58 protein-coding genes and 1 pseudogene (2 of these 59 only partly in view) are annotated in these 56,544 nt (G+C 70.2%); 31 read left to right on the top strand and 28 right to left on the bottom strand.

The features are described 5' to 3' along the window. The 5 genes and pseudogenes from glgA to CX1_RS12525 all read left to right on the top strand — a co-directional run. Positions 1-879, top strand: partial view of a glycogen synthase gene (gene glgA / locus CX1_RS04955; RefSeq protein WP_046651107.1) — the 3' portion only. It extends 318 nt beyond the left edge of the window; only the last 879 of its 1,197 coding nucleotides appear in the window; its start codon lies off the left edge, out of view; the stop codon is at positions 877-879. Positions 880-912: 33 nt separating this feature from the next. Beyond that, positions 913-1,455 (top strand): thiol-disulfide oxidoreductase DCC family protein, encoded by a 543-nt coding sequence (locus tag CX1_RS04950; protein WP_046651108.1) that lies wholly within the window; start codon positions 913-915, stop codon positions 1,453-1,455. A gap of 10 nt (positions 1,456-1,465) precedes the next feature. After that, positions 1,466-2,233 (top strand): acetolactate decarboxylase, encoded by a 768-nt coding sequence (budA, locus tag CX1_RS04945; protein ID WP_255217636.1) that lies wholly within the window; start codon positions 1,466-1,468, stop codon positions 2,231-2,233. A gap of 1 nt (position 2,234) precedes the next feature. Further along, positions 2,235-2,489: pseudogene (locus CX1_RS12900) on the top strand (glycoside hydrolase family 32 protein); the annotation flags it as partial. 307 nt (positions 2,490-2,796) lie between these two features. Next, positions 2,797-3,864, top strand: a complete 1,068-nt coding sequence (locus CX1_RS12525) for a glycoside hydrolase family protein (protein WP_255217635.1) — start codon at positions 2,797-2,799, stop codon at positions 3,862-3,864. A gap of 68 nt (positions 3,865-3,932) precedes the next feature. Here CX1_RS12525 and CX1_RS04930 read toward each other — a convergent pair whose 3' ends face one another. The 8 genes from CX1_RS04930 to CX1_RS12325 all read right to left on the bottom strand — a co-directional run bounded on the left by CX1_RS04930 (position 3,933) and on the right by CX1_RS12325 (position 10,275). Then, complete coding sequence (locus tag CX1_RS04930) at positions 3,933-4,808, bottom strand: methyltransferase domain-containing protein (RefSeq protein ID WP_046651116.1); 876 nt, start codon at positions 4,806-4,808, stop codon at positions 3,933-3,935. A gap of 220 nt (positions 4,809-5,028) precedes the next feature. Next, positions 5,029-5,196 carry a DUF3117 domain-containing protein gene (locus tag CX1_RS11985; RefSeq protein WP_082719111.1) on the bottom strand — a complete coding sequence of 56 codons (168 nt, stop codon included), beginning with the start codon at positions 5,194-5,196 and terminating at the stop codon, positions 5,029-5,031. Positions 5,197-5,208: 12 nt separating this feature from the next. Then, positions 5,209-5,391, bottom strand: a complete 183-nt coding sequence (locus CX1_RS12330) for a hypothetical protein (RefSeq protein ID WP_152663233.1) — start codon at positions 5,389-5,391, stop codon at positions 5,209-5,211. Next, complete coding sequence (locus CX1_RS04925) at positions 5,388-6,221, bottom strand: glucosyl-3-phosphoglycerate synthase (RefSeq protein WP_052753299.1); 834 nt, start codon at positions 6,219-6,221, stop codon at positions 5,388-5,390. The genes CX1_RS12330 and CX1_RS04925 overlap by 4 nt, the downstream gene beginning before the upstream one ends. After that, positions 6,218-7,030 carry a dihydropteroate synthase gene (gene folP / locus CX1_RS04920; RefSeq protein WP_060925349.1) on the bottom strand — a complete coding sequence of 271 codons (813 nt, stop codon included), beginning with the start codon at positions 7,028-7,030 and terminating at the stop codon, positions 6,218-6,220. Before folP ends, CX1_RS04925 begins: the two co-directional genes overlap by 4 nt. Before the next feature lie 65 nt (positions 7,031-7,095). Next, positions 7,096-7,944: an LOG family protein gene (locus CX1_RS04915; protein ID WP_060925348.1), complete on the bottom strand. Its 849-nt coding sequence runs from the start codon at positions 7,942-7,944 to the stop codon at positions 7,096-7,098. 29 nt (positions 7,945-7,973) lie between these two features. Next, a complete protein-coding gene (gene dapE, locus CX1_RS04910; RefSeq protein ID WP_046651118.1) occupies positions 7,974-9,131 on the bottom strand; it encodes a succinyl-diaminopimelate desuccinylase in 1,158 nt (385 codons plus the stop codon). Positions 9,132-9,243: 112 nt separating this feature from the next. Then, on the bottom strand, positions 9,244-10,275 hold the full coding sequence (locus CX1_RS12325) for a hypothetical protein (RefSeq protein ID WP_060925347.1): 1,032 nt from the start codon (positions 10,273-10,275) through the stop codon (positions 9,244-9,246). A gap of 108 nt (positions 10,276-10,383) precedes the next feature. Here CX1_RS12325 and CX1_RS04900 point away from each other — a divergent pair, with 108 nt between their 5' ends. From CX1_RS04900 to dapD, 3 genes are all read left to right on the top strand, one after another. Next, positions 10,384-11,310, top strand: coding sequence for a DapH/DapD/GlmU-related protein (locus CX1_RS04900; RefSeq protein WP_046650693.1), 927 nt, complete (start codon positions 10,384-10,386; stop codon positions 11,308-11,310). 219 nt (positions 11,311-11,529) lie between these two features. Further along, complete coding sequence (locus tag CX1_RS04895; protein ID WP_174520151.1) at positions 11,530-12,942, top strand: amino acid permease; 1,413 nt, start codon at positions 11,530-11,532, stop codon at positions 12,940-12,942. Positions 12,943-13,300: 358 nt separating this feature from the next. Further along, entirely contained in the window at positions 13,301-14,266 is a 966-nt protein-coding gene (dapD, locus tag CX1_RS04890) for a 2,3,4,5-tetrahydropyridine-2,6-dicarboxylate N-succinyltransferase (protein WP_060925345.1), read from the top strand. Positions 14,267-14,346: 80 nt separating this feature from the next. On the opposite strand, the gene CX1_RS04885 is transcribed toward dapD, so the two are convergent. Next, the gene (locus CX1_RS04885; protein ID WP_046649477.1) at positions 14,347-15,381 is read right to left on the bottom strand and encodes a cutinase family protein; all 1,035 of its coding nucleotides are present in this window, start codon (positions 15,379-15,381) and stop codon (positions 14,347-14,349) included. A 153-nt stretch (positions 15,382-15,534) separates the two neighbouring features. Then, the gene (locus CX1_RS04880) at positions 15,535-16,518 is read right to left on the bottom strand and encodes a pseudouridine synthase (RefSeq protein WP_046649478.1); all 984 of its coding nucleotides are present in this window, start codon (positions 16,516-16,518) and stop codon (positions 15,535-15,537) included. A gap of 93 nt (positions 16,519-16,611) precedes the next feature. On the opposite strand from CX1_RS04880, the gene CX1_RS04875 reads away from it, so the two are divergent. From CX1_RS04875 to CX1_RS04860, 4 genes are all read left to right on the top strand, one after another. Further along, positions 16,612-16,935, top strand: a complete 324-nt coding sequence (locus CX1_RS04875; RefSeq protein ID WP_060925344.1) for a hypothetical protein — start codon at positions 16,612-16,614, stop codon at positions 16,933-16,935. 339 nt (positions 16,936-17,274) lie between these two features. Next, positions 17,275-17,490 (top strand): helix-turn-helix transcriptional regulator, encoded by a 216-nt coding sequence (locus tag CX1_RS04870; protein ID WP_046649480.1) that lies wholly within the window; start codon positions 17,275-17,277, stop codon positions 17,488-17,490. 5 nt (positions 17,491-17,495) lie between these two features. Continuing rightward, entirely contained in the window at positions 17,496-17,987 is a 492-nt protein-coding gene (locus CX1_RS04865; RefSeq protein ID WP_146780605.1) for a hypothetical protein, read from the top strand. 246 nt (positions 17,988-18,233) lie between these two features. Further along, entirely contained in the window at positions 18,234-19,154 is a 921-nt protein-coding gene (locus tag CX1_RS04860; RefSeq protein ID WP_146780607.1) for a hypothetical protein, read from the top strand. Positions 19,155-19,405: 251 nt separating this feature from the next. Here the strand turns inward: CX1_RS04860 and dapC are convergent, their stop codons facing one another. The 6 genes from dapC to typA form a co-directional block, all read right to left on the bottom strand. Beyond that, the gene (gene dapC / locus CX1_RS04855; protein ID WP_046650300.1) at positions 19,406-20,596 is read right to left on the bottom strand and encodes a succinyldiaminopimelate transaminase; all 1,191 of its coding nucleotides are present in this window, start codon (positions 20,594-20,596) and stop codon (positions 19,406-19,408) included. A 6-nt stretch (positions 20,597-20,602) separates the two neighbouring features. Then, positions 20,603-20,926: a ferredoxin gene (fdxA, locus tag CX1_RS04850; protein ID WP_046650299.1), complete on the bottom strand. Its 324-nt coding sequence runs from the start codon at positions 20,924-20,926 to the stop codon at positions 20,603-20,605. A 55-nt stretch (positions 20,927-20,981) separates the two neighbouring features. Next, positions 20,982-21,431, bottom strand: a complete 450-nt coding sequence (locus CX1_RS04845; RefSeq protein ID WP_046650298.1) for a hypothetical protein — start codon at positions 21,429-21,431, stop codon at positions 20,982-20,984. Continuing rightward, positions 21,428-22,480: an N-acetyl-1-D-myo-inositol-2-amino-2-deoxy-alpha-D-glucopyranoside deacetylase gene (gene mshB, locus CX1_RS04840; protein ID WP_046650296.1), complete on the bottom strand. Its 1,053-nt coding sequence runs from the start codon at positions 22,478-22,480 to the stop codon at positions 21,428-21,430. Before mshB ends, CX1_RS04845 begins: the two co-directional genes overlap by 4 nt. A 39-nt stretch (positions 22,481-22,519) precedes the next feature. After that, on the bottom strand, positions 22,520-24,697 hold the full coding sequence (locus CX1_RS04835) for an ABC transporter substrate-binding protein (protein WP_060925342.1): 2,178 nt from the start codon (positions 24,695-24,697) through the stop codon (positions 22,520-22,522). Positions 24,698-24,796: 99 nt separating this feature from the next. Beyond that, the gene (gene typA, locus CX1_RS04830; RefSeq protein ID WP_046650294.1) at positions 24,797-26,713 is read right to left on the bottom strand and encodes a translational GTPase TypA; all 1,917 of its coding nucleotides are present in this window, start codon (positions 26,711-26,713) and stop codon (positions 24,797-24,799) included. Between the two features lie 387 nt (positions 26,714-27,100). On the opposite strand from typA, the gene CX1_RS04825 reads away from it, so the two are divergent. The 5 genes from CX1_RS04825 (at position 27,101) to CX1_RS04810 (ending at position 31,318) form a co-directional block, all read left to right on the top strand. Further along, positions 27,101-28,375, top strand: a complete 1,275-nt coding sequence (locus CX1_RS04825; RefSeq protein WP_046650293.1) for a TsoY family (seleno)protein — start codon at positions 27,101-27,103, stop codon at positions 28,373-28,375. Between the two features lie 324 nt (positions 28,376-28,699). Then, positions 28,700-29,416, top strand: coding sequence for an Rv1157c family protein (locus CX1_RS04820; RefSeq protein ID WP_046650292.1), 717 nt, complete (start codon positions 28,700-28,702; stop codon positions 29,414-29,416). Positions 29,417-29,701: 285 nt separating this feature from the next. After that, the gene (locus CX1_RS12520) at positions 29,702-29,860 is read left to right on the top strand and encodes a DUF8730 family Cys-rich protein (protein ID WP_162836783.1); all 159 of its coding nucleotides are present in this window, start codon (positions 29,702-29,704) and stop codon (positions 29,858-29,860) included. Between the two features lie 59 nt (positions 29,861-29,919). Next, positions 29,920-30,597: a ribonuclease FAU-1 family protein gene (locus tag CX1_RS04815; protein WP_082719149.1), complete on the top strand. Its 678-nt coding sequence runs from the start codon at positions 29,920-29,922 to the stop codon at positions 30,595-30,597. 40 nt (positions 30,598-30,637) lie between these two features. After that, complete coding sequence (locus CX1_RS04810) at positions 30,638-31,318, top strand: suppressor of fused domain protein (protein WP_046650319.1); 681 nt, start codon at positions 30,638-30,640, stop codon at positions 31,316-31,318. A gap of 110 nt (positions 31,319-31,428) precedes the next feature. Here the strand turns inward: CX1_RS04810 and CX1_RS04805 are convergent, their stop codons facing one another. Then, on the bottom strand, positions 31,429-31,674 hold the full coding sequence (locus tag CX1_RS04805) for a metal-sensitive transcriptional regulator (RefSeq protein ID WP_046650318.1): 246 nt from the start codon (positions 31,672-31,674) through the stop codon (positions 31,429-31,431). Positions 31,675-32,006: 332 nt separating this feature from the next. Between CX1_RS04805 and CX1_RS04800 the strand changes: the two genes are divergently transcribed. From CX1_RS04800 to CX1_RS04790, 3 genes are all read left to right on the top strand, one after another. Next, a complete protein-coding gene (locus CX1_RS04800; protein WP_146780609.1) occupies positions 32,007-32,540 on the top strand; it encodes a hypothetical protein in 534 nt (177 codons plus the stop codon). 3 nt (positions 32,541-32,543) lie between these two features. Next, entirely contained in the window at positions 32,544-33,461 is a 918-nt protein-coding gene (locus CX1_RS04795; protein WP_046650290.1) for an EamA family transporter, read from the top strand. A 116-nt stretch (positions 33,462-33,577) separates the two neighbouring features. Next, on the top strand, positions 33,578-34,414 hold the full coding sequence (locus tag CX1_RS04790) for an NAD-dependent deacylase (RefSeq protein WP_046650289.1): 837 nt from the start codon (positions 33,578-33,580) through the stop codon (positions 34,412-34,414). 617 nt (positions 34,415-35,031) lie between these two features. Here the strand turns inward: CX1_RS04790 and CX1_RS04785 are convergent. Further along, on the bottom strand, positions 35,032-36,222 hold the full coding sequence (locus CX1_RS04785; protein ID WP_046650288.1) for an acyl-CoA dehydrogenase family protein: 1,191 nt from the start codon (positions 36,220-36,222) through the stop codon (positions 35,032-35,034). A gap of 151 nt (positions 36,223-36,373) precedes the next feature. Beyond that, positions 36,374-36,979 (bottom strand): YdcF family protein, encoded by a 606-nt coding sequence (locus CX1_RS12515; protein WP_169793208.1) that lies wholly within the window; start codon positions 36,977-36,979, stop codon positions 36,374-36,376. Between the two features lie 509 nt (positions 36,980-37,488). Between CX1_RS12515 and CX1_RS04775 the strand changes: the two genes are divergently transcribed. Next, positions 37,489-38,127, top strand: coding sequence for a hypothetical protein (locus tag CX1_RS04775; protein ID WP_046650287.1), 639 nt, complete (start codon positions 37,489-37,491; stop codon positions 38,125-38,127). A gap of 81 nt (positions 38,128-38,208) precedes the next feature. Here the strand turns inward: CX1_RS04775 and CX1_RS04770 are convergent, their stop codons facing one another. Genes CX1_RS04770 through CX1_RS04755 form a run of 4 tightly spaced genes read right to left on the bottom strand, consistent with a single transcriptional unit; the run spans position 38,209 to position 41,702 of the window. Continuing rightward, positions 38,209-38,727 (bottom strand): nucleoside/nucleotide kinase family protein, encoded by a 519-nt coding sequence (locus CX1_RS04770; protein WP_046650286.1) that lies wholly within the window; start codon positions 38,725-38,727, stop codon positions 38,209-38,211. Then, positions 38,724-39,482, bottom strand: a complete 759-nt coding sequence (locus CX1_RS04765; protein WP_046650285.1) for an energy-coupling factor transporter transmembrane component T family protein — start codon at positions 39,480-39,482, stop codon at positions 38,724-38,726. The genes CX1_RS04770 and CX1_RS04765 overlap by 4 nt, the downstream gene beginning before the upstream one ends. Further along, positions 39,479-41,017 carry an ABC transporter ATP-binding protein gene (locus CX1_RS04760; RefSeq protein WP_046650284.1) on the bottom strand — a complete coding sequence of 513 codons (1,539 nt, stop codon included), beginning with the start codon at positions 41,015-41,017 and terminating at the stop codon, positions 39,479-39,481. Before CX1_RS04760 ends, CX1_RS04765 begins: the two co-directional genes overlap by 4 nt. Before the next feature lie 16 nt (positions 41,018-41,033). Further along, a complete protein-coding gene (locus tag CX1_RS04755) occupies positions 41,034-41,702 on the bottom strand; it encodes an ECF transporter S component (RefSeq protein ID WP_046650283.1) in 669 nt (222 codons plus the stop codon). Between the two features lie 177 nt (positions 41,703-41,879). Here CX1_RS04755 and CX1_RS04750 point away from each other — a divergent pair, with 177 nt between their 5' ends. Next, a complete protein-coding gene (locus CX1_RS04750) occupies positions 41,880-43,844 on the top strand; it encodes a hypothetical protein (RefSeq protein ID WP_060925340.1) in 1,965 nt (654 codons plus the stop codon). 59 nt (positions 43,845-43,903) lie between these two features. After that, positions 43,904-44,122: a hypothetical protein gene (locus tag CX1_RS04745; protein ID WP_046650280.1), complete on the top strand. Its 219-nt coding sequence runs from the start codon at positions 43,904-43,906 to the stop codon at positions 44,120-44,122. 220 nt (positions 44,123-44,342) lie between these two features. Here CX1_RS04745 and CX1_RS04740 read toward each other — a convergent pair whose 3' ends face one another. From CX1_RS04740 to CX1_RS04730, 3 genes are all read right to left on the bottom strand, one after another. Further along, positions 44,343-45,674 carry an alpha-amylase family protein gene (locus CX1_RS04740; protein ID WP_046650316.1) on the bottom strand — a complete coding sequence of 444 codons (1,332 nt, stop codon included), beginning with the start codon at positions 45,672-45,674 and terminating at the stop codon, positions 44,343-44,345. A 17-nt stretch (positions 45,675-45,691) separates the two neighbouring features. Beyond that, positions 45,692-47,212 (bottom strand): M20 metallopeptidase family protein, encoded by a 1,521-nt coding sequence (locus CX1_RS04735; RefSeq protein ID WP_240941455.1) that lies wholly within the window; start codon positions 47,210-47,212, stop codon positions 45,692-45,694. Positions 47,213-47,353: 141 nt separating this feature from the next. Beyond that, a complete protein-coding gene (locus CX1_RS04730; protein WP_046650279.1) occupies positions 47,354-48,775 on the bottom strand; it encodes a M18 family aminopeptidase in 1,422 nt (473 codons plus the stop codon). Between the two features lie 69 nt (positions 48,776-48,844). On the opposite strand from CX1_RS04730, the gene CX1_RS04725 reads away from it, so the two are divergent. The 3 genes from CX1_RS04725 (at position 48,845) to CX1_RS04715 (ending at position 51,151) form a co-directional block, all read left to right on the top strand. After that, positions 48,845-49,807, top strand: a complete 963-nt coding sequence (locus tag CX1_RS04725; protein WP_082719105.1) for a patatin-like phospholipase family protein — start codon at positions 48,845-48,847, stop codon at positions 49,805-49,807. A 328-nt stretch (positions 49,808-50,135) separates the two neighbouring features. Next, positions 50,136-50,387, top strand: coding sequence for a helix-turn-helix transcriptional regulator (locus CX1_RS04720; protein ID WP_052753164.1), 252 nt, complete (start codon positions 50,136-50,138; stop codon positions 50,385-50,387). A 44-nt stretch (positions 50,388-50,431) separates the two neighbouring features. After that, positions 50,432-51,151 (top strand): hypothetical protein, encoded by a 720-nt coding sequence (locus CX1_RS04715; protein WP_046650277.1) that lies wholly within the window; start codon positions 50,432-50,434, stop codon positions 51,149-51,151. A gap of 39 nt (positions 51,152-51,190) precedes the next feature. Here the strand turns inward: CX1_RS04715 and CX1_RS04710 are convergent, their stop codons facing one another. Beyond that, positions 51,191-51,859 (bottom strand): hypothetical protein, encoded by a 669-nt coding sequence (locus CX1_RS04710; RefSeq protein ID WP_146780611.1) that lies wholly within the window; start codon positions 51,857-51,859, stop codon positions 51,191-51,193. Between the two features lie 212 nt (positions 51,860-52,071). Here CX1_RS04710 and CX1_RS04705 point away from each other — a divergent pair, with 212 nt between their 5' ends. Next, entirely contained in the window at positions 52,072-52,944 is an 873-nt protein-coding gene (locus CX1_RS04705) for a hypothetical protein (protein ID WP_146780613.1), read from the top strand. Between the two features lie 87 nt (positions 52,945-53,031). Next, positions 53,032-53,511 (top strand): DUF1877 family protein, encoded by a 480-nt coding sequence (locus CX1_RS04700; RefSeq protein ID WP_046650276.1) that lies wholly within the window; start codon positions 53,032-53,034, stop codon positions 53,509-53,511. On the opposite strand, the gene CX1_RS04695 is transcribed toward CX1_RS04700, so the two are convergent. Beyond that, entirely contained in the window at positions 53,508-54,548 is a 1,041-nt protein-coding gene (locus CX1_RS04695) for an LLM class flavin-dependent oxidoreductase (RefSeq protein ID WP_046650275.1), read from the bottom strand. The genes CX1_RS04700 and CX1_RS04695 overlap by 4 nt on opposite strands. Before the next feature lie 389 nt (positions 54,549-54,937). Between CX1_RS04695 and CX1_RS04690 the strand changes: the two genes are divergently transcribed. The 3 genes from CX1_RS04690 to CX1_RS04680 form a co-directional block, all read left to right on the top strand. Beyond that, positions 54,938-56,152, top strand: a complete 1,215-nt coding sequence (locus tag CX1_RS04690; RefSeq protein WP_060925339.1) for an alkane 1-monooxygenase — start codon at positions 54,938-54,940, stop codon at positions 56,150-56,152. A gap of 67 nt (positions 56,153-56,219) precedes the next feature. Beyond that, the gene (locus CX1_RS04685; RefSeq protein ID WP_046650273.1) at positions 56,220-56,393 is read left to right on the top strand and encodes a rubredoxin; all 174 of its coding nucleotides are present in this window, start codon (positions 56,220-56,222) and stop codon (positions 56,391-56,393) included. After that, positions 56,394-56,544, top strand: the beginning of a protein-coding gene (locus CX1_RS04680) for an FAD-dependent oxidoreductase (RefSeq protein WP_060925338.1). 806 nt of this gene lie beyond the right edge of the window; 151 of the gene's 957 nt are visible here — the first part of the coding sequence; the start codon lies at positions 56,394-56,396; its stop codon lies off the right edge, out of view.

Raw genomic sequence — 56,544 nt, 5'->3', positions numbered from 1 at the left:
GGCATCCCGCACGTGGCCACGGCTCATTCGCTGGAGCCGCACCGCCCGTGGAAGCGCGAGCAGCTCGGCGGCGGCTACGACGTGTCGTCGTGGTCGGAGAAGAACACCATGGAGTACGCCGACGGCGTCATCGCGGTGTCGGCGCGGATGAAGGATGCGATCCTCGAGGCGTACCCGCGCATCGAGCCGGACCGCGTCCACGTGGTGCTCAACGGCATCGACCCGGGCCTCTGGTACCCGCGCCCGACGTGGGAGGAGTCCAAGGAGGCCAACGGCTGGTCGGTGCTCGACGAGCTCGGCGTCGATCCGTCGCGCCCGATGGTCGCCTTCGTCGGCCGCATCACCCGCCAGAAGGGCGTGGGCCACCTGATCAAGGCCGCGTCCCAGTTCGACGACGGCGTGCAGCTGGTGCTGTGCGCCGGCGCGCCGGACACCCCGGAGATCGCCGCGGAGACGGAGCAGCTGGTCACCGACCTGCAGGCCGAGCGCGACGGCGTGTTCTGGGTGAAGGACATGCTGCCGAAGGAGAAGATCCAGGAGATCCTCACCGCGGCCGATTCCTTCGTTTGCCCGTCGATCTACGAGCCGCTGGGCATCGTCAACCTCGAGGCCATGGCCTGCGGCACCGCCGTGGTCGCCTCGGACGTGGGCGGCATCCCCGAGGTCGTCGTCGACGGCGAGACCGGCGCCCTGGTCCACTACGACGAGTCCGATCCGTCGGGCTTCGAGGCCGACATCGCCGCGGCGGTCAACAAGATGGTCGCCGACCGCGACGCCGCGAAGAAGATCGGCGAGGCCGGCAAGAAGCGCGCGATCGACGTGTTCAGCTGGGAGACCATCGCCCAGGAGACCGTCGAGGTCTACAAGAGCCTGATGTAGGTCGGCCCCGGTCCCCTGGCCCCCGGTCACTTGATGTCCACGCAATTCCCCTCACCAGCCGCAGCCACCTTCATTTTCGACGGTGGCTGCGGTTTTTGCGCGCGTGCGGCGCGGGCGCTGGGGTCCATCACGGTCGGCGGGCGCCCGGGTCCGTTTTCGCTTGACGACGGCCCGGCGCCCTCCCTTCACATCGTTTCCTCGTCGGATTTCCCGTTCGACGAGGTCGGCGTGGACCCGACGCTGATCGAGCGGCACGCGCTGTACGTGGAGAACCGGCGCGGAGCTTCATCGCCCGGCGCCGACGCCGCCACCCAGCCCGGTGCCGACGACGAGCCCGCGCCGCCGTCGATCACCTCATCGTCGCCCGCCCCGCCGTTCGTCGCACTCGGCCACGAAGCGATCGGCCATGCCCTGCGCGACCATGGCCGCACCCGCTTCTGGCGGTTCGCCGGAGCCGTACTGCTCAACCCGCTGGTGCGCGCCCCGGCGTCGATCGCCTACCGGCTCGTCGCCGACAACAGGGGCACGGTGTCGAGGGTGACGGAGGCCGTCGTAAAGCAGGCGCGACGGCACTAGCCTGGGACGGGTGAACACCAACGCGAACAACGCGCGGGGCAGCCACCCCGCGGATCTGCCCACCACCCGACACACGTTCTTCCAGGCGTCGCTGATGACGGCGCTGCTCGACGGCATCTACGACGGCGAAATGACCATCGGGGAGCTGCTGGGCAAGGGCAACTTCGGCATCGGCACGTTCGACGGGCTCGACGGGGAGATGGTCATCGTCGACGGCGTGTGCTGGCAGCTGCGCGGCGACGGGTCGGCGACGAAGGCGTCGATGAGCCAGCGCACGCCCTACGCGGTGGTGACCAACTTCGTGCCGCACATCGTCCGCGACGCCCCCGACGACTGCGTCCGCGCCGACATCACCCCGTACATCGACTCCGTGGTGCCCAGCGCGAACTACATGTACGCGCTGCGAATCACCGGCGAGTTCGAGTGGGTGAAGACGCGCACCGTGGTCAAGCAGTCGCGCCCGTACCCGAAGATGATCGAGGCAACCGAGGCCGACGAGTCCGTCGACTTCGAAAACGTCCGCGGCGTCATCGCCGGGTTCCGCACGCCCGTCTACGAAAAGGGCATTTCCGTGCCGGGCTGCCACGTGCACTTCATCGACGACGACCGCACCGGCGGCGGCCACGTGCTCGACTTCAAGCTGAATTCCGGCACCATCGAGATCTGCCCCGGCACGGACCTGCAGCTGCGGCTGCCGCTGTCGGAGGAGTTCTCCGGCGCGCAGCTGGCGCCCGAGGACCTCGACGAGCAGATCCACGCCACCGAGGTCAAGGACTAGCGTGCCCGGGCACCGGCCGGCGTTCCATTTCACGCCCGAGCGCGGCCGCCTCAACGACCCCAACGGGCTGATCCGATTGGAGGGGGCCGGGCACGATCTCTGGCACGTGTTCTACCAGCTCGATCCCGGTTTCCCGGCCGAGCCGCGGCGCACCGGCTGGGGCTACGCGACGTCGGAGGACCTGCTGACGTGGCGCCATCGCCCGCAGGCCCTGTTCCCCGATGACGCCTACGACGCCGACGGCTGCTTCTCCGGCGGCGCCGTCGCCCCGCAGCGGCCCGGCGATCCCGTCGAGTTGTTCTACACCGGCAACCTGCCGGTGCCGGCGGAGTTCGCGGGCCACGGTTCCGGTTCTGATCCGGCCGCCGTCCCCGGCGCCGGCACCGGTGCCGCGCGCCTGGCCGAAGCGTTTCCCGACGGCGTCCCCGTCGGCCACGTGTGGGGCGCGACACAGAATCTGGCGCTGGCCGAACAGCTTTCCGACGGTTCCCTCGCCGTCCCCGTCAAGCACCCCGCCAATCCGTTGATCCCGGGTCCGCCACCGGGGTTCACCGCGCACTACCGTGACCCCATCGTCACCGAGGACCCCGACCGGCCGGGGGCTCTGGCGGATGCTCCTCGGCGCCCGCACCGACGACGATCGCGGCACGGCGCTGCTGCACTTTTCACGCGATCGGCGCACGTGGGACGCCGGCCGCGAGCTGGTCATCGACGGCCCCTCCCCCGGCGGCTACATGTGGGAGTGCCCGAATCTGCTGCGCATGACCGACGCCGCCACCGGCGCCGCGGCCGACGTGCTCATCCTGTCGCCGCAAGGCATCCGCGCCGATGCCGGCGACGTACTGCGCAACCGTTACCAGTGCGGGTACCTGGTCGGGCACCTCGAGCTTCCCGATGCCCCGGACGCCGCAGCCGCATTCCACGTCACCACGCCCTTCACCGAGCTCGACCACGGTTTCGAGTTCTACGCACCGCAGGTCTTCACCGACGCCACTGCTGCCGATGCCACATCACAGCGCCGGCCGGTCATGCTCGGCTGGATGGGCATGCCGGAGGAAGACGACCACCCCACCATCACCGCCGAAGGCTGGTTGCACTGCCTGACCTTCGCCCGGGAACTGTCGCTTTACGACGGCCGCCTCCTCCAGTCCCCCGTCCTCCCCTCGGGCGACGACCTGCCGATCGTCGGGGACGGCCACGTGGGCGACGTCTTCCGCGTGCGCCTCGACAGCGACGGGGTAGTCGAGCTGCGCGGGACCACCGCCCTTGGTTCATCGACCACGGGGAGCACCGCCGGAGAAGACGCGGCCGCAGACGGCGCAGACAGTGCAGACAGTGCAGACAGCACGGGCCCCGAGGACGCCCCACTGGTCACGGTGTCACTGTCGGGTGACCGCGTGACGGTCACCCGCCGCACCGCGGGCGTGCCCAATCACTTCGGCGACGAGAGGGCGACCACGCTTCGCCCGCGCGGGCCGAGCACGCCGGGTGGCGGGACCGGCTCGGGTGCCGCCCACCACCTCGACGTCATCGTCGACCGATCGGCCATCGAGATCATCGCCGACGACGGTGCGGCGCTGTTCTCCGTGCGGGCCTTCAGCGCCGACGGCGCCTGGACCGTCCGCCTCTGACGACGACGAAACGGCCACCCGTGGTGAGGGTGGCCGTCGTCAAGCGAAAAATTGGAGCGGAGCGGGACCTACTTCTCCGCCTTGCCCAGGCGCGTGACGTACGCGCGGGCGGTGACCTCCATCTGCGACGGCAGGGCCGCGATGCGCTCGGCGAGGACATCCGGGTGGATGTGGCGCGCCGAGGGGCTCATGCCGATCTGCGCGGCGATGGCGTCCTGGTCGAGCATCATCGGGAACTCCACCAACTCCGGCTCCCCCACCGGAACCAGGTGGCCCTCGGCCTGGGCGATCATGCGCTCGACCTTGCCGCGCTCGACGTCGATGATGCCCAGCGGCTGCCGCAGCTCGCCGAGGTGGCCCGTCGCCGCAGTGAGCACCACGACCTGCCCGCCCGGCTTGAGCACGCGGGCGAACCCCTCGGCGTTGCGCGGCGCGAAGATCACCGTGATCGCATCGATGGAATTGTCGCGGATGGGCAGCCGCGCCCACGCGTCCGCCACGACCGCACCGACGCGCGGATGGCACTTGGCCAGGTGCTTCGCCGCGGGCACCGAGACGTCGATGCCCACGCCGCGCGCGCCGTCGACGCCATCGAGCGTGTGCGCCAGGTAGTAGCCCGTGCCCGCGCCGATCTCCAGGATCGCCGGATTGGCCTCCTCCGCCACGCCCGCATCGTCCAGGACATCCTGCACGTTGCCGGTCACGGCCTCGACGAACGGCGCGTAATGCCCGCCGGAGAGGAACTCCTCGCGGGCGGCGATCATCTTCGCGTCATCGCCCGAGTACCGCAGGCCCGCACCGCCGGCCAGCGTCACGTAACCCTGGCGGGCGACGTCGTAGTTGTGGCCGGAGCCGGACTTCAGCGTCGCCCACTCGGGGTCGCCGCACTCCAGCGGGGACCCGTCGATGGGGTCTGCGAGCACGTCGATGATGTCGGCGAGCAACCTGTTCACTCCTCGGAAGTCGGCGGACGGCGCCATGGAAACCAGCGCCCGTCAATGGTGGTCAATGCTACCGCGCATCCCCCGGACGTTCGCCAATGGGCCGGGCGTAACGGCCGGGACATACGGCGATGCCCCGGCGACGGGGCGTCGGCGGGGCATGGCAGTGGCGGCCGGGGGCTGTGCGCCTCCCGGCCTCATCGAAGATCGATGAAGGGGAAGATCATTCCCCCACGGAGGACAGCGCGGCGCCGAGTTCGGCGGCCTCCTCCGGCGTCAGCTCGACGACCAGGCGCCCGCCGCCGTCGGCGGGAACGCGCATCACGATCTTCTTGCCCTCCTTCACGGCCTCCAGCGGGCCATCTCCGGTACGGGGCTTCATCGCTGCCATGTGGTTCTCTCCTCATTCGCGCAAGTGCGTGCGCGGTTCACCGATTGCGCCGCGCTCATCCCCCGATGATACGCGCTTTGGCGGCACCGGGGGTTGATCCGCACCATTGGGCAACCGCGACAGCAGCACCACGAACACCGCCCAGAACGCGGGGATGAGCAGCACATATAGGCATATGACCAGGACTTCGATCATCCTTGCCACCTTTCGGTCGCGACTACCCCGTCCACCCCGGACAGCGGCGGGCGATCGTCGGGGATGTCGCCCGCGGTGGCCGGCTCGAGGCCGATTTTGCGCAGCAGCGTCGCCGAGACTTCCACGGCCATCGGCCCCAGCTCGCCCAGCGGCCGGTTGCGGTGGACGCGCACGCCGAGGTCGACTTCGCGGATGGACTCCGCGCCCCACCGGTCGGCGACGTCGACGAGCAGGCCGATCTCCACCCCGTACCGCGCGGCGAAGGGCAGCTCCAGCAAATCCGCGCGCCATGCCGCGTACTCGCCGGACAGCGGCTGGCGGATCACGGCCAGGTCCGGGCGGAACGCGGCCAGCAGCGGCCGGGCGGTCAGTTCGGTGACGCGCCCGCCGCCGACGTCGCCCGGTGCGTCGCGGCGGTAATGGCCCTTGACCAGCCGCACGGAGTCGTCGGTGAGCAGCGGCGCCAGCAGCGACGGCACGTACGTCGGCGACGGGTCGCGCAGGTCGGCGTCCAGGAACACCACGATGTCGCCGCGCGCCGCGGCCACCCCGCGCCACATCGCCTCGCCTTTGCCGGGGCGGACGGGCACGCCGGGCAGCGCGTCGGCCCAGTTGACCACGCGCGCGCCGGCCGCGGCGGCGACCTCGGCGGTGGCGTCGGCGGAATCGGAATCCACCACGACGATCTCGTCGACGATCCCCGCCGCCAGACTCGGCCCCACCGACGCAATCACCGCGCCCACGGTCGCTTCCTCGTTCAGCGCCGGCAGCACCACGGACACGGACGGACGCTTGACGACGCCGCCCTCCCCGCCATTCGCCGGGCTCATTGCAGCCCCCGGACCGTCGACAACGGCGGGACGTCGCCACGGATGGCGCCGATCATGCGGCACACGTCGACGGTGTCGGCGACTTCGTGGACGCGGAACATGGCCACGCCCTGCGCCGCCGCCCACGCCGTCGCCGCCAGCGTGGCGGGCACGCGCCCGTCGACGCCGCGGCCGACGGTCTCGCCGACGAAGTCCTTGTTCGACAGCGCCATCAGCACCGGCCACCCGGCGGCGACCAGCTCATCGAGCCGCCGCAGCAGCTCCAGGCCGTGGAAGGTGTTCTTGCCGAAGTCGTGCGTCGGATCCACCAGCACCTTGTCCGCGGGCACGCCGCAGGCCACCGCCCGTTCGGCCAGCGCGGTGGTTTCGGCGATGACGTCGGCCACGACGTCGTCGTAAAGCACCCGGAACGGCCGCGTGCGCGGCACGGCGCCGCCGGTGTGCGAGCAGACGTAACCGGCGCCGTGCGCCCCGGCGACCTCCACCAGCTCGGGGTCGTGCCCGGCCCAGGTGTCGTTGACCAGGTCTGCGCCGGCGGCGAGGGCGGCCTCGGCCACCGGCGCCCGCCACGTGTCAACGCTGATGGTCACGCGCGGATGGCGGCGGCGGGCCTCGGCGATGGTGGGCACCACCCGGTCGATTTCCTCGTCCGCGCCGACCACCGGGCCCGGCCCGGCCTTGACCCCGCCGATGTCGATGACGTCGGCCCCCGCCGCGACGACCTCGTCGATGCGCGCCAGCGCCGCGTCCTCGGCCGCCGTCGCACCGCGGTCGTAGAAGGAGTCGGGCGTGCGGTTGACTATCGCCATCACCGCCGGCAGCGGCGTGGGCTGGAATGCGCTTCGCCCCGTCGCCGGGGCCGTCCGATGCTGCGTCACCGCTGGCCCAGCAGCCCCTCGTCGCCGTCGCGGTGGGCGCGCGCGACGGCCCGGCGCGCTGCCTCCTCGCGGCGGTCGCGTTCCTGCCCCTCGTGGGCGGCGACGATGAACTCGATGGCCTCGTCGATGTCGTCGGTGACCAGGAACAGGTCCATGTCCTCGGGCGAGATCATGCCCTCGGCGAGCACGCGGTCGCGGATCCAGTCGATCAGCCCGCCCCAGAATTCGGTGCCCATGAGCACGACGGGGAAGCGGGTGACCTTGCCGGTCTGCACCATGACCAGCACCTCGAACAGTTCGTCGAGGGTGCCGAAGCCGCCGGGCAGCCCGATGAACGCCTGCGAGTACTTCAGGAACATGGTCTTGCGCACGAAGAAGTACCGGAAGTTCAGGCCGAGGTCGACCCAGTCGTTGATGCCCTGCTCGTGCGGCAGTTCGATGCCGAGCCCCACGGACAGGCCGTCGGCGTCGTAGGCTCCGCGGTTGGGGGCCTCCATCAGCCCGGGGCCGCCGCCGGTGATGCAGGCGTAGCCCGCCTCGACAATGGCCTTGCCCAGCTCGCAGCCCTGGATGTAATACGGGTGGTCCTCCTTGATGCGGGCGGAGCCGAAGACCGTGATGGCCTTGGGGATCTCCGCCAGCGCACCGAAGCCCTCGACGAACTCCGACTGGATGCGCATCACTCGCCACGTGTCGGTGTGCAGCCAGTCGGTGGCCTGCTGCGGGTCGAGCAGCCGACGGTCCGTCGTCGACCGGTTCGGGTTCGACTCGGCGGACTCGCGGACCATGATCGGCCCGCGCAGCTTGCGCTTGCGGTCCGGGGACGGGGTGCGGTGGGGGGCCATGTTTCGGTCTCCTGGGTTGGGGTTTCGCTTTACGACGCCGCCGGCGCGGTCGCGTTCCGGCCGTCATCCGCGGGCGCGGTGGTCAGGTACCGCAGCAGGTCGTCGGAAAGCTCCGTGATCATGTCGACGGGGATCTGCTCGTCGCGCTTGTGGCAGTACGCGGGGTCGCCGGGGCCGAAGTTGACGGCCGGGATGCCCAGCGCCGCGAATCGCGACACGTCCGTCCAGCCGTACTTGGGCTTGGCCACGCCGCCGGCAATGGCGACGAGTTCGGCGGCGGCCGCCCGGTCGAGGCCGGGTGCCGCGCCGGGGCTGACGTCTTCGATCTCGACGTCGACCAGCGGGTCGTCGATGGCGAGGACGCCCATCAGGTGGGCGATGGCCTCATCGGTGTCGCGGTGCGGCGCGAACCGGTAGTTGACGTAGGCCCACGCTTCGTCGGGCACCGTGTTGGTGGCCACGCCGGACTGGATGTGGACGACCTGCATTCCCTCACGGTAAGTCAGGCCGTCGATCCGCGCAGTTCCGGCGGAGTACGCGGCGACGCGGGACAGCACGCCGGTCAGACGGTGGGCGGCGTTGTCGCCGAGCCACGCTCGGGCCGAGTGTGCTCGCGTGCCGTGGGCGGTGACCTTGACGCGGATGGAGCCCTGGCAGCCGGCTTCGATGACGTTGCCCGACGGCTCTCCGAGCAGCGCGACATCGCCTTCCAGCAGATGGGGATGGCTGTCGGCGAGGTGGCCCAGGCCATTGAACTCCCCGGCGATCTCCTCGCAGGCGTACATGATCAGCGTCAGATCGCGTTTCAGCGCCGGCGAGCCGGCCAAGGTGGCGAAGGCGTGGAGGTAGCAGGCGTCGCCGCTCTTCATGTCCACCGCGCCGCAGCCGAAGATGGTGTCGCGGCCTTCGGCGTCGACGCCGCGGGTCGACGGCACGTTGTCGGCGATGGGCACCGTGTCCAGGTGCCCGGCCAGGATCGCGCGCTGCGGCAGGCCTCGGTGGGTGCGGGCGACGACGTTGTCGCCGATGCGCTCCACCGTCACCGCCGGCATTCCCTCCGGGATCGTCGCGGCGACATCGCGCAGCGCCGCCTCCACGGCGTCGGCGATGCGGGCCTCGTCGCGCGAGACGCTGGGGATGTCGATGAGCGCCGCGGTCAGCTCGACGGGGTCCGCGCGCAGGTCCAGATGGTCGCGTGCGTGTGGGGGGCGTGCGGCCGCGTCGGTGGTGCCGGTGCCGACTGCATCGGCGGCCGTGCCGTCGGTGTCGGCGTCCGGATCTCCGGCGCGATCGAAATCTTTAGCGTTCACCCGATCCAGGGTAGCCATCCAGCGCGGCGAGCACCCGGGCATGCAGGTCGGCGGCGATGCCGTGCAGCGCGTCGCCATCCGGCGGCGTGCCCGCGCCCAGGTGGGCGGCGAGTTCCTGCGGTTCCGTGGCGACGATTTCAACGACCGCGCCGGAATCATCGACCGCGCCGGGGGCAGCGGGCGCCGGGCCGTCGTCAAGCGGGCCCAGCTCGTCGGCCAACTCGGTGCCCTCCCTGAGCACGAACACCCGCGCCGTGGCGCCGGCGGGCAGGGGCGGCAGCGGCGGGGCCTCGTCGGCGCGATCCAGGCGCGGGCCCCACGCGACGACCGCCACGCGCGAACCGTTGACGGCGATGGCCGGCTCGCCCGCCAGCACCGTCGCACCGGGCAGGGGCCGGCAGACCGCGGCGAGCAGGCGCACCGCCGGATCCGAGTGCGCGCCGACGACGGCGGGGCCCGGGGTGCGGCGGAACGAGGGGTCGAGGCGGTCGGCGACCCGGCCGAGCTCATCGCGGGCCCAGTCCGGCAAGGCCGCGAGCCGGCGTTCGCGATCTGCTTGGCGACGATCCCACGACGCCCGCACCGACACTCCCCCGACCAGGCCGGCCGCCAGACCGACGAGCAGGAGCCCCAGCATCACCGACGCGCCGGCCGCGCCGGGGCCGGACAGCCCCGACCACATCGCCCAGGTGCCCGGGACTCCGACCGCGAGCGCGCCGAGCAGGGCCCACTTCCCCGCCGCCACTCCCGCGAACACGCCCCAGCTCACGCCCCACGCCAACAGCACGATCACCGCCGTCCACGCGACCAGCGGCCAGCCCAGGAACGCGGCGTTCACGCCGACGACCAGTGCCACCAGCGCGGGGCGGGCCAGCGCCTGCGACGCGGCGATCGCGCCCTTCGCCGCGCGCGGCAGATCGGAGCGGGCGAGCAGAGTCGAGGTGATGGAACCGCGAGCGGTGCCGCGGGAGGACCTGCGGGACGAGCTGCGGGACGAGCTGCGGGGCGTCTGGCCGGGCACGGGGACCTCCGGAGGTGCGTGATGTGAACGCCGTTGATCGTGAGGCGGCGCGGCTGCTGGGGCACCGTGCGGTCGAGGGCGCCATCGGCAGCGGATAGTATCTGAAACATGATGACAACTGGTGCCTCGGCCACGGGTATCGCGAACATCGCAATGGACGGCACCGTCCTGGATACGTGGTACCCCAATCCCCAGCTCGACGACACCGTCACCGAATCGGGGACCCGCCGCCTCGGCGCGCAGGACCTCACCCCGCAGCTGCTGCGCCAGGTCCTCCTCGACGAGGACCGCAGGGTCGAACAGGTCGCGGTGCGGACCACCATCGCCGACCTGTCCAAGCCGCCGGTGGATTCCCACGACGCCTACCTGCGCCTGCACCTGCTGTCGCACCGCATCGTCACCCCCCACTCCATCCAGATGGCGGACGTGTTCGACGAACTCAACATCGTCGCCTGGACGAACAAGGGCCCCTGCCAGCCCGACAACTTCGAGGCGCTGCGCACCAACCTGCGCATGCGCGGCCTGATCCACGTCTATTCCATCGACCGCATGCCGCGGATGGTCGACTACGTCGTGCCCTCCGGCGTGCGCATCGCCGAAGCCGAGCGCGTGCGCCTGGGCGCCTACCTCGCGCCGGGCACCACCGTGCTGCGCGAGGGCTTCGTTTCCCTCAACTCCGGTTCGCTGGGCCCCTGCAAGATCGAGGGCCGCCTGTCGTCGGGCGTCGTGCTCGGCGAGTACACCACCATCGGGCTGGCCGGCACCGCCGTCGCCCGCCACGACGAGCGCGGCCGCCGCATCCCGCTGACCATCGGCCGCCGCTGCAACATCGGCATCTCCGCCGGCACCGTCGGCGTGGACCTCGGCGACGACTGCATCATCGACAAGAACATCCTCATCGACAAGGACACCCCGATCGAGATCCCGAGCGAGACCCGCCGCGTCACCGCGTGGGAGCTCAACGGCCGCGACCGGATGCACTTCTACCGCCATCCGGATTACGCCGCGGTGTGCATGCGACCGACCGAGGTGTAGGGCGGCCGAGGCGTAGGGCGGCGCGCGAAGTCCACGCGACGCTGGAGGTCCGCGACGCCCACGAGGTTCGGGGCGCCCGCGAGGTTCGGGGCACCCGCGAGGTCAACGACTTCTGCGGGGTCCGGGAGTCCGGTCCTAGGTCGAGGGAAGAGGGGCCGGGGTGCCCCGAGTAATGTCCCCTCCATGACCAACTCTCCCCTGTCCCGGGCCGACGAGGCCGTGCCGGACGCGTCCGACGACGCGCACCTCGGCAAGGGACTCAAAGTTCGCCACTTGACCATGATGGGCCTCGGCTCCGCCATCGGCGCCGGCCTGTTCCTGGGCACCGGCGTCGGCATCAACGCCGCCGGCCCGGGTGTGCTGCTGTCCTACCTCGCCGCGGGCATCATCGTCGTTCTGGTGATGACCATGCTCGGCGAGATGGCCGCCGCCCGCCCCGCTTCCGGAGCCTTCTCCACGTATGCGGAGATGGCGTTCGGCCGGTCCGCCGGCTTCATCATGGGCTGGTTGTACTGGTTCATGCTGATCATGGTGCTGGGCGCGGAAATCACCGGCGCCGGCGCGATCATGGGCGCCTGGTGGGGCATCCCGGGCTGGATCCCGGGCCTGGTGTGCGTTGTGTTCTTCGCCATCGTCAACCTGGCCAAGGTCCGCGGCTTCGGCGAGTTCGAGTTCTGGTTCGCCTTCATCAAGGTCGCCGTCATCATCGGCTTCCTGGTCATCGGCGTGCTGCTGGTGTTCGGCCTGCTGCCGGGCACGACCTTCGTCGGCACGCAGCACATCGCCGAGTCCGGCTTCCTGCCCAACGGGTTCTCCGGCGTCGCCGCGGGCCTGCTGGCGGTGGCGTTCGCGTTCGGCGGCATCGAGATCGTCACCATCGCCGCCGCCGAGTCCGACGACCCGAAGCGCTCGATCGCCTCGGCGGTCCGCTCGATCATCGTGCGCATCGGCCTGTTCTACATCGGCTGCGTGCTGATCATCATCATGCTGCTGCCCTACGCGCAGATCGACGGCGCGGACACCGCCGCGGAGTCGCCGTTCACCATGGTGCTGCAGCAGGCGGGCATCCCGGGCGTCGTCGGCTTCATGGAGGCCGTCATCGTCCTGGCGCTGCTGTCGGCGTTCAACGCCCAGATCTACGCCACGTCGCGCCTGGTGTACTCGATGTCGCGCCGCGGCGAGGCCCCGCGCCTGTTCACCGCGATGAACTCCCAGGCGGTGCCGTACAAGGCCGTCATCATGTCGATGGTCTTCGCCTTCCTGTCGGTGGGCATCCAGGTCGTGTTCGACGGTTCTTCGGTCCTGGTGTTCCTGCTCAACGCCGTCGGCGGCTGCCTGCTGGTCATTTGGCTGGTCATCGCCCTGTCGCAGATCAAGCTGCGGCCCCGCATGGAGGCCAACGACGAGCTCACCGTCCGCCTGCCCGGTTACCCGTGGCTGTCGTGGGTGGCGGTGTTCATGATCCTCGGCCTGACGGTCATGATGCTTTTCGACGAGGTCGCCCGCCAGCAGGTCTACGCCGTCGTCGCGGTGTGCTTCTTCCTCGGTCTGCTCGCCGGTGTCACGTCCAAGTCGCGCGCCCGCGCCCGCGACACCGCCGATCAGACCCCGGTCCGCGGCGTCCACCACTAGTCACCGCGGCACCGTCTCCCCCGTTGTTCGCTGCGGCGCCGGCCGCCCACCACTAGTCACCGTGGCCGCCGCCCAATCCCCGCTAACCCACCCCGAATGAGCTAACCCACCCGTTACAGCGGGTGGGTTACGCCATTCGGGGTGGGTTTGGCGTTTCGGGGTGGGTTTGGCCATGTGCGCGCCGTCGGCCGCCCCGCTCGGGGAGAGCACAGCTCGGGGTGAGCACGGCCCAAGGTGAGCGCCGCTCGGGGTTGCACGCGGGCGTCGCAAAGCAAGCGTGACAGCCGACACACCCGCGTAACGTGAACGTAACAAACCCATCGCGACCGGCACGGCGGCGGCGAGTACCGTTGTCGCCATGACACGAGGAGCACACTCTTACGGGCTGGCCAGCCTGGCCGCCGACGGCACCGTCCTGGACGTCTGGTTCCCCTGCCCCGAACTCGACGGCAACGGCAGCACCGGCACGAGCCTGGAGGCGCCCGACGACCTGCCGGATTCGTGCGATTTCTTCTCGCACCTCATCGGCGAAGACGTCGACCGCGGGGTCCACCGCGTGGGCGTGCGCACCGACATCGCCGACTTCGACGCCCCGCCCGTCGACGCATACGACGCCTATCTGCGGCTGCACCTGCTGTCCCACCGCATGGCCAAGCCGCACGAGCTGAACCTGGACGGCATTTTCGGGCTGTTGGCCAACGTCATCTGGACCAACTACGGGCCGTGCTCGACGGAGAACTTCGACGTCGTGCGCGCCAAGCTGCTCGGCCGCGGGCCGCTGACGGTGTACTCGGTGGACAAGTTCCCGCGCATGATCGACTACGTCATGCCGACCGGGGTGCGCATTGGCGACGCCGACCGCGTCCGCCTGGGCGCGCACCTGGCGGAGGGCACGACGGTGATGCACGAGGGCTTCGTCAACTTCAACGCCGGCACCCTGGGCACGTCGATGGTCGAGGGCCGCATTTCGGCGGGCGTCGTCGTCGGCGACGGCTCGGACGTCGGCGGCGGCGCGTCGATCATGGGCACGCTGTCCGGCGGCGGGAAGCAGACCATTTCCGTCGGCGAGCGGTGCCTGATCGGCGCCAACGCCGGCGTGGGCATTTCGCTTGGCGACGACTGCGTCGTCGAGGCCGGCCTGTACGTCACGGCGGGCACCAAGTGCACGGTGCTTCTCGACGGCGTGCGCAAGCACCGCAAGGCCGCCGACCTGTCCGGCGGGTCGAACATGCTGTTCCGCCGCAACTCGCAGACCGGCGAGGTCGAGGTCGTGCCGTGGGCCGCCGAGCGCGTGACGCTCAACGAGGCTCTGCACAAGAACTAGGGCGGTCAGCAGAGCTGGCCCGGGTCAGTGGAGCTGGCTGAGCTCAGCGAAAGTTGCCCGGTCAGCGGATCTGGCCCGGGTCAGCCCGCGAGGCGCTCCAGGAGGAACTCCAGCGCCGCCTCGCGTGCGGAGCCTAGGCCCTCGAGATCATCCTCGTAGGTGAGGTGGTCGGCCGAGCCGTCGAGGAGGAACCGCAGGACGTCGTCAAGCGCTTCGCGCAGTTCCGGGTCGCCGGCGATGTCCGCGCCGAGCGCCGTGCGGATCGCTTCTGCCGTGGCGCGGGCGTCGGCGGATTTGAGCGACGCCGCCATCACCGCCGGAGCAATGCGGCGCATGCCGGGGCCCGACTCGCACCAGATGTCGCCGGCGTTGCATGCGTCGAAGACCCGGTCGGACAGCGTTCCCCATGTGATTCCGCGCGGGCCGAGGATGCCGAGGCTGTCGGATGGCGCGGTGCCGAATGTCTCGGCGACGGCGGCTCCGCGACGGGGGTTGCCGAACACCGTGATCGCCGCGATTCGTTCCGGGCCGATCGCAGCCTCGCCTGCGATGACGGTCCCCGCCCAGTCGTCGACGATGTCCGCGCCCTGCGAATACCCCGTGAACACGAACGTCGTGTCGGGGCAGGCTGCGTCGACGGCGGCGACGAGCCCGTTCAGGATCTCCATCCCGCGGGCGCTGGATCCGACGTAACTGGCCGACAACGCGACGTCGGCCGGGTACGGGACGTGAATGCTGCGAACGTCGTCGCCGAGGGCCAGGCCCAGGTCGTGGGCCAGGCCCGACACGATCCGGCCGTGCGGATCGTCGGGGTCGCGCTGCACGTTGGTGTCGCCGGTGCCGGGCACGTGGATCGCGGTGATCGGCGTGCAGGCCAATTCGTCGAGGGCGGCGGCGCCGAGGTCTGCTCCGATGACGCGCCCGGCCGCGCCCTCGATCGGCGACCACACCATCGACGGGATCGTCGGGTTGCGCACGCCGCCGTGGCCCTCCGCCGGGGGCGCGTACGGGATGCCGGGCCCGTCGGAAGATCCGGGGTCCGCCGACGCGATCCCCGGGGAAACCATCGCCGTGGCGAGCACGCAGGCTCCGGCGACGAGTGCCTTGACGGCCACGCTCGAGTGGAAGGGGGATCGCCGATTCCGGCCCGCGATTTTCATGCAATTCTCCTGGTCACGTCCACGATTGGACAAGGAGAATGGTATCCGAGAATCATTCGTCCAACCAATGGGCGCAGCGCCGGGCGCACCCGACAATGGCGCAACCGCCTAATACGAAGGGTCGGCCAACGGATCGGTCACGTCGCGGGAACTGCGCCACGTGCGAGGCATGCCGTCGAGGGGGTCGTCGTACCTCAGCTCCGTCGCCACGAGCCGCAGCACCCGCGTGACGTCGGCCAGGTCGAGCCCGAGGTCGTCGGGGTACGTGTCGTCGCCGAGGATCGGATAGCCCAGATGCGCCATCGTCGCGCGCAGCTGGTGCGTGCGACCCGTGGCCGGCTCCAGCCGCCACTTCCCCACCGTCATCCGCGTGCCGCACGTCCCGCATCCGTAACTCGCCGCATGGGCGCCGCCGGCCGCGCCCCCGAACATCCCGGGCAGCACGTCGCCGATGTCCGCCGCCACGGGCCCCACGTAGGTCACGCGGGTGGCGGCCGTTTTCCACGGCAGCGCCGGTTCGTCGGCATCGGTGCCGACGGGGCGCGACGGGCCGTCGTCAAGCGAAACATCCCGCACCCGCACTCCGCGCTCGCCATCGACGTTGGCCAGCTCGACGACGACGTCGCGGGACTCGCCGGGCGTCCAATCATCGGGCACGACGGTGAAGCATTCGTACGTCTTGGCCACCCGTCCATCCTGGAACATCCGCTGGTACGCGCCGCGCGTCGCCGGATCGCGCGACACCAGCAGCAGCCCCGACGTCAGCCGGTCGAGCCGGTGCACGCAGGTCAGATCCGGCTCGCCGAACCGATCGCGCAGCCGCTGCAGCACCGTGGTGCGCACCAGGCGGCCGTTGGGCGTCGAGGGCAGGAAGGGCGGCTTGTCGACGACCAGCACCGCCTCCTCTTCCGCCACCACCACCGGATCAAACGGGATGTCCGGTTCGGGGCGGGTGACGGCGGCGGGGTGGTTCGGCGTGGCCCCGGAGACCACGGCGCCTCGGGAACCACCGCCGGCGCCATTTGAGGTACCCGCCGCGGAGGCCTTGTCCGCGCCCCACCAGTCGTCCCTGTTGCCCGCGGCCCTGCCCATGCCCGTTCCCCTTCCGTCGGGACCCGGGCGCCCGCGATGGCCGCGAGCGTCGATCCCGATCAATCGCCCGCCATCCTGCCGTATCCTGGCCGCATGACCGACGCCACCCCCGCCAACCCGAACCCGCCGCAGCGCCAGGCACCCGAAACGCCGCAGTCCGAGGCCAATCCCGCCACCGCCTCGTCGACGGCGTACAGCGTGCGCATCGTCGCGGGCCTGCTGCTCATCGTGGTGTTCGGCGGGCTGCCGACCGTGGTGGAGGGTCGGCCGCTGTGGGCGGCGATCCTCGGGCTCGTCGGCGTCGTGGCCGGTGCGGTGCTCATCGGCATGGCCGTCAATTCGATGCTGCGCGAGCGTCGTGCGCGTGCCCGCGCGAACGCCGGTGCAGGTGCCGGGGCCGCCTCCCGTCGCCGATGAACGGGCCGGCAGTGGCGCGCTGCCGATAACCGCGGCACCGCCGGCGGCAGCGCAGAGAACTGGCACGGTGGACGAGGTGGCGGCGGGGACGTCGTAAAGCGGACCGCGGCGCCGACCACCGAACGATCCCATCGAACCCGGGCCCACGCGGCCCGGGTTTTCGCATGCGCCGACCAGTGCCCGTCCACCCATCATCGAAAGCAGACGCCCCCTCGGCTCCACCATTGCCACAATGTCAAGTATTCTTTACGCTGGGTCATGGAAGATGGGCACGGAGAAAAGCGAACTCGCCACACCCGTCCAAACCGGCTCGCTCCACCCGACAACGAGGAGGCACCCATGGCAGACGGCGAACTGACCAACATGGTGCGCAAATACCGGCGCTGGAACGAACTGTCCCAAGCCGAACTGGCCGACCGCGTCGCCGTGTCGCGCCAAACCATCGCCAACATCGAACGCGGCAACTACTCCCCCTCCGTGCACCTGGCGCTGGCCATCTGCCGGGAACTCGGCAAAACCGTCGAAGAGATCTTCGGCGACGAACAGGAAGGATGACCACGATGTCCATCGGAGACACCATCGTCGCCCGCTACGACGCCACGGTCGACGACGAATACCAGTCAAACCTGCTGCACAAGTCCAACACCATCACGTATCACACCGGCTTCTACGGCTACGTCGCGCTCGGCGCGGCACTCGCCTGGATCCTGCCCGACGGCAACAGCTGGATCCCGCTGCTCGTGCTCGCGCCCATGGTCGGCGGCGCCGTCATCGGCACCAACTGGCTCAAGCGGCACGTCCCCCGCCCCCGGCCGCTGCTGCCCTCGCCCGCGGAATGGGCGCTGCTCATCTTCGTCATGATCATGTGGTTGGCGGGTCTCAGCTACAACGACCCCGACGGCGGCGGAGCGTCGACGGTCGGCTGGATCTCGGGCGGCATCGTCGGCGGCGTCGTCGGCGGCATCATCGGCTTCACCGTGGCGCTGGCGGTCCAGCGCCGAGGCCGACGCAAGGATATCAATCGCCTCGACAAGAAGTTCGCCGACGACTGACGCCCGTTTTCCTTCGCCGCGCGCGTACACCGACGGGGACACCCGCGCCGAAATCGACGGAACCGACCGGCCCCGGCGCGCGTCCAATGAGGCATGGGGGACAACTCGAACACGCGCGGCCGGACCGCGGCCACACGACCACTCGACCACAAACCCGGGCTTCGCCCGATCGGATCCGGGCTCATCAGAGCCGACGGCCCGACCGGCCGCTCCGCCCTCGCCAGGGCAATCCACGCGGGCACCGCGGTGAAACTGGCGCCGGCCGTCGCCATCGGCATCGAAGAGTGGCGCGCCGCCGACTGGCCCGAGCGCCGCCGCCTGCGCTGTCTCGCCCACGCCCACGCACACCCCGCACTCGTGCTCACCGGCGTCAGCGCGGCTCGGGTCCTCGGGCTGGCGATACTCGTCGACCCGGACCGAGAAACCGACGAACCCGTGCATCTCGCACACGTCGGCCGCGGCAAAACCAAGAACGGTTCCGGACACGTGGTGCGCTCGCTGTGCCTCGAGGAATCGGACATCACCATCGTCGACGGCGTGCGCACGACCACCGCAGCGCGGACCATCCACGACCTGCGAGAAACGCACGGCCCCGAGCACGCGCTCGCCGCCGCAGACGATGCACTGCGGCGAGGCCACGGCCGCGGCGCAATTTCGGCTCTCGCAACCCGCCTGCTGGGAAGCCGGACGCGCGGGGCGAAGGCGACGGCGGAGGTTGCGATGCTTGCATCGACGCTGTCGGAGAGCCCGGCTGAGTCATGGACGCGGTGGCTGCTCCATTGCCTGGGCATCGCCGCCGTCCTGCAGCAGGTGTACATCGTCGGTCCGGATGGTCGGCCCATCCGGCGCGTCGACTTTTGGATCCCCGCGTTGGCCATGGTCATCGAGTTCCACGGGTGGAAGAAGTACGACGGCCGCTACGGCGACGGGGACGTGATTTCGACGTACGAGAACGCCGCGATGCGCGAGTTGGCCAACTGCGGCATTGACGTCGTGCAGCTGACGTGGCGGATGCTCGTCGATGGATCGGCGGGGCCGTTGATCATGCAACGCGTGGTCGCGCGGCGCGAGTTCCTGGAGAAGGCGGGGCCGCAGTTCACGGGCGAGGTTTTCTTGCGCCACGAAAAGCTGCCGGATCGCGTCACCCGCTTCTTCCGCCGCAACTGAGTCTCTTCCGACTTGCCGTAGGGCGAAAACCCCCGCCCCAAGGCTTGATCCGCATTTACTCGGTCGATTCGAGGCAATTCTCGGTCGAAAACTCCGGATTTGAGGGCCCATTTGCAACGAATCGACCAACTTAATGCAGATCAAGATCCACCGGTGACCAGTGAGGGCATTGGGGCGCAAGCGAGTGCGGGTTCGACTGCAGTGCGCGCACGGGGAGCGGCTGCCGCAAGTCCGCGCAGGATAGGCGCGCTTTACGACGAGCGGAGACGGCCGGCCGCGACCTCGATGGCCTCATCCGACGCCGTCAGGCCGATGCGCACGTGCCGCACGCCCTTCGGCCCGTAGAACTCGCCGGGTGCGACCAGAATGCCGCGATCGGCGAACCAATCCACCAGGTCACGGCAGGTTTCGGCGGAATCGGCGGTGGTGGGCTGGTCGGAGGTTGCATGGCCATCAGCGGCGGCGCCATCGCGGGTCGCCCACAAGTACAGGCCGCCATCCGAATCGTCGACTCGGAAACCCGCGCCCTCGACGGCCGCGCGCAAAACTGCACGACGGCGCCCGTAGCGGCCGCGCTGGACGTCGACGGAGTGGTCGTCGTCAAGCGAGGCCACCATCGCCGACTGGATCGGCCCCGGAACCATGAGGCCGGCGTGGCGTCGCAAAGCAAGCAGGTCCTGGACCAGCGACTCATCGCCGCACAGCCACCCCGCGCGATACGACGCCAGATTCGCGGCCTTCGACAACGAATGCACGGCCAGCAGACCGGTGAAATCGCCGTCGCACACCCGCGGATCGAGAATCGACGGCGCCTCCAGCTCCCAGTCCAGGCCCAGGTAGCACTCGTCGGACACGACGATCACGCCACGCTCCCGCGCCCACGACACCACCTTGCGCAGATGATCGACGCCGAGCACGCGGCCCGACGGATTGCCCGGCGAATTGACGTACATCAGCGTCGGCCGCGAAGGGCCCAGCTGCGTCAGCGAATCCGCGCGCACCACGCGCGCCCCCGCCATCCGCGCGCCGACCTCGTACGTCGGATACGACAGCTCGGGGATGACCACCGTGTGGCCCTCGCCGACGCCGAGCAGGAACGGCAGCCACGCGATGGCCTCCTTCGTCCCCACCACCGGCAGCACGCCGCGCTCGGCGGACAGGCCGACCACGCCATGGCGGCGCTCCATCGCCCCCGCGATCGCCGCGCGCAACTCCGGCGTGCCCGCCGTCTGCGGGTACCCGGGCACGGCCGACGCCGCCGCCAAGCCGGCGCGCGCCGACTCGAAGACGCCGTCGACGGGCGTGCCGATCGACAGGTCGATCATCCCGTCCGGGTGCGCCGCCGCGCGGGCCTTCGCGCCGGCCAGCGAATCCCACGGGAACGCGGGCAACCGCCCGGCCGGCGTGGTGCGCTCCCGGTACTGCGGGGGCAATCCGGTCATGCGCGCCTACTCTTCGGCCTGCGGCGGCAGCGCCGCGATGAACTTCACGTCGAAGTCCTGCGGGCCGAGCTTGGCGGCACCGCCGGGCGAGCCGAGCTCGTCGAACCAGTCGACGTTGGCGTCGGTGTACTCGACCCACTCGTCGGGCACGTCATCCTCGTAGAAGATGGCCTCGACGGGGCACACGGGCTCGCAGGCGCCGCAGTCGACGCACTCGTCGGGGTGGATGTACAGCATCCGCTTGCCCTCGTAGATGCAGTCGACGGGGCATTCCTCCACGCAGGCGCGGTCCATCACGTCTACGCAGGGCTGGGCGATCACGTAAGTCATGGCTTGGGAAACGGCCTTTCACGAATGCGGGGCTGGTTGAAACCAACCCATTGTGTCACTTCCGGCGGCGCAGCGGCCAACCGCCCCCGACGATACCGGCGACGAGCAGCAGCAGGGTCCGCGCCCATTCGCCCATGACCTGGTCGCCGCCGAACGGCAGCGCCGTCCAGAACCACAGGAAGACGTACCCGGCGATCCAGGTCCACATGGGGATGAGCGCGATGTTACTGCGGTCGGTCCACAGCATCGCCGTACGAGTGATTATGAGATTAAATACGTACGCCGCGATGATCGTCCACGGCAGCGGGATCGACAGCCCGCCGACGTCGATGCGCGTGCCCAGGTACGCGACCTCGAGCACCAGCGACACCAGCGCCGCGACGGACAGCCAGGCGATGCCGGTGATCATTTCCCCTCGGTCGATGTCCTCGCGGACCTGGCTGCGGTCCGGGTCGCCCCAGTGCTTTTCGACGGCCACGTCCCCGCCCTCGGCCTTCTCGTTCATCGCGACGCTCCTTCGGTGTCGGCGGGCGCGCCGGCGGAGGCTGCGGGCGCGGTGGATGCAGCGGCAGAGTCCCGCCGCAGCTCGTCCCACGTCTTCTCCCCCGCGAACACGGCGGCGAGGTCTGCTCCGGCGGTGCCCAGCCGGTAATGCTCGGCGGGCGTGATCGGCTGGCAGATGAGGTTCGACAGCGCCCACACGCCCCGCGCGTCACCCGACGCATCGACGGCACCGGTGGCGGCGCGCGGATTGACCATGCTCACGCCGCCGTCCCCGACCCACACCTGCGTGGCGTGCGCCCGGAGGGAGGCCGTCTTTGCGGCGAGGTCGGCGTCGGAAAGCGAAACCGCGAAATCGGAGGCGACCGAAGGAAGGTCGTCGAAGTCGGCCCGCGTCCACGCGTCGGGCACCACGGCGATGGCGTCGAGGCCGTCGCGCAGCGCGTCGTCGTCGGTGACGGTCCACATGGTCGCCCACAGCGCGGCGTCGCCGGAGCCGGTGCCTTCGCCCGAGTCGCGTGCCGCCGCGCGCAACCGGTCGCACGCCGCGACGGTGAGTTCGTGGGCGCGGATGTGGTCGGGGTGGCCGTAGCCGCCGTCGGCGTCGTAGGTGATCACGACGTGCGGCCGCAGCCGCCCGAGCACGTCGGCCAGGTGGCCGAGCGCCTCGTCGCCGGAGCCGATGAACGCGCGCGGGTCGTCGTTGCCCGGGTCGCCGATCATGCCCGAATCGCGCCACCGCCCCGCGCCGCCGAGGTGCACCGGCGCGTGGCCGGGCCCGTTGCAGCCCAGCGCCACCAGCGCCGCGTGAAGCTCGTGGACGCGGAAACCGCCGAGCTGATCGGATTCGCCGCCGACGAGCCCCCGGTACGGGTCGCCGATGACCTCGCCGAGCTCGCCGAGCGTGCACGTCACCACCGTCACCTGCGCGCCGCGGCGCACCAGCTGCGCGATGGTGCCGCCGGTGGTGATCGCCTCATCATCCGGGTGCGCGTGGACCAGCGCCACGCGCATCCCCGTCAGATCACGTGCCTGGTCGGCGGTTTCAACCATGTCGGCCCTTTCGGTGCGGTTGGTGGTTCGGGTTTGGCTTCACGACGTCCGGGCGCCCGGGTCGTCGGCGTCGCCGTCGTTTCCGGCGGCATTATCGGGGCCGCCTTCGGCGCCGGGGTCGTTGCCGGGGTCGGCGACCTCCGATGTCGTGGCCGAGGGTACCCGCCGCCAATCGGGCAGGGTCATCAGCGGCCCGATGAAGGGATCGGAGGGCCAGGTGGCGGGGTCGTCGTCGTTGGCCAGGCTGGCACCGGTGCCCATCACGGTGAGGATGCGGTCGACGACGAGACCCAATTCGATCGCCTGCTCCCCGACGGCGGACCAGATCTCCTCCGGCACCGCTCCTGAGGGGGCGACGACGTCGGAGCCCAGGCCCTCCGCGGCACGCGCCGCACCGTCGAACATGCCGCCGATCATGGCGTCGATGCCGGGATCGCACAGGCCGGAAAGATTGGAGCCACGGGCAACGTCGGCGGGCGCCGCCGACGTGGTGACGGACGCCGAGTCCTCCCCCGATTCACTCGCCGACCCGTTCGCAGGCTCGTTCCCGGCCCCATTCTCGGACCCGTTCGCCGCACTGTTCCCCGCCCCGTTCCCCGGCTGGTTCCCCGGCTCCGCACCGGTCGCGGTCTCCCCGCCGGCCCCCTCGTCCTCGGTGGGCTCCGTCGACGCCCGCGTCGGCGCCGGGCACGACCACCGGCTCGCCGCCTGCAGCGGCGAATCCACCGAACGGCCCCACGCCACGACCATGTCCACCCGCCCGTACGGCAGCAGGGACCCCGCCAGCGCCTGGTCATCCGCGCCCGTCACCCGGGTCGGCAGACCTGCGGCGGTGAGCTGGTCGGCGATGGCGCGGGCCGCCGCCAGGGCCTGATCGTCGTCGCCCATCACGCCGATGAGCAACGGATCCTCGTCGGTGACCCCATCGATCGAATCGGTCAAGTCCTGCGGGGCCTCCCCCGCCGGTCGCTCGATCGACGGGTGCACCGGCGGGATCTCCAGATCATCCGTGCGCCCCGTCGCGATCGCGGCCACCGCGGGCACGTCCACGGCGGACAACACGGCGCGGCGAACGGAGACGTCGTCAAGCAAAGGCGAGGCGGCGTTGGCATGCAGGGTCAGCTCGCGCGGAAGCACCGCCGGGACATCCACCGCACCCGGGACCAGCCCATACGTCAGGGCCGTGGTCTGCTTCGGACGCAGCCGCAGGGCCTGCAGCTGGGCCGCGCGCAACTGCTCCGCGCCCGTGACCGCGCCATCGACGGAACGGATGATCACCGTGTCCGTCTTCGCCGGGGACTCGCCCCAGAACCGGTCGTTGCGCACCAGGCGGACCTCGCCGCGGCCGACGTCGATGGACTGCGCCGAGTACCGGCCGCCCGACGCCGGGATGCCCGAATCCAGGACGTCGACGAACGGCGTCGCCGAGGGCCGCAACAGATGGCTGGGCAGCAGATTGCGGAACAGCGTCCGCCACTCCGGCATCGGCCCGTCGATGAGCACGTCCACCTGCCGACCGCCGCCGGAGACCGTGATGGCGCGGATGCGCTCGTAGCCCGAAGCTTCCGCCACGCCCGCATTGGCCAGCAGCGACGCATGCAGATAACGGAAATCGGACCCCGAAATCGGCGTGCCGTCCGACCACTGCGCCCCCGACCGGATGCGGTAGCGGATGCGCGTGTCGCCCGGGCGGGCGTCCGAGGGGTCGGCTTCGGCGGCCTCGGCCGCGATGGAGGGTGCGGCGGCGTCGGGGCCCCCGATGCCACCGTTGCCATCGTCGGTGCCGTCATTGCCATCGCCATTGCCGCCACTGCCGCCGTTGCCGCCGCGCTCACCGCCGCCCGCGTCCTCGTCCGGAACGGGCGCGTCGACGGGCACGATCTCCGCGCTCTCCAGCAGATCGGGGCTCATCCGCCAACGCGCCGGGTCCTCCGGATCGGGCTCGAAGGCGCTGGGCAGCGTCAGCTGCGACACCAGATCCGTCACCGGCGACGCATCGGCGATCAGGTGCGGGTTGAACCCCTCGCCGAAGGCGTCGACGCCCACCTGGATCCGCTTGAGCGACTCCTCCGCGCGCACCGGATCGTCGCGCCGCGGCTCTTCCTCCCCCACCGTCGGCGCGTCGCCCGGGTTGGCCATGCACCCGGACAGCAGAATCGCCGCCGCGACGCTCCCGAACAGAGCATTGCGGCGGCGGCGATTCTGGCGTTCGAACATGGGGATCAGCCTACTTCACGGGCGGCGCACCGCCCGCCCGCAAAGGGACGGCCGGCGGCACACGCCGGTTCCGGAAGAGGCGACACCCCGGCCGAACGGCTACTTGCCCTGGTTGCGGGCCTTCTCGCGGGAACGGGCGCGGTTGCGCTCGGTGGCGTTGAGGATGAGCTTGCGCACGCGGATGCCCTCCGGCGTGACCTCGACGCACTCGTCGCCGCCACAGAACTCCATGGCCTCGTCGAGGGTCAGGGAGCGCGCCTTGTCCAGCGTCACCGTCGTGTCGGCCGACGCCGCACGCATGTTGGTGAGCTTCTTCTCCTTGGTGATGTTGATGTCCATGTCCTCGTCGCGCGGGTTCGCGCCGACGACCATGCCCTCGTAGGCATGGTCGCCCGGCTCGACGAAGAAGGTGCCGCGGTCGGCCAGCTGCAGCAGCGCGTACGCGGTGATCTGGCCCGTGCGGTCGGCGACGAGGGAGCCGGTGGCGCGGTCCTTGATCTCGCCGGCCCAGTCGTCGTAACCGGCGGAGAAGTGGTTGGCGATGCCCGTGCCCTTGGTCTCCGTCATGAAGATGGTGCGGAAGCCGATCAGGCCGCGCGACGGGACGATGAACTCCATGCGGACCCAGCCGGAGCCCTGGTTGCCCATCTGCTCCATGCGTCCCTTGCGAGCGGCCATGAGCTGGGTGACGGCGCCGAGGAACTCCTCGGGGACGTCGATGGTCAGGTGCTCGTAGGGCTCCTGCAGCTTGCCGTCGACGGTCTTGGTGACCACCTGCGGCTTGCCGACGGTCAGCTCGAAGCCCTCGCGGCGCATGGTCTCGACGAGGATGGACAGCGCCATCTCGCCTCGGCCCTGCACCTCCCAGGCGTCGGGGCGCTCGGTCGGCAGGACGCGCAGCGAAACGTTGCCGATGAGCTCCTGGTCCAGGCGGGCCTTGACCACGCGGGCGGTGAGCTTGTCGCCGCCGCCCTGGCCGGCCATCGGGGAGGTGTTGACGCCGATGGTCATGGAGATCGCCGGCTCGTCGACGATGATGCGCGGCAGCGGGTTCGGGGCGTCGACGGCGCAGAGGGTGTCGCCGATCATGACCTCGTCGATGCCGGAGATCGCGGCGATGTCGCCGGCGATGGCCTCGTCGGTGGGGACGCGGGTGACGCCCACGGTGCGCAGCAGCTCGGCGATCTTGGCGGTTTTGATGTGCTGCTCGCCGTCGGCGTCGTAGTGGATCCAGGACACCTGCTGGCCCTTGCGGATCTTGCCGGAGTGGATGCGGATCAGGCCGATGCGGCCGAGGAAGGAGCTGGAGTCCAGGTTGGTGACCTGGGCCTGCAGCGGGCCGTCGACGTCCGCGGACGGCTCGGGCAGCACGGAGGTGATGACGTCGAACAGCGGCTGGAGGTCCTCGTTGTCGGGCAGCTCGCCGTTGCCGGGGTTCTCGGTGGAGGCCTTGCCGGCGCGGCCGGAGGCGTAGAGCACCGGCAGCTCGAGGTTGCGCTCGGCGGCCTCGGCGGCATCGGGGTCCTCGACGGTGGAGGCGAGCTCCAGCAGCAAGTCCTGGGCCTCCTCTACGACCTCGTCGATGCGGGCGTCGGCGCGGTCGGTCTTGTTGACCACGATGATCACCGGCATGGAGGACGCCAGCGCCTTGCCCAGCACGAAGCGGGTCTGGGGCAGCGGGCCCTCGGAGGAGTCGATGAGCAGGACGACGCCGTCGACCATGGACAGGGCGCGCTCGACTTCGCCGCCGAAGTCGGCGTGGCCGGGGGTGTCGATGACGTTGATGATCAGGTCCCGGCCGTCCTTGCCGGCGCCCTTGCGGCGGATGGCGGTGTTCTTGGCCAGGATGGTGATGCCCTTTTCACGCTCCAGGTCACCGGAGTCCATCACGCGATCGGCGACCTCCCCGTGATCGCCGAAAACGCCGGACTGCTCCAGCATGGCGTTGACGAGGGTGGTCTTGCCATGGTCGACGTGTGCGACGATGGCGACGTTGCGGAACTCGGTTTCGTTCACGTGTGGGGGCTCCTTGGAGATTGAGGCATGTGGGCCGCGGTGGGCCTAGCGGATACAGGCTACTCGCATGGCGGGGCGGGGCGCGATTTCACGTGCCGGCGGGGCTGGACGGGGGATTTTGCTTGACGACGGGCCGGCGCGCATCTCGTTCGGCCATCGACTTTCGGGCGGCCGGAACGAGCGGGGCGGAAATCGGGCGAGGCGCGGCCGCCGACGGTGGCCCACGCCACTCGCGGGTACCCCCACGGGTATATGAAGATGACGGAGCCCCTCAGAGTGACCTAATCTTCGGGACCTATACCCCACGGGGTATCCAAATTCCGGGGCGCCCCTTCCCCGTTTCCCGGACCACGAATCACCGAACCACGAAAGCGAGCGTCGTCACCGATGATCCGCGACCTCGGCCAGAAGTACTCGCCCCTCTATTTCCTGGCCGCCCTCGGCTTCGGCGGCATGTCCGTCTTCTTCTTCATGGTGTTCATGCACATCACGCCCCACCCGGACACCCCGATGCCCACCTTCGAGTCGATCGCCGACGCCTGGGCCACCGGCGGGGCGTTCATGAAGTCCGCCATCGCCGTGGGCTACGTCGGCATGATCGCGATGTTCGCCACGCACCTCACCCTGCTGGCGTGGAACTTCCGCGAGTTCTCGCGCTTCCGCCGCACGGAGGCCTACGCCACCCTGAAGTCCACCAACGCCGAGGTGACCCTCATGGCCATCCCGCTGACGCTGGGGATGACGGTCAACGGCATCTTCGTCGCCGCGATGGCGCTGGTCCCGGGACTGTGGGACATCATCGAGAACCTCATGCCGCTGGCGCTGCTGGCGTACGGTTCCGTGGGCGCCCTCGCGCTGGTCATCATGTCCGCGTACCTCAAGCGCGTCATCGCCGCCGGATTCGATTTCAAGGCCAACGGCGGCCTGAATCAGCTGCTGTCCGCCTTCGCCTTCACCATGGTCACGGTGGGCTTCGCGGCGCCGGCCGCGATGTCGGGCAACAAGACCGTCGTCATGCTGGCCCTGCTGGGCTCCCTCTTCTTCGGTTCCATCGCCGTGCTGCTGTTCGTCGTGTTCCTGCCGCTGGGCGTCATGAGCATGATGCGCTACGGCCTGTCGCTGCAGAACTCGGCCACCCTGTGGCTGGCGGTGCCGATCTCCACGCTGCTGGCGATCACCATGCTGCGGCTGCGCCACGGCCTGCAGACGTTGGAGACCTTCTCCCCCTCCTACGACGGCTCCCCGCACCCGAAGTCCTCGATCCTCGTGCTGGTCATGCTCGCCGGCGCGATCGCGTTCCAGATGACGTTCCTCGGCCTGGGCCACATGGTCATGCGCGCAAACGGCTTCTACGACGAGTTCCTGCTGGGCCGCGACACGGCGTCGCCGGCCGCCTTCACCCTGGTTTGCCCGGGCGTCGGACTGTCCGTGCTGTCGATGTTCGCGCTGCACGTCGGACTCGTCGCCAACGGCATCGTGGAGAAGTTCTCCGTCACCTACTACGTGCTGCTGGCGCTGATCGCCGTCATCGCGGCGGTGACCCTGTGGGCGGGCGTGACCCTATTCCGCAACCAGCTGTCGAAGTCGGGCGCCTTCGGCAAGTCGCGGGCCGCCGCGGAGGCCGCTTCCGCCGCCCCGGCGGCCGAGAAGGTCAACGCCTGACCGACGGCCACCTCGCGCAAATAGACGACTTCATCTCCGCGCGCCACCGCCCCGGCCACCCCTGCACACCGGCATCCCACCAGGATCCGGGACGCGCAGGCGGTGGTCGGGACGCTTTCGGGGATCCGACGCGGACACCAGCGTTAACTCCATAGCACATCGACCCCACCAGTCACACGCGACACACCTGCAACGACTTTCCGCGGGGGGAAGAAATTTACCGAATCTTTTCCCAAATGCGTTTGTACGCTTTATGATGGCGACGATTCCGTAAACGTCACCTCAGGTGATCTTCAGCTACGACCTACGAGGGGTACTTCAACCGTGGTCTCGAACCGACGCACCATCATCCGCCGCACTGCGGCCGCCCTGGGCGGCGCCGCCCTGCTGTCGGCCGGCCTCGCTCCCGCTGCCATCGCGCAGCCGGGCATCCCGACCCCGAACCTCGGCTCGATCCCGCAGGCGCCGAGCAGCTCCGACCTGCCGTCCGACGAGATCGCGGCCGCCATCGAGCGAATCACCAGCCAGCCGGGCGTTCCGGAGGAGATCGGCAGCGCCCTCGAGCGCGTTTCCAACTTCCTCACCGGCGAGGGCGACGGCGAGCCGGGCTGGGAGCAGCCGGGCGGCGACATCAACAAGTCGGACTTCCCACTGCCGAGCATCGCGCAGAACTGCATCGACGGCGAGGGCAACTCCATCGGCATGGCGACCTCGTTCCCCGGCCCGCAGGAGCTGCCGCTGCCCGGCGTCCCGGCCGGCCAGACCGGCTACATCTTCACCGGCCTCGGCACCTCCGGCGTCTACGACGGCCAGTCGAACATGAAGGTTCACTGGGTCAACATCACCAACGGCAAGTACGGCACGACCCCGCTGACCTACAACGGCGTCAACCCGGACGGCCCCGGCACGGTCAACGGCGTCGCCGACACCGGCTCCGGCATCGTCGTTTCCGTCGTCGAGGGTGGCTTCACCGCCGACGAGGAAAGCGGCCCGGCGGAGTGCAACTACACCCCTTCCGCGACCTACACGGTCGTCCAGTAGCGCTTCTCCGCTCCACGGAAACCCGCCCCGGCCTACACGGCCGCAGGGCGGGTTTCCGCGTTTTCGGGGTACCCCTCGAAAACTGGGCGCTCGTCACATTGGCTGGAATCACATACCCAGTGGGGTATAGTCGTCATCGTCGAGGCGTCCAGACGGGCCCTGACCCGGCCTGCCCGCGCACGCCACGGCCCCGGTGCCGGCGCCGACACCACCCGAGACTTCCTCATTTACAGTGCCCCTTCTTCACCTCCCTATCTTCACTTCCCGATCTTCAAGGAGACGACCATGTGCTACCCCGTCGAGTGCCCCCGCTGCCACAAGACCACCTGGGGAGGCTGCGGCATGCACGTCGATCAGGTCATGGCGACGGTCCCGAAGGATCGCCAGTGCACCTGCCGTGCGCAGGAGCCCAAGAAGTCGGGATTCATGGGCCTGTTCGGCTGAAACCGGGCACGCGGCCCATTCCCGCCGAACCCGGTCGTTTCGGCGCTAAAGTCGTGGCCATGTCCGACCTGCACGTGCCGAAGCTGGAGACCTTCGACGTCTCCGCCGCCGCGAACGTCGACCCCAAGGGGTTCGTTCGCGGCGTCGACGTCTTCGAGACCCATCCCCACGGCCTGTACATGGGGCGCGGGGCCGACCATCCCCAGTTCGGCTACCTGGAGTCCTGGCTGCTGCCGGACCTGGGGCTGCGCGCGAACATCTTCCACTCCCGCCCCGGCATCGCGGCCACCAGCCACCGTTATCTCGACGTCGCCGAGGTGACGAGAGGACCCGGCTCCGATGCCGCCAACGGCGCCTTCGCCACCGGCGATGACCCCATCACCCGCGACGCCGCCTTCGACGTGTGGCGCACGCGCGACCTCTACCTGGATCTCGTGGTGCTCGACGGCGAGGTGCGCGTCGACGACGCCGACGAGCTCACCGCAGCCGTCGCCGCCGGCCTCGTCGACGCCGAGACCGGCGCGTGGGCCATCGACCGGGCCTTCGCCGCGCTCGCGGGCATCACGGCGCACGACGGCGACGTCGATGCATGGCTGGCCTCCGTCGGCTGCCCGGTGACCTGGGCGGACGACGTCTCGCTTGCTCCCGCCGACCAGCCGCGCCCCAAGCGCGTGGCCATTGGCGCGGGGCCGGGTGCGGGAGCCGTCGACGGGGACGTTAGCGTCGGAAAGCGATGAACGACCGAAACGGGCCGACGGCCGGAAAGCGGGCAGGACAATGAACGCCATCATCGATGCGGTGCGCGCGCAGCTGTGCGGGTACTTCGAGGAAAGCGCGCCCGGCGAGGCGAAGCTGACGTTCCTCGGAGCCGAGCCCCTGAGCGTGCTGCGCTTCGGCCCGGATGCCGATCGGACGGTCACCTACGCGACGCTGGGCTGCTCGCGATCGCCGATGCAGGATCCGTCGGCGCTGGTCGCCGACCCAAATTCGGGGCCCCGCGCCGAGCTGGTGCTGCCGATCATCGGCGGCCTGGACGCGGTGACGCGGCCGCTGGCGATGCTCGCGGCGTCGCCGAGCGTCGAGGGGCTGGTGCTGCAGGACGGCGCCCTGCTGGATTTCGGGTCGCCGTTGTGGCCGGATGCCCGGTTCACGGGGTTCGTGCTCACCGACGCCGACGTCCCCGACGTCACCGTCGCGCCCGGGGTGGCGGGTGGCCCCGGTTCTCCGCTTGACGACGCCGCAGGCCTCCCCCTCGGCGGTTCACCTTTGCCCATGGGCATCGGGGCGCCCGCCGACGGCGACGGCGGCGAACCCGTCACCGTGGCGATGCTTCAGCCGGTGCCGGCGACGCCCAACGAGTTCGCGTTGGCGCGGGCCAAGGGCGTGCCCGAACTTCGCGCGCTGTGGCGCGACAAGGGCACCGTGCTCGCCGACCCCCATCGGGCCGGCGTGGTGTGACGGGACCGAGTGCGTGACGGGACCGTGTGTATGACGAGACGGCGTGGCGTGACGGGACGGCCGGACGTCGTCACGCAACCGTCGTCAAGCACACGGCCGAAGGCACGCACCTACGTCAGGCGCAGGAACAGCTCCTCGATCTCGTCCGGGGTGAGATTGCCGTTGTCGCTGCCGTTGAGGCAGCCGCGCATGGACGACGACACCAGCTTGAAACCGGCGCGATCCAGCGCCTTGGACACCGCCGCGAGCTGCGTGACCACGTCACGGCAATGGCGGTCCTCCTCCATCATCGCGATGACGCCGGCCAACTGGCCATGCGCGCGCTTGAGGCGGTTGATGATGGCCCGACGCTGCACGTCGGGGTCGAACCCGGGATCCGCTTCCGAGGTCGGAGCGAGCGACTCTGCAGCCACCGATCACCCCTGTCTGATCGTCGAACGATCCATCCGGGCGCAGGTTTCCGGCCCCGGGGCGATCCGGCGGCGGCCGCCGACCACTCGGGGCGGTCGACGGCGGCGGTGCCGCGGAAAAAGCGGGGCGCGGGTACCTGCGCGATACCTTTACATACCCCGTACCGTACCTCATGACATGTGGTTCTGAACAGATCTGTCTGAGAGAACGTTCATAATCCCTGGTGGCGTGGGCGCGACGTTCGGCACGGTCCACCTTGATTGATACATTGATGGCCATGAACGCCCGTCCCGACAGCACACCGCACCGCACCACCCCGTTCCATGCGGCGCAAGGCAGCCGGCTGTGGCGCATCGCCGTCGCCGTCTACCTGCCGGCGCTCGCGCTCAACGTGGCCACCGCGATGCTCAACTGGGACCGGATGATCGACGCCGCCATGTCCGGCACCACCGGCACAGTCGTCCCCACCGAGGGCCAGGCGCAGACGTCGGTCCTGATCAGCGTCGTTTTCGCCACCGTGATGCAGGGACTGGTCGCGCTGGCCTGCTGGATTCTGGCGGGCAAGCTGCTGCGGGGCAGCGCCGCCGCGCGGATGATCCTCAGCGTCGCCGCGATGGTGTTCACCGTCAACGCGGTGCTGGCGGTCATCGCGATGATCACCGGCGCCAACGAATCCGGCGTGTCCGGCGCCGCCGACTTCATCGACAGCACCGTGACCGTGCTCATCGTGGCGGCCTCGGCCATCGCGGCGTGGGCGACCGTGCAGTCCTACCGGGGCGCCGACAACCGCGCCTTCTTCACCACGACGTAGGCCGTGGCCGACTTTCCGCCCGCCGGCGTTTCCGGCGGCCCCACGCCCGGCAACCCGAACGGCGGTGCATCCGTTTCCGCCTCCCGCCTCTGGTTTTTCGCGGTGTTGCTGGTCACCGGCATGTTCTCGCTGGAGTTCGGTTCGGCGTTCGCGGCGATGGCGATGGACTCGGCGTCGGCCGGCGTCGTCGTCACGCTGCGCATGGGCATCGCCGGGCTGATCCTGATGATCCTGCTGCGGCCGCGCGTGCGTGGCCTGGCGGGATCGGACTGGGCGTGGCTGGGCGGCCTCGCGGCGACGATGGGCCTGATGAACCTGTTCTTCTACCTGTCCATCGACCGCATCCCGCTGGGCGCGGCGGTGACGTTCGAGCTGGTCGGACCGCTGATCCTCGCCGCCGTCCGCGCCCGCACGCCCCGGTCGGTGCTGTTCACGGCGCTGGCGTTCGGCGGCGTGGTCATGCTCGGCTGGTCGGGGCTGCGCGACCTCACCGCCGCCGGAGTCGCCTGCGCCCTGATCGCCGGCGCGTTCTGGGCCGGCTACATCCTCACCACGGAAGGCACCGGCCGCCGCTTCTCCGGGCAGACGGGTCTGGCGCTGGCGCTGACCATCGGCGGCATCAGCCTTGCACCGATCGGTCTGTTCACCGCACCGTCTGCGTTCCTCGATCCGTGGGTGCTCGGCCTCGGGCTCGTCGTCGCCGTGATGTCGAGCATCATCCCCTACGGCATCGACATGGCGGCCCTGCGCGTCCTGCCGGCGGGACTGTTCGCCACCCTCACCGCACTCGCGCCGGCCACCGCCGCCATCGCGGGCGTGGCCATCCTCGGCCAGCACCTCTCGCCGCTCAGTTGGGTGGGCCTGGTCGTGGTCGTCGCCGCCGCCGGCATGGCCCTGCGCGAATCCGCCGTCACCGCTTGACCCCGGCGGGTCCCCTCCCCCGCTTTTGCTTGACGACGCCGCCGCCCACCCCTCCGAGGCGCGTGCGCCGTGCGAGAGCCGTCGTAAAGCAACCCGAACCCGCATACCCTGGGACCATGAGCCGCCATGACGACGACAATCACGACGACTCCCGCGCCGCGGATGCGCGCATCGAGGTTCCCGAGCCGATCGCCGAGCTCGCCCGGGACGCCCGCCGCGTCGAGTTCTTCACCGGCGCCGGAATGAGCGCCGAATCAGGGCTGGCCACGTTCCGCGACGCGCAAACCGGCCTGTGGTCCAAGGTCGACCCGCAGGCGATGGCCAACTTCGACGCCTGGCGCAACGACCCCGGCAAGATCTGGCCCTGGTACCTGTGGCGCATGCACCTGGCGCGAACGGCGGCGCCCAACGCCGGGCACCGGGCGATCGCCGCGTGGTGCGCGGAGCTCGACCGCGGCGCCGGGTGGGGGCACGTGACCACCCAAAACATCGACGACCTGCACGAACGCGGCGGCACGGCCGAGGGGGCGATCGCCCACCTGCACGGCAGCCTGTTCGCGTTCCGCTGCGACCATTGCGGCGCGGCGGCGGGCGAGCCGGAGCTTCCCGACGAGCCCATCGAACACCTCATGCCGCCCTTTTGCGACGCCTGCCAGCTCGGTTTCGTGCGCCCCGGCGTCGTGTGGTTCGGCGAGTCGCTGCCGGTACCGGAATGGACGGACGCCGAGACGCACGCGCGACACTGCGACCTGATGGTCGTGGTGGGCACGTCCGGCGTGGTGTTCCCCGCCGCGGGTCTGCCGCTGATGGCGGTGTCGGCGGGGATCCCGGTCATCGAGATTTCGCCCGAAGACACCGATTTCACCCCGCATGCGACGTATTCGTGGCGGACGACCGCCGCCACCGGGTTGCCGGCGTTGGCGGCGGCCGCCGGCGTTGACGTGGGCGCGTAGCGGCGCTGCGTCGTCGGCGTGGTGATCGAGGGACCGCCCCACCGCCCACTGACCAAACCCCGAAACGGCCGCACCGTCTGCTGTGCAGACCCCGAAAGGAGCTCACCGTCTGCTGCTCAAACCCCGAAACGACCAGCCATTGAGCCAAAACCCGAAAGGAGAACCCCGAAATCAACTCTGATCTCGGGGTTTAGAGGCCGTTTCCGAGCTCCTTTCGGGGTATTGATCTCGGGGTTTGCGGCGGCGCGTCGTCCACCCGGGGTTTGCGGTTACGCGTCGTCCACCCGGGGCAAGCTCGGGCGGCACTCGCTTCTCCGCGGGTGCCCTTTCGCAAACCACGGGGTCTAAACAACGGGGTCACCGAAATCGGAGGCCCAAACCACGGGTTCACCACTGACCCCGTGGTGTAGACCCCGTGGTTTGGAGAATTGGCGGGTCGCGGGTCCTCCCGCGGTGTGGGCCCGGTGGCGCGGCGGGGTGCCCGGAGATGCGCGAAGCCCCCGCCGGACTCGATTGCCCGGCGGGGGCTTCTTCACCGCTGATCAACGGCGGGGGCGGGGCACGTAAACGACTGCGCCACTCCCCCACGGAGAGGCGCGGCCGAACGGCGCCCGCCTCTAGCGCTTGGCGGCCTTGCCCTCGGCGAGGACCTGGCGGCCGGCGACCATGCGGCAGATCTGGTTGGTGCCCTCGTAGATCTGGGTGATCTTGGCATCGCGCATCATGCGCTCGACCGGGAAGTCGCGGGTGAAGCCGTAGCCGCCGAGCAGCTGCACGGCATCGGTGGTGACCTCCATGGCGATGTCCGACGCGTAGGTCTTCGCGGCGGCGGCCATCAGGCCAAGCTTCGATCCACCGTCGGCGGAACCGCGCTCCGCGTTGGCGGCGGCGGTGTACACCATCAGGCGGGCGGCCTCGATCTTCATGCGCATGTCGGCGAGCATGAACTGGGTGTTCTGGAACGCCGAGATCGGCTTGCCGAACTGCTCGCGCTCCAGCACGTAACCCACGGCGTAGTCGTACGCGCCCTGCGCCAGGCCCAGCGCCTGAGCACCGATGGTCGGGCGGGTGTGGTCGAGGGTCTCCAGGGCGGTCTTGAAGCCGGTGCCCTCCTCGCCGATGATGCGGTCACCCGGGATGCGGCAGTCCTCGAAGTAGAGCTCGGCGGTCGGCGAGCCCTTGATGCCCATCTTCTTTTCCAGGCCGCCGACGCGGAAGCCCTCGTCGTCGGAGCGCACCATGAACGCGGAGATGCCGTTGGCGCCCTTCTCCGGGTCGGTGACGGCCATGACGGTGTACCACAGCGACTTGCCGCCGTTGGTGATGAAGCACTTCGAGCCGTTGAGCACCCAGTCGTCGCCGTCGCGGACGGCGCGGGTCTTCATGGCGCCGGCGTCGGAGCCCGCGCCACGCTCGGTGAGGGCGTAGGACGCCATCTCACCGTTGGCGATGTCCGGCAGCACCTGCTGCTTGAGCTCCTCGGAGCCCTTGAGGATCAGGCCCATAGTGCCCAGCTTGTTCACGGCCGGGATCAGTGACGCGGAGCCGCAGACGCGGGCGATTTCCTCGATGACGATGGTTGCGGCGACCGAGTCGGCGCCCTGCCCGCCGTACTCCTCCGGCACGTGGATTGCGTTGAAGCCCGCGGCGTTGAGGGCGTCGAGGGCCTCCTGGGGGAAGCGCTCGTTCTCGTCGACGTCGGCCGCGTGGGGGGCGATCTCCTTTTCGGCGAGGTCGCGGATGACGGCTCGCAGCTCCTGGTGCTCTTCGGGCAGCTGGAACAGGTCGAATCCGGGGGTAAGTGCCATGTCGGGTGATCCTCCGTGCGGTGGGTTCGGTTGGTCGGCCCCCAAGCATAATGATTAACGGCAATTCACGGGAAGGTTTTCGTGGCCTGCGTCACCACCCGGGGGGATTTTCCGGGCTCGGCCCCTTTTTTGCTCCGCTTCCCGTGCCCCGTCATTTCGGCTTGACGACGGCCCACGCACCGAAGACCGCCGTGCCCACCGCGATGCCCGGCGCGGGCCACCACGTGCCGAGGGCCAGGAACTCGCGGAGCATGGAGGTCGCCCAGTACTGGGGCGGGGTCGGCGATCCTTCGACGCGCCACCCGGCGTGGCCGGCGCGGCGGGCCAGCGAGCCTGCGCGGAACACGTGGAAGTCGCTGGTGACCACGGTGACGGGGCCGCGGTCGACCATGGGCGCGGCGTTGGCCAGGTTCTCCAGCGTCGACGTCGATCGAGGTTCCAAGCGGACGTCGGTCAGCCCGCGGTCGCGCAGCCACCCGGACATGACCTCGGCCTCCGATGGCCCACCGTCTTCGCCGATGCCGCCGCAGCAGATGACGGTGGCGGGCCCGGGTGCCCGGCGCGCCACCCGTTCCGCCAGTTCCAGCCGGTAGCGCAGCAGCGAGGAGGGGCGGCCGTCGCGGAGCGCGCACCCGAGCACGACGACGGTGCCGGCCGGCCCCGTGTCCCGGCGCGCCCAGGTGCGCCGGGCGACGTCGAAGATCGGGAGCATGACGCCGGGCACCGCTGCGGCGGAGAGGAAAGCGGCGGCGGCCATTTCGATGACGGCAGGCGGGAAACCGGCAGATGGCAAACCGGCAGGAGGGGAACCGGCGGATGGGAATCCGGCGGCAGCGGTCCCGGCGGCCGCCGTCTGGCCGACGGCAGTTCGCGAACGCCGGCGAACCACGCGGCTCCCCACGCCCCGGCCCACCACTTTCGCGGCGGCGATCGTGGCCGCACCGTAGACCACGCCCGCGGCGGGCAACCCCCACGCCGGCGGCCTGCGGTTGGGCAGCTTCGGCGGCCGCATCAGCGGATCCCGCCAGGCGACGATCCCGCCGACCGTAAGCGTCACGGCCATCAGCAACCCCGGCACGGCCGCCAGCGCCGCGAAAAACGGGCAGGCCGGCGCCGACGGCGAAAGACGGCGGAGGGCCCCTGGTCGGGCGGGCCAGGACGTCGTCAAGCGGAACATGAACCCACGCTATCCCAGCACCCGGATCCCCTCCCGGGCCCGACCGAACACGCGGCCCGAACCCCGGGGCCGACCTAGAATCGGCGGGCATGACGGACACGGATCGGTTCTCCTCCCCCACCGGCCGCACGGGCGCGCAGTGGGTCGAGTGGCTCGACGGGCGCGGGGCGCGGGAGATGGCGCACGCGGACATCGCGACGCTGGTGCTGGCCGAGATCACCGCGGCTGCCCGGAAACTCGGCGACGGGTCGAAATCGTCGAACCCCGAATGGTGGGCCCAGGGCGTGGCGGTGCACTACGAGCAGGCCATCGGCCGCCGCAGCGTCGGCCAGCGTTGCGACGGCGCATGGTCGGCCTCGGCGTCGAAGACCCTGCCCGGCGACATGGACGCCGTGCGCGACCGCTTCGCCGCCCACATGTCCGGCGTGTTCGCCGACCGCGGCGGCCTGCACCCCGACGCTGGCGGCGACCCGGTGCCCGCCGACGACGAGCCCGGTACCTCCGACACCGAGAAGTGGCGCTACTGGCGCTGCCCCATGTCCGACGGCTCCCGCATCGCCGTGACCGTGCAGACGAAGGCCCCGGGCAAGGACGGCGCCGTGAAGTCGACGCTGGCGGTCAACCACGATTCGCTTGCCGACGAGCCCGCCCGCGACCGCGTCAAAGCCTGGTGGAAGGAAGTGCTGGCCGATCTTGCGGCGGAGATGAAGGCCGAGGCGACGAAGTAGGCGGCTGCGCCTATGCCGCGCCCGAATGGGCGAAGAGGCGGCGAAGCGGGAGCGGGGCCCCGACACGGAAGAGGCGGCGGGCTACCGCGGCCGGACGGTCCAGTCGGCGAGCGCGCGCGGATCGTGGCGGGCGATGTGCCGGCCCTCCTGGGCCGCCCACATGCGCCAGTGCCCGTGGAAATACGGGTCGCGGGCCATGGCGCGGGCGTAGCGGGTGGCCTCGTCGAGCTCGACCCACACTCCCCACGCCTCGCCGTCGCCGATCGCGCGGGCGGCGGCGAGATTGGCGGCCGTCACCGCGCCGCAGCCCTCGATGATGAGGGAACGCGGCCGCTCCGTGCCCGACTCCGCAGGCGCCCCGACGAACTCCGACAGATCCACCCACTCGGCCCACTCGGAGGCGAACCAATCCCACCGGCGGAAGCCCGCCGCGTCCGGGTCGAGCATCGAATCGGCCACGGCATCCGACGCCGCCGACAATCCCGTCCACCCGGGGTACGCGTCCTCGAGGTGGACGACGGGCCAGCCCAGGACCCCGTGGAGCCGGGCCGCGAACGTCGTCTTGCCGGAACCGGACCGGCCATCGATGAGCAGGATCATGCCACCCCCAGGAACCGGAACTCGCCGGTCCACACCGCGATGCCCAGCGACGCCGCCGCGATCAGCGCGCACGCCGCCAGCACCGCCCACTCGCGGCCGCCGAAGGTCGACTCGCGCGCCCACGTCCGCGGCCCCGGGGCGCCGAAACCACGCGCCTCCATGGCCGTCGACAGCTTCGTGCCGCGGCGCAAGGCGAACACCAGCAAGGCGAAGACCTGGCCGAACAGCCGCTTGATCCGCCCGTGATCGCCCAGGCCACGTGCCCGGCGGGCCCGCGTCAGCGCGCGCCAGTCGTCGAAGAACAGCGTGATCAACCGCACGCCGGCCACCGACGCCAGCACGAACCGCGCCGGCAGCTTGAGCACCTGCGCCAGCCCGTCGCCGAGGTCCGTCGGATCGATGTCGGCGGTGAGCACCACCACCGGCAGCCCCACCGCCAGCACGCGCACGGTGATGGCGATGGCCAACGCGATGGAGTTGTCCGTCACGGTCGCCAGCAGGAAGGAGAAGTACTCGGTGCCCTCGGGATTGCCGTACAGCAGCATCGAGATGCCGGACACCGGCGCGGCCAGCAGAATCGGCCACCCGCGCCTCGCCAGCCGCCGCGGCCCGACCCCGCACAGCGGCGCGGCGACGAGCGTGCACGCCAGCGCCACCGTCGCCGACACCCAGTCGATCGACAGCAGCAGCGGGGTGGTCATGAGCAAAAGACCCAGGAGCTTGGCGACGGGATTGACGTCGCGGATCAGATTCACCGCTCACCCACCTCGCCCAAGTCGATGACGTGATCGCCCATCGCCGCGACGACCAAGGGGTCGTGCGTGATGGAGACGACGGTGACCCCGTCGTCGACGAGACTCCGCAGCATGCGCAGCAACTCGGTGAAGGTGCGGCGGTCCTGGCCGAACGTGGGCTCGTCGAGGATCACCGCCGACGGCGCGGTCGACAGGACGGTGGCCACGGACAACCGCCGCTTCTCCCCGCCCGACAACGTGAACGGGTTGGCCCCGGCCAGGTGGCTCAGCCGCAGGCGCTCGAGCAGCTCGTCGACGCGCTGCGTGCCCGCCGGGTCCTTCAGCAGCTTCGGGCCGAGCTCCAGTTCATCGCGCACGGTGGCGGTGACGAACTGGTGCTCGGGAGCCTGGAAGACGCTGCCGATGCGCTCGGCGAGCTGCTTCGACTTCCATTTCATCGGGTTCGGCCCGGCGCCGCGGGCGATCCGGTCCGAGGCGATGACCGACCCCGCCACCGGTTCCAGCAGGCCGCCCATCGTCAGCGCCAGCGTCGACTTGCCGGAACCGTTGGGCCCCACGATGCACGTCGACGCGGCCTGCGGCACCGACGCGGAGATTGCGCGGCGCACCGGGGATGCATCGCCGTGGTAGCCGATGGCCAGGTCGTCGAGAAGCAGTGCCGCCGCCGACCGAGCCGACTGAGCGAATTGAGCGGACCCCGGCACCGGGCGCACGCGGCCGATCTCCGGGGGCGGGCCGGGCAACCAGACACCGGCATCGCGGAGGGCGTCGCCGTGGCGGGCGAGAATCTCGGCCGGAGAACCGTCGGCGACGATCGTCGCACCCGCCGTGGACGGCGCGGCGGAGGTCGATGCCGAACCCGTGCCGGTCATGGAAACGGACGGCGCATCCGCGTGGTCGAGCACCAGGATGCGGTCGACGTGATCGACCCACGCCTCCACGCGGTGCTCGACGACGATGAGCGTCGCGCCGGTGGCTTCGGCGGCGCGGACGGCGGCGTCGCGCAGGACGGGCACTCCCTCGGGGTCGATGTTGGCGGTGGGCTCGTCCAGGCAGATCACCCGGGCGCCCATCGCCAGCACGCCGGCCAACGCAAGGCGCTGCTTCTGCCCGCCGGAGAGCTGGGTGGTCGGGTGGTCCAGCGGCACGTCCAGCCCCACCAGGTCGAGGGCGCGGCGGACGCGCTCCCAGATTTCGTCGCGGGGCACGCCGAGGTTCTCGGCGCCGAAGGCGACGTCGTCGCCGACGCGGGCGGAGATCACCTGGCTGTCGGGATCCTGCAGCACCAGGCCGACGACCCCGCGGACCTCGGCCGGGTCATTTCCACCGATGCGCAGCGAACCGAGGGCTTCGCCGTCCTCGTCATCGCCGAGCACCCCGGCGATCGCCGCGAGCAAGGTCGACTTGCCCGCGCCGGACGGACCGAGCAAAAGGAGCTTTTCACCCTGCTCGACGTGGACGTCGACGTCGGAAAGCGCGGCCCGGCGGCGCCCTGCGTGGCGCCATCCGAAACCCTTCGCGGAAATGGAGGTCATTGCGGCGACGACGCGGCTAGACCTCGCCGCGGCGCTCGCGGCCCGCGGCGAAACGATCCAGCGCGCCCGTGCCCGCCAACGCGCGCACCAGCGCCCAGCCGACCACGCCGGCCAGGATCGCGCCCGAGATGAGCAGGCACGCCAGATACACCGAGTTGAACTGCCACGTGCGCGCCAGGTTGCCGGAGGTGAACAGCTCCAGGATGAACGCGCCCGCGCCGGCGGCGGCGCCGGCGGCCATGGTGACCGGCAGGCTGAAGCGGCGGTAGGCGAAGAGCAGGAAGATCAGCTCGGCGCCCAGGCCCTGGGCCAGGCCCGAGTACAGGGTGGAAATGCCCCACTGGTTGCCGATCAGCGCCGACACGGTCGCGGCGATGACCTCGACGAACAGCGCGGCGCCCGGCTTGCGGATGACCAGCCCGCCGATGATGCCGCCGAGCAGCCACGGCCCGACGACCAGGCCACCCAGGCCGGGGGTCAGGGCGTCGGCCGCCGTGAACCACGCTCCGCCGACGATGTTCCACACCACGAAGATCAGGCCGACCGCGACGCCGAGGACGGCGGCGGTGACGATGTCGATGACCCGCCACGCCTTCCGCGGCTTCTTCGAATTGCTCCGCTCCGCGGACTTCGTGGCATTCGCGGCATCAGCGAAATTCACGGAAATGGGGTGTTCGTTGGACATTCGGGGGCCTCCGTCGCTTCCTTCGCCGGCATTATCCGGACAGGTTCCTACGGTCGAGGGCGGCGTACCGCGCCCTCCTCTCAGCCCCACGTCGTCGGTTCGACCGGCCGGGGCTCCCGTGCGCATTTCGACCGAATGGTACCCCACCCGATGGGGCGGCCCTAAAGTTGGGGAACCATGAGCACCGAACACGCGGACCACACCGACGGCACGGCGGAGATGGCGGAGACGTCGCCGTCTCCGGAGCCGTCGGTGACCGCCGCAACCGCCACGGCCGTCGGGGCCGCCGACGACCCCGACGATCCCGGCGCCACCGAGGCCCCGGAGCCGCGCATCACGCGCAAGACGTGGCTGCTGCTCGTCGCCGTCGTCGTCGCGGTGCAGGCCATCGGCCGGGCGTGGGTGCTGTCGGGGCGCACGTTCTACTGGGACGACTTCATCATCGTCGGCTCCGCCGCGGACGCCGACTGGTGGACGCCGGACTACTTCCTGCAGGCCCACGACGGGCACCTGGCGCCGCTGGCGTTCATCCTCCAGGCGGTGGCCAACCAGATCGCCCCGTGGCAGTGGTGGCTCCCGGCGGCGCTGATGCTGCTGGGACAGGCCGCGGTGACGGTGGCCGTCGCCCGCGCGCTGCGCCACATTGCGGGCCGGTCGTGGCAGGCGCTGGCGGCGCTGGCGCTGGTGGCGTGGACTCCTCTGACGCTGCCGGGGTCGACGTGGTGGTCGGCGGCGGCCAATGCGATCCCCATGCAGCTGGCGCTGGCCGGCATCACCGCGCTGGCCATCCGCGTCAGCCTGCGCCAGCAGCGCCCGGTGTCGTTGCGCGCCGTCGTCGCCGCGACCGTGGCGCTGATCGTCGCGCTCGGATTCTTCGAGAAGTCCCTGGCCATCATGCCGGTGGCCCTGGCGTTCACCATCGCGGTGGCCTACATGGAGCGCCGCAGCATCGCCGAGACCCTGCTGCGCGGCCGCACGATGTGGCTGTCGATGGGCCTGGTCACCGGCGCGTGGGCGCTGTTCTATTCGCTGACCGCGCTGGCCGATGCAGGCGAGGCGTCGTCGGAGCCGCGCGCCGAACTGTTCTTCAACGGGCTCGGCCAGGTGCTGGCCGGACTGGCGGGCGGCCCGTGGTTCTGGGACCGCTGGGCCCCGGGCCAGCCGTGGGCCGACGCCCCCTCCGGCCTGGTCAGCGTCGGCGCGGTGCTGGTGCTGCTGACCATGGCGGTGACCATCGGCCGCGACTGGCGCGCCTGGCTGCCGTGGCTCATCGCCGCGGGCTACCTGGCGGTGACGCTGTTGTCGGTGACGCTGATGCGTTCCGGCGACCACACCTCCGACGTCCTGGCCCGCACCCTGCACTACTACGGCGACTCGGCGATGGTCACCGGTTTCGCGCTGGCCGCCTCGTGGTCCGACCGGGTCCGCCCGCTGCCGGCGCGGTCGCGTTTCGGCGTGCTCGCGCTGGCCGGCGTGCTGCTCGTGTCGGCGGCGATTTCGGTCGTCGGCTACCGCAACGCCTGGGCCGACGACCGCACCGCCGAGTGGCTGGACACCGCCGCCGCCTCGCTGGAGCACGCCGCCGGCGACGGTTCCCCGGCCGTCCTGGACCAGCCGGTGCCCTACGAGGTCCTGTTGCCGGTGGCGTACCCGAAGAACATGTACTCGCAGGTCTTCCGCGACCTGCCCGAGCGCCCCACGTTCGGCCGCGTCACCGACGATCCGCGCATGTTCGACGACTCCGGTGCGCTGGTGCCGGCGAGCGTCGCCGAGATCACCCGCATCACCCAGGGCGACGTCGAGTCCTGCGGCACGCAGCTCGTCGCCGGCCCCGACGGCACGGCCACGGCGGAGATCCCGCTGCGCGACATCGCCCGGCTCGGCGATTGGGTGCTGGAGCTCAACGCCATTTCGTCGGCCCCCGCGTCGCTGCGCCTGAGCCTGCCCAACCCGTTCGAGACCCCGGACCAGACCCTGGCCGGGTCCACCGTCGTCGACGTCGACGATGACCTGCGCACCCGCTGGGTGTCGGTGTCCGGCGGCGGCAATACGCTGCGCATCGACGTCTCCGATGCCCCCGAGGGCACCTCCGTCTGCGTCGGTTCGGGGGCGATTGGCCCTCTGGTTCCCGCGCGCGGCTGAGAATCAACTACGATGACGGTGAGAATTTCATTCGTGAAGCCGTTTTAAGGAGTCCATTCATGCGCAATCGCCTCGTCGGCGCCTTCGCCGCCACCGCCATCGCCGCAGCCGCCCTGGTCGCCTGCACGCCCCCGAACGAGAACCCGTCGGACATCAAGGTCACCGACCAGGAGAACCCGACCCACTCGTTCGAGAACGGTGGCTCGTCCTCCGCTGCGACGACCTCGGAGAACGCCGATGGCACCGCCGGCACCAACCAGGAGCCGGCCGCCCAGTAAACGGCTTCCGCCTTCCCGCTACCGATGACCGGGTCCGCGGGCGGGCCCGGCACGCGCCACGTGCTTCATCGGCTTTGCGACGCGCACGTCCCCGACGCTTCGGTGTCAGGGGACGTGCGCGCTGTCGGTTTCGGCAAGGGCCGCACCTCCCGGGGCCATGCCGGCCGGGCAGTACCGATTGGTGCAATCCGGTCAGGCCGGCCCGGTCAGGCCATGCCGATCAGGGGCGCGGGTAGCGGAACTCCACGTTCTCGCCGTCGCGGATCTCCGCCGACGGCTTGCCGGTGACCTCCAATTCGACGGTGAGCGAGTGCCCGTCGCCGGTGGCCTCGTAGGTCAGGCGCTCGTTGGCGATGGACGTGACCTTCACCCGCGCCCGGTGCAGCCACGGGTGACGGCGGCGCAGCGCGATGAGCTGGTGGTGGGCATTGTGCACCCATGCGCCGAAGGTGGACAGCTCTTCCGGATCGTCGGGGAAGACGGGGCGGACCTGATCGTCGCCGCCGAAGCGCTCCTCCTTCACGCCGGCGTAGCCCTGTTCGTCGCCGTAGTAGATCAACGGGACGCCGCCGACGGTCATCAGCACCACCAGCGCCAGAACCGCCTTGTCCTGGCCGACCTGGGAGGCGATGCGGGTGACGTCGTGGTTGCCCACGAAGGTCACGGGCACGAAGGATTCCAGGAACGTGTCGTGGCGGCCCAGCGTCCATTCGAGCTCGTAGAAGTTCTGCTCCTTCAGCGACGACCAGATGGCCTTCCACAGTTCGTATTCGGTGACCGAATCCATGGTCGACCGGCCCACGATGTCGACGTAGTCGCCGTGGATGACCTCGCCGTAGATGAACGCGTGCGGGAAGTCCGCGCGCACGTTGGCCAGAACGCCGGACCAGAAGTCCGGGTCGACGGCGTAGGCCGCGTCCAGCCGCCAGCCGTCGACGCCGCGGTCGAGCCAATGGCGCATGACCTTCTCCACGAACGCGGCCGTCTCCGGCGCGCGGTGGTCGAACTCCACCAGATCCAGGTGCCCCTCGAAACAGGGGGCGGACGGCTCCTCGCCGGAACGGTCGACGTCGAAAAGCTTCGCGGCCTCCGAATCCGGGTCCGCGAGAGCCTCGCGGAACATCGGCGCACTCGAGGACAGGTGGTTGAACACGCCGTCGAGCAGGACCTTGATGCCCCGCTCGTGGGCGGCGGCGATCAAGCGGTCGAAGGCGGCGTCATCGGCCAGGCGGCGATCGATGCGGAAGTAATCGAGCGTGTCGTAGCCATGCGTGGCGGACTCGAAGACCGGTCCGAGCTGCAGGACGTTGAGCCCCAGCTCCTGCACGTAGTCGAGCCACCGGACGAGGTGATCCAGGCGCGTGGCGCCCGGCGCAGCTTCGACGGCCGCCTCGGACTCGTCTCCGTGGACGGGGGCTCCGGTGAACCCCAGAGGGTAGACGTGCCAGCCGATCGCGTGCTCGACCCAGTCGGGCGCGGTGCGGCCGGAGTTGCCGGGAGTGCCGGGGTTGCCGGGGTTGCCGGCGGAGGATCCGGTGGAGGTGTCGTTCATGCCCTCCACCTTTACCATCACTCCTTGCCGTCGATGGCGGCTTGACTGGCTTGACCTGCCGCTTCCGGTGAAATGCGCGGCCCGCGGCGGGTGCCGTCGAAGGTGCCGGCGTCGGCGGCGGCCTCGATGACGCGGGCGCGCTCGTCATCCGTCAATTCCGAGGCGTCGTGGAACTCCCGGCGGTCGCGCCACTCGCCCGCCTTGGACTCCGGCACGCCCAGGCCCGGGGTGGCCGGCCGCGGCGGGATCGTCCCGGCGGCGGGCATCGCGGCCTGCTTCCCGGGGCGGCGCGGCGGGGCGGGCAATCCCGGGGCCAGCGCATCGAGGGCGATCTGCACCTCGACCTTCACGCCGGCGGCCATCGCCCTCTCGGCGACGTCGTAACGCGAATTGTGCAGGAAGTACGGCATGCCGTTCTCCGGTCCTCCCCCGCCGAGGAACATGTAGCAGCCGGGCACCTCGCGCGAGAAGTAGGAGAAGTCGTCCGACGGCGCCCACGGCTCGGCGTCGAAGACGCGGTTGGGCCCGATCGCCCGCGTGGCGGCGTGCCACGCGCGGTCGCTGGCCAGGTCGGCGTTGACGACCATCGGGTACGGCGTCTGCCACTCGAACGTCGCCGTCGCGCCGTGCCCGTGGCAGATGCCGGTGACCAGCGTCTCGATGCGCCCGCAGATCGACGCCCAATCGTCTTCGTCGACGGAGCGGATGGACACCTCCAGCCACGCCTCGTCGGGGATGACGTTGCCGGCCTCGCCGCCGTGCAGCGAACCGACGTTGACGATGTTCATGTGCTTCGGGTTCAGGTTCCGGCTGACGATCGTGTTGAGCATGATGGTCACCTCGCTGGCCACCATCACCGGGTCGACGGACAGCTGCGGGTTGGACGAGTGGCCGCCGCGCCCGCGGATGGCGATGGACACGATGCCCGACATCGTGGACACCCGGCCGCGGCAGATGCCGACGTGGCCGATGGGGTGCGGGGCGACGTGGAAGGCGTAGACCTCGTCGAGGTCGTCGGCCGCGCCGTGGGCGACCAGCTCGCGGGCGCCGCCGGGCAGCATCTCCTCGGCGTGCTGGAACAGCAGCTTCACCCGCCCGTGCAGGCGGTCGCGCATGGACTGCAGGATCCGCGCCGAGCCGAGCAGCATCGCGGTGTGCACGTCGTGGCCGCAGGCGTGCATGACGCCGGCGTTCTGCGACGCGAAGTGCAGCCCGGTCTCCTCCTTGATGGGCAGCGCGTCGATGTCGGCGCGGTAGCCGATGGTCCGCCCCGTCGCCGGGTCATCGGCGGTGCCGACGATGGTGCCCACCACCGACGTCGGCGTCAGCCGCGTGGTCTCGATGCCCCACTCGTGGAGCAGCCCCTCGATGAAGTCCGCGGTCCGGTACTCCTGGAAGCTCAGCTCCGGGTTCTTGTGGATGTGCCGCCGCCAGTCGATGATCTCGCTCAGCGGCACCTCGAACGCCCCGGCCGGCCCGGGAGCCGGTTCGGCCGAAGGGTCGAAGGCCATTCCTTCGTGGATGCGGGGGTCCGTCATGGGGCGGGTCCTTGTCTGATGTCTGTTTTCCGCGTTCGCAGGCGAACCTGCGGGCCTTGCTTTGCGACGGCCACCGTGCACGCCATCACGTTCGTTTCCGACACTATGCGGCGGCCGAGCGGCTTCGCCACCGATTCGGGATCAGGCGCCGGCCCAGTACGCGCCGATGATCCGCGCCAGCCACCACGGGTCCTTGACGCCGCACATCTCGCGCGGCGAATGCATGGACAACATCGCCGCACCCGCGTCGACGGTGGCGATGCCCAGGCGGGTCGCGGTGATCGGGCCGATGGTCGAACCGCACGGCTTCTGGTTGGACGACACGAAGTACTGCACGGGGATGGTCTCCCCCGCGCTCTCCGCGGCCGCGGCGGTGACGCGCTCGAACAGGCCCTGGCCGACGGCGTCGGTGGCGTAGCGCTGGTTGGCGTTGATCTTCAGCACCGGACCGCCGTCGAGCAGCGGCCAATGCCCCGGCTCATGCTCGCCTGCGTAGTTCGGGTGGACGGCGTGGGCGCCGTCGGCGGAAATGCACGTGGAACGGCGGAACATGCGGCGCATGCCGTCCTCGTCGGCTCCGGCGGCCGCGGCGATGCGTCGCAGCACGTCCTCCAGCAGCGGACCGGCGGCACCGGTCGTCGACGCCGAACCGACTTCCTCGTGGTCGAACGCGACCATGACGGGGATCTCGGCTCCTTGCGGACCGTCGTGAAGCAACTGCTCGAAGGCCACCAGCGACGAATGCACGCTGAGCAGATTGTCCAGCCGGCCGCAGGACAGGAACTCGCCGCCGGCGCCGAAGGTCCGCGGCGGCTGGGTGTCGCAGGTGATCAGGTCCCAGGCGACGACGTCATCGGCGGTCACGCCCCCGCCGGCGGCCTCGGCGAGCATCCGGTGGAAGGCGCGCGCGTCGCCGGCGTAGCCGATCACCGGCGTGGTGTGCAGCTGCTTGTCCAGCTTCAGCCCCTGGTCGTTGACGCCGCGGTTCAAGTGGATGGCCAGCTGCGGGATCCGCGCCACCGGCCCGGTCCGGGCGAGGTGGACGCCGCCGTCGCGCGTGACCACGCGACCGGCGAACTCGATCTCGCGGTCCGTCCACGCCCCGAGCAACGGCCCGCCGTAGACCTCCACGGCGACCTGCGCGTAACCGGCCGCCCCGGTGTTCGGGTTCGGCTTGACCCGGAAACCCGGCGAGTCGGTGTGCGAGCCGACGATGCGGAACGCCGCGCGGTCGGCGGCGGTCGTCTCGGAAGCGCCCCCGGTGCGATCACCCTCGTCGGCCCGTCCCACCTCCTCCGGCACGACCCACGCGACCGCGGCTCCCCCGCGCACCAGCACGTAGGCGCCCGGCGCGGACGGCCACGCATCGGACTCCTCGATCCGCGTCGCACCGGCGGCGACCAGGCGTCGCGCCACGACGTCGGCCGCATGGTACGAACTCGGCGAGGCCACGACGAAATCCATCAGATCCGCCAGATGATCCTCGGCGGACCCCCACGGCGCGCGCGACGAAGCGGCGGTGGACGGGGACGGGTGGGCGTCGTCAAGCGAAGAAGCGTTCATGCACCCATCATGGCGCAACCTGCCCCGTCCCGGCACGGGCCCGCCGAATGCCCGATACCATGTCCCACCATGGGAGAACGTGCACGCGACATCACGGCATCCGACGGCGAGTACCGGGCGGGCGGCTGGACCGAGGACGTCGCGCCCGAACGCATCGACGCCTCCGACGTCGCCCTCGTCCTCGAAGGCGGCGGGATGCGCAACTCCTACACCGCCCCGTGCATCGAGGTGCTGCTGCGCAACGGCGTCGACGTCGGGTGGGTCGGCGGCATCTCCGCCGGCGCGACGCTGACCGCCAATTATCTGTCGGGCAGCGTCGCGCGCGCCCGGGCGTCGTTCACCACCATGACCGACACCCCGGAGTTCGGCGGCTGGGGCAACTTCCTCCGCGGCCGCGGCTACTTCAACGCCGAGTGGATCTACGAGAAATCGCCGATGATGGCCACCGCCGGCGTCGACCCGTACCCCTTCGATCACTTCCAGGCGTCGAAGGCCGAGATGCGCATCGGGGCCGTGCGCGCCGACACCGGCGAAAACGTCTACTGGAGCCGCGACGACGTCGACTCGCTGGGCAAGCTGATGAAATACGTCCGCGCGTCGTCGACGCTGCCGGGGTTCATGGTGCCGCCGGTCATCGACGGGGTCCGCTACGTCGACGGGGCGCTGGGCCCGTCCGGCGGCATCCCGCTGCAGATCGCGCAGGAGGACGGGTACGACAAGTTCCTGGTGATCATGAGCCGCGAACGGTCCTACGTGAAGCCGCCGGTGACGCGGCCGGCGATGATGCGCCGCGTGTTCCGCCGCACGCCTGCGGTGGCGGAGGCGATCATCAACCGCCCGAAGCGCTACAACGCCACCCGCGAGCAGCTTTTCGAGCTCGAACGCCAGGGCAAGGCCGTGCTGTTCTTCCCCGACGAGATCCGGATGTCCAACCGCGAGCGCGACCTGGCCAAGCTCAACGCCGCGTACGAGACCGGGTTGGCGCAGGCCAAGCGCGAATGGCCCGTGTGGCGGGAGTTCCTCGGAGGCTGAATGCCCCGTATCGCGCGTCGCGTTCCGCGTGCGGCTTTCCCCACGTTTCGTGCTTGACGACGGCCGGACGACTTTTCGGTGGCGCGGCGAGACGCCCCCGGGGATTTCTGCACTGCACAACACCGATACGCCCCAGTCACACCCGTAACAGGGTGGCGGAAAATTAATCCGTGACAACCAACGATCCCCCAACTAGGTTCACACCGAAGAGACGAATTCGTTACCGTTTCGTTGCGAAACGCATTACCCAGCTCACACGCAACGAGCGATGACGGTTACGTCACCCCCAGGCACCACCCTCATGCCCCGCCGACCGATTGGTTCGCCCATGATGCTTCCGACGCACGTCCCCACCCCCGGCTCCGTCCTGCGCGACCGCTTCCTCGCCCCGCTGGGCCTCGACGCCGCGCACCTCGCCGCCGCGACCGGGATGTCCGTCGGATTGATCGAAGGCCTGCTGGGCAATGCCGTGCGCATCGACGACGAAATCGCCGCTTGCCTCGGCGACTTCCTGGGCACCGACGCCCGCTTCTGGACGGGCCTGCAGAGCCGGGCCGACCGCGGGCTGCTGTCCGCCTGAGTCCCCGGCGGCGAAACGCCACGTTAAAGGCGTAAACTGGATTCATGCGCGATCTCGCCGAAGGCACCATTTCCGACGCCGTAGCCGCCTACCGCGGCTGCGGCCCCGACGACCCGTTCGCGGACGACGCCGATCCGACGCGGCTGCGGCACTTGTCGTGGGACATCTGCCGCCTGCATTTCGCGGGCGCGAAGTTCAGCGAGAAGCGCAAGCACCGCGAACTCAACGGTCTGCACCTCGCCGCCTACCTTGCGGCCCAGGGCATGATCCAGGGGGCGTCGCCGCTGCTCACGGCCTCGAATGCCGTGGTCTTCGAATGCGCCGCGGGTGTTCTGGCGGAGCGGGCGAAGAAGGTCGCCGCCCTCGACGTCGACCGCTACGGCAAGGCGAAGAAGCGCAAGCGACTGCTCAAGGCCCACCGAGAACTTTCCGACGCCCTCGTCCCCGGGGCCGACGGCACCGCCACCGCCGCCTCGCGCACGCTCATGGGTGCGTTCGGGTGCATGCCCGGATTCGGCGGAACCTTCGCCAAGGCCATGGGCGATCTGGCCGGCGATGACGTCGCCAACGCGGCGTTCGCCTCCCCCACCGACGAGTCGCTGGCGTTCCTCCACCGGTTCTGGTCGGCGCACCGCGACGAAATCGATGATCTGGCCGAGCGGATCACCGTCGTCGACGTCGCCGAGCGCAAGCGCACGAACCTGCCCATCGGCCGCGCCCGCGTACTGGAGATGTTCGCCGAGCAGTGGGCCGCGGACCTGTGAAAGGTCACGCGGATCGGCCGGGAATCGGCGGAGGCCGGGTCAGCAGGGGCTGAGGTACTCGTTGCGGTTGCTCAGCACCCGGGCGTTGCCGCCGGTGCTCGCGGCGGCGCCGCACAACGAACCGGTGTCGCGGCCGTAGTCGACGTAGACGGCGTAGACGTCGCCGCCGTCGACGTGGGCGCGCAGTGACGGGCACGCACCCGGGGTGGTGAACTCCGCACCCGGGTTGCGGTCCAACGCAGCGCCGATGGTCCGTCGGGCGTCATCGCCGGGATGGACGATCACCGACTCCACGATGAGGATGCCGCGGGAATCGCATGCCGGCGACGATGCCCGCACCGTCCCCGACGACGTGGGCGCGCTGGTCGCGAAACCCATCGGGTTGGCCGAACCACCGGCATCATCATCGGTTCGGCCATCGGCCCGATCATCGACCGGCGTCGCCCGCGGCGTCCGGGCCGGTTCCGAGGTGACGGTCGGGTGCGGGCGCGCCCGCGTGCCGGCGTCGACATCACCGGAATCCGATTCGACGTGCGAGATGACCGTCGTCACGGTCACGGGCTCCTCGCCCTCGCCGGCCACCGCGTCGAGGATCCGCTGGCGGGCGTCTTCCGCCTGGCCGCAACCGGTCAGCACCAGCGTGACCGCCGCGAGCACGCCCACGGCGGCACGGCGCGAACGATCCGCGCCACAGTAGTTTCGATTCATGAACTCACCATAAGGCCGCGGCACCGCGGCGCCGAGCCGGAGGACCGGAACGGGTGACCCCGATGGAAATCCATCCGTTGCGATTTCCGCCGGTCATGGGTCTAAAGTTGATCCGTCCACAGGCGCAGCCCGTGGGCCTGTTGATTGTCGGGACCTTCATTGACGGGTGGTGGCCGGTGAAGCGCATCGTCGCTGCCGCGGTTTCTCTGGTGATGGCCGCTACCTTGATCGCCCCCGGGGCGGCCGCACGAACGTCGGAGACTTCGGAGCCCGGGAAGAAGACTCCGATCCCCGTCCTCAACGACGGCGAGTTCGACGCGGACTACTCGGTGCAGGTGTCCTACGTGCACGTCCCCACCGGGTACCGCGTCGATTCGGGCAACGTCGACGAGATCCGCACCTGCCTGTCGATCTGCAAGATCTACATCGCCGACCACGTGTTCCGCGAGGGCACGGCCGCGCAGAAGAAGCAGGCGACGGAGATGATCCGCACGTCCGACGACGGCATCACCACCCGCCTGTACCGGGCATTCCCCGAGTCCATCGACGAGGTCGCCGAGCGCTACGGCCTGCCGGGCACCGCGGGCATGCGGACATGGGGCAAGTCGGTGACGACGACCCACGACGTCGCGACCTTCCTGGCCGCCAAGGTGGCGAAGGGCGACTTCGACGACCCCGTGCTCGCCGCGATGGCCGACTCCGCGCCCTTCGGCTCCGACGGGTACCCGCAGGATTTCGGCACCGCCGTGCTGCCCGGGGTCATCGGCACCAAGTGGGGCTGGGCGGACATCCACGACTCCATGAACGCCAGCTCGTCCTACGGCGACGACTTCGTCATCTCGCTCAACGTCATCGGCGACGCGGACGCCGCCACCGAGGTGACCGAGGAACTCTTCACCGTCGTGCCGAGCGCCAACATCGCCGAGGTCGACGGGCAGCTGGTGGCCACGGCGAAGCAGCTGCCCCGCGCCACCGCGGCCGACACGGGGGCCGGTGCGTCGGCGGGCGAGTTGATCGCGGGACTGCTCGCGCTCTGCTCGGTGGCGGGCATTGCCTGGCCCCTGCGTGGCCGTAATCGCCGATGACACGGGAGAACGCCCACCGCCGGGCCGTCGGAAAGCGAAGTCCCCTAAACTCGGCTGCCTATCCGGACGACGAGAGAGGATGACGCGATGCCGATGGGAATGTGCGCCGAGTACGTGCGCCTGGGCGACGACGAGGTCGCGGAGCTGCGGAAGCTCGCCGGCGCCGGCGATGACCGGGCGACGGGCGAGGTGATCTTCGGGCATTTCGAGGCCATCGCCGACCACGCGGCGTTCGACCTGGACACCGCCTGGGAGAATGTGCTGCTGGCGCTGACCGGCAACCCGCTCGACGGGCAGGCCGTCGGCGATCCGCTGGGCGAATCGATCCTCGGCGGCGAGCGCGTGTGCCGCCAGCCGCTGACGTCGGTGCTCGAGCCGGGCCGGGTCCGCGAGATCGCCGATGCGCTGGAAACCGTCGACTTCGACGCGAGGATGAGCGACAACGGCGTCGCCGCATCGCTTTCCGACGACGACGCCACCGACCTGCGGCGCCGCTTCTCCGACCTGGCCGGGTTCTACAGGGGCGCGGCCGACGCCGGGTCCGCGGTGATGGTGACCATCGCCTAGCTTTCGCGCTCGAGGATGCGGCGCACCCGCGGGATGACCTCGGTTCCGTAGAGCTCGATGCAGCGCATCAGGTGCTCGTGCGGCATGGGGCCGTTGGAGTACTTCAGGTCGAAGCGGGACAGCCTGAGCGCCTGGATCGCGTCGGCGATCTTGCGGGCCACCGTGTCGGGGGAACCGACGGCCAGGGCGCCGTGACGGGCCTCGGAATCGAACTCGTCCGGGCCCGCCGGGCCCCACCCGCGTTCCTTGCCGATGACGTTGCGATTGTCCAGCCAATGCGGCATGAGCAGCTCGCGAGCCTCCTCATCGGTGTCGGCGACGAACCCCGGGGAATGGACCCCGATGGGCAGATCGCCGTTGCCGAGCTGCTCGTTGGCCTGCCGGTAGAGGTCCGCGAAGGGCCGGAACCGGCGTGCATTGCCGCCGATGACCGCGAGCATCAGCGGCATCTTGTACCGGGCCGCGCGGATGACCGACTCCGGCGAGCCGCCGACGGCGACCCACGCGGTCATGCCGTTTTCGGTGCGCGGGTAGACCTCCTGGTTTTCCAGTGGCGGGCGCAGCTCGCCGGACCAGGTGACGGGCTCCTCCGGCAGCAACGCCGCGAACAAGTCGAGTTTTTCCGAGAACAGCTCCTCGTACTGGGCCAGGTCGAACCCGAACAGCGGGAACGACTCGATGAAGGAACCCCGGCCGAGAATGATGTCCGCGCGCCCCTCGGACATGGCGTCGATCGTCGAAAAGCGCTCGAAGACCCGGATCGGATCGTCCGAGGACAGCACGGTCACGGCCGTGCCCAAACGGATCGTGTCGGTGACCGTGGCCAGGCCGGCCAAGACGACGTCGGGGGCCGAAACCGCGAAGTCGGCGCGGTGATGCTCCCCCACCGCGAAGTAGTCGATGCCCGCGCGATCGGCGAGCCGGCCTTCCTCGATGACATCGCGGATCACCTGCGCCTGATGGACCGGGGCGCCGGCGGCGTCGACGGTGACGTCGCCGAAAGTGTTGAGCCCGAACTTCACGTCCGAAACGTTCATGGTTGCTCCTGCCGGGGTGAATGCGGCGATGGCAATGGCGCGGAGACCCCCGCGGAACGATCCCGCGAGCCGGTCCCGCGGCCCGTCGGCCGCATGGAAAGTGACTGCCCCGAGCCTAGTTGACACATCATCAATTGTCACACATTGGGCCCCTACCTGCATTTTCAGCGCTAGCGCCGTTTTTTCGCGGATTCCGCAAAATCCGTTGACTTTGTGATCCAAAGCACACATCATGTCGCTATGAGACACGGAGTCTCATAAGCGGGCAGTGCCGGGATCCGACCGGATGCTCGCCGGCACCGCTTGATGCCGGCACCACTGAAGGCAGGAGAGGAACCATGACAACCAATCCAGATGTCGTCCGCCGCCGGCGGGCCCGCGCCGAGGCGATGGGCCTGCGCCGCGTCGCGGCCGAACCCGATGCTGAGGCGATCGTCGACCCGTACTCGTGGACCGACCCGAAGCGCTACCTGTGGCTGCTCGGGCTCATCCCCGCCGCGGCCGTGCTCCTCGCGTGGGGCCTGCATTCGCTGCTGGGAATCTGGTTCAGCGGCTGGGCCATCGATTGGGTCTGGTGGGGCGGGCCGATCGTCGTCTTCATCGTCATCCCGCTGCTGGACTACTTCATCGGCAACGACGGTTCGAACCCTCCGGACGAGGTCATGGCCAGCCTCGAAGCCGACAAGTACTACCAGTGGACCCTGTACGCCTACATTCCGCTGCAGTACGGTTCGCTCATCGCGGCCGCCTACCTGTGGGGCCGCGGCGACCTGAGCGTCTTCGACTCCTTCGGACTGGCCATGACCGCCGGCGTCGCCTCCGGCATCGGCATCAACACCGCCCATGAACTGGGGCACAAGAAGGACCAGCTGGAACGCTGGCTGTCGAAGATCACCCTCGCCCCGACCTGGTACGGCCACTTCTACGTCGAGCACAACCGCGGCCACCACGTCCGCGTCGCCACGCCCGAGGATCCGGCGTCGGCGCGCTGGGGCGAGCCGATCTACCTGTTCGTCTTCCGCAGCTTCTGGGGCAGCCTGGTCCACTCCATCGAGCTGGAGAAGAAGCGCGCCGCCCGCAAGAAGCGCGGCTTCTGGCACCCGGACAATGACGTCCTCAACGCCTGGGCGATGTCGCTGGTCCTCTACGCGGCGCTGACCGCGGCGTTCGGCTGGATCGTGCTGCCGTACCTCATCCTCCAGGGTGCGACCGGCATCCTCTACCTGGAGTCGGTCAACTACATCGAGCACTACGGCCTGCTGCGCAAGAAGCTCGACAATGGCCGCTACGAGCGCTGCCAGCCGCGCCACTCGTGGAACGCGGACCACATCGTCACGAACGTGTTCCTGTACCACCTGCAGCGCCACTCCGACCACCACGCCAACCCGACCCGCCGTTACCAGACGCTGCGCTCCTTCGACGAGGCCGGCAATCTGCCGTCCGGTTACGCCGCGATGATCGCCGTCGCCATGATCCCGCCGTTTTGGCGCGCGGTCATGGACGACCGCGTCATCGCCCAGGCCGAAGGTGACCTGGAGCGCATCAACGTCCGCCCCTCGAAGCTGCCGCAGCTGAAGAAGGCGATCGCGGCGCGGGCGGCGTAAGCGCCCCCGCCACCTCCGCTCCCCCAACCGCCCCGACCGAACCCGACCGACCCCGAAGGAACCGACCATGGACTACAAGGTCTACGAATGCCTGCAGTGCGGCTTCATCTACGACGAGGCCGCGGGCTGGCCCGAGGAGGGTTTCGCCCCCGGCACCCGCTGGGACGACATCCCCGATGACTGGTCCTGCCCCGACTGCGGCGCCGCCAAGGCCGACTTCGACATGGCCGAGGTGGCCTGAGTGCCCGGCCACGCCCACGTCGTCGGCACCGTGCCCGACGGGGTGACGCTGCATCTCGGGGACCGGATCGTCGTCACGCGGGGCCACCTGACCCGCGCAGCCACCGGCGAGGAACTGTCCGGCCCGATCATCCTGGCCACCGGTGCGATCC

It is taken from the genome of Corynebacterium xerosis NBRC 16721 = ATCC 373 (genome assembly GCF_001552415.1).
In the GTDB taxonomy this organism is placed as follows: Bacteria; Actinomycetota; Actinomycetes; order Mycobacteriales; family Mycobacteriaceae; genus Corynebacterium; species Corynebacterium xerosis.
This window is presented reverse-complemented; position numbering and strand designations above follow the sequence as displayed.

Coding starts and splice junctions, on each gene's coding strand:
- CX1_RS04710 (WP_146780611.1), bottom strand. CDS start 51,859: ATGAATCGAAACTACTGTGGCGCGGATCGTTCGCGCCGTGCCGCCGTG.
- CX1_RS04800 (WP_146780609.1), top strand. CDS start 32,007: ATGAACGCCCGTCCCGACAGCACACCGCACCGCACCACCCCGTTCCAT.
- CX1_RS04835 (WP_060925342.1), bottom strand. CDS start 24,697: ATGTTCGAACGCCAGAATCGCCGCCGCCGCAATGCTCTGTTCGGGAGC.
- CX1_RS04915 (WP_060925348.1), bottom strand. CDS start 7,944: ATGGCCCCCCACCGCACCCCGTCCCCGGACCGCAAGCGCAAGCTGCGC.
- CX1_RS04745 (WP_046650280.1), top strand. CDS start 43,904: ATGCGCAATCGCCTCGTCGGCGCCTTCGCCGCCACCGCCATCGCCGCA.
- CX1_RS04875 (WP_060925344.1), top strand. CDS start 16,612: ATGACCGACGCCACCCCCGCCAACCCGAACCCGCCGCAGCGCCAGGCA.
- CX1_RS04790 (WP_046650289.1), top strand. CDS start 33,578: ATGAGCCGCCATGACGACGACAATCACGACGACTCCCGCGCCGCGGAT.
- CX1_RS12515 (WP_169793208.1), bottom strand. CDS start 36,979: ATGGCCGCCGCCGCTTTCCTCTCCGCCGCAGCGGTGCCCGGCGTCATG.
- CX1_RS04760 (WP_046650284.1), bottom strand. CDS start 41,017: ATGACCTCCATTTCCGCGAAGGGTTTCGGATGGCGCCACGCAGGGCGC.
- CX1_RS04750 (WP_060925340.1), top strand. CDS start 41,880: ATGAGCACCGAACACGCGGACCACACCGACGGCACGGCGGAGATGGCG.
- CX1_RS04785 (WP_046650288.1), bottom strand. CDS start 36,222: ATGGCACTTACCCCCGGATTCGACCTGTTCCAGCTGCCCGAAGAGCAC.
- CX1_RS12520 (WP_162836783.1), top strand. CDS start 29,702: ATGTGCTACCCCGTCGAGTGCCCCCGCTGCCACAAGACCACCTGGGGA.
- CX1_RS04695 (WP_046650275.1), bottom strand. CDS start 54,548: ATGAACGTTTCGGACGTGAAGTTCGGGCTCAACACTTTCGGCGACGTC.
- CX1_RS04730 (WP_046650279.1), bottom strand. CDS start 48,775: ATGAACGCTTCTTCGCTTGACGACGCCCACCCGTCCCCGTCCACCGCC.
- CX1_RS11985 (WP_082719111.1), bottom strand. CDS start 5,196: ATGGCAGCGATGAAGCCCCGTACCGGAGATGGCCCGCTGGAGGCCGTG.
- CX1_RS04720 (WP_052753164.1), top strand. CDS start 50,136: ATGATGCTTCCGACGCACGTCCCCACCCCCGGCTCCGTCCTGCGCGAC.
- CX1_RS04870 (WP_046649480.1), top strand. CDS start 17,275: ATGGCAGACGGCGAACTGACCAACATGGTGCGCAAATACCGGCGCTGG.
- CX1_RS04705 (WP_146780613.1), top strand. CDS start 52,072: ATGGCCGCTACCTTGATCGCCCCCGGGGCGGCCGCACGAACGTCGGAG.
- CX1_RS04845 (WP_046650298.1), bottom strand. CDS start 21,431: ATGAACGAGAAGGCCGAGGGCGGGGACGTGGCCGTCGAAAAGCACTGG.
- CX1_RS04925 (WP_052753299.1), bottom strand. CDS start 6,221: ATGAGCCCGGCGAATGGCGGGGAGGGCGGCGTCGTCAAGCGTCCGTCC.
- CX1_RS04825 (WP_046650293.1), top strand. CDS start 27,101: ATGATCCGCGACCTCGGCCAGAAGTACTCGCCCCTCTATTTCCTGGCC.
- CX1_RS04690 (WP_060925339.1), top strand. CDS start 54,938: ATGGGCCTGCGCCGCGTCGCGGCCGAACCCGATGCTGAGGCGATCGTC.
- CX1_RS04700 (WP_046650276.1), top strand. CDS start 53,032: ATGCCGATGGGAATGTGCGCCGAGTACGTGCGCCTGGGCGACGACGAG.
- CX1_RS04740 (WP_046650316.1), bottom strand. CDS start 45,674: ATGAACGACACCTCCACCGGATCCTCCGCCGGCAACCCCGGCAACCCC.
- fdxA (WP_046650299.1), bottom strand. CDS start 20,926: ATGACTTACGTGATCGCCCAGCCCTGCGTAGACGTGATGGACCGCGCC.
- dapD (WP_060925345.1), top strand. CDS start 13,301: ATGACACGAGGAGCACACTCTTACGGGCTGGCCAGCCTGGCCGCCGAC.
- dapC (WP_046650300.1), bottom strand. CDS start 20,596: ATGACCGGATTGCCCCCGCAGTACCGGGAGCGCACCACGCCGGCCGGG.
- CX1_RS04775 (WP_046650287.1), top strand. CDS start 37,489: ATGACGGACACGGATCGGTTCTCCTCCCCCACCGGCCGCACGGGCGCG.
- CX1_RS04815 (WP_082719149.1), top strand. CDS start 29,920: ATGTCCGACCTGCACGTGCCGAAGCTGGAGACCTTCGACGTCTCCGCC.
- CX1_RS04880 (WP_046649478.1), bottom strand. CDS start 16,518: ATGGGCAGGGCCGCGGGCAACAGGGACGACTGGTGGGGCGCGGACAAG.
- CX1_RS04810 (WP_046650319.1), top strand. CDS start 30,638: ATGAACGCCATCATCGATGCGGTGCGCGCGCAGCTGTGCGGGTACTTC.
- CX1_RS04950 (WP_046651108.1), top strand. CDS start 913: ATGTCCACGCAATTCCCCTCACCAGCCGCAGCCACCTTCATTTTCGAC.
- folP (WP_060925349.1), bottom strand. CDS start 7,030: ATGGCGATAGTCAACCGCACGCCCGACTCCTTCTACGACCGCGGTGCG.
- mshB (WP_046650296.1), bottom strand. CDS start 22,480: ATGGTTGAAACCGCCGACCAGGCACGTGATCTGACGGGGATGCGCGTG.
- CX1_RS04735 (WP_240941455.1), bottom strand. CDS start 47,212: ATGACGGACCCCCGCATCCACGAAGGAATGGCCTTCGACCCTTCGGCC.
- CX1_RS04715 (WP_046650277.1), top strand. CDS start 50,432: ATGCGCGATCTCGCCGAAGGCACCATTTCCGACGCCGTAGCCGCCTAC.
- CX1_RS04770 (WP_046650286.1), bottom strand. CDS start 38,727: ATGATCCTGCTCATCGATGGCCGGTCCGGTTCCGGCAAGACGACGTTC.
- CX1_RS04755 (WP_046650283.1), bottom strand. CDS start 41,702: ATGTCCAACGAACACCCCATTTCCGTGAATTTCGCTGATGCCGCGAAT.
- CX1_RS04900 (WP_046650693.1), top strand. CDS start 10,384: ATGATGACAACTGGTGCCTCGGCCACGGGTATCGCGAACATCGCAATG.
- CX1_RS12330 (WP_152663233.1), bottom strand. CDS start 5,391: ATGATCGAAGTCCTGGTCATATGCCTATATGTGCTGCTCATCCCCGCG.
- CX1_RS04725 (WP_082719105.1), top strand. CDS start 48,845: ATGGGAGAACGTGCACGCGACATCACGGCATCCGACGGCGAGTACCGG.
- CX1_RS04685 (WP_046650273.1), top strand. CDS start 56,220: ATGGACTACAAGGTCTACGAATGCCTGCAGTGCGGCTTCATCTACGAC.
- CX1_RS04865 (WP_146780605.1), top strand. CDS start 17,496: ATGTCCATCGGAGACACCATCGTCGCCCGCTACGACGCCACGGTCGAC.